The following is a 57,671-nucleotide window of genomic DNA, read 5'->3' as shown; positions in this document are numbered from 1 at the left end:
AGAAGTTGTTCCAGAAGTTTTAGCAAAATATAAAGGTTTTCCTTTCCAGAGAATATCCGCTTCTCCTTTTACTATCTTTTCTATGTAAGATTTTAAATCTTCATAATCTCTAACAGGAACGTGTTTCTGAAAATCTTCAAAACTTTTTATTTGTTCAAAATGATGGTCTTTTCCAAATTTGGTATTTTGAGCATTTTCAATCAAACTTTTAAAAACTTTTTGTTGTGTTTCAACAGGTTTATTGGCCCATTTAAGTGTCTGATTGTATATATTTTTGGCAAATATTTTTGCCGAAATTGACTTAATTGACATTTTCAGTGGTATTATTTTTTATCACTTTTCTTTTTGTCCTGAGATTTTGCCTTCAGCTCTTTTTCAGTTTCAGCTACATCTTCTCTCAGTTTTATTTCAGCGTCAGATGCTTTTATATTTACATCTGAAGCATCCTCAACCGATTCTGCTAATATAGAATCTTTATTAAATTTTGAATATTCCAATTCTCCCTTCAAAACTTTCTGAATTCCTTTTATATAAATTTCATTCTGTTTTAAAGCCGTTTCTAAAGAATCCGATTTTATTGCTAGTCTTGTAGCATTTCTTTTCAATTCTGTCGAAGAATATCCAGGAATAAATTCGCGAAGGGGTGTAAAAGCAATGATAAAAGTAGTAACCAAAATTAGAAATATTCCTCCCAAAGTAAACGTTACAAAGACATTCATTAAAGTAAGCCTAAAAGAAAATATCTCTTCAAAAGTGTCTTCATTTAAAATTACTAATCGGTTTTTAATGAACAGTTTTTTTCTAAAATTCTTTTTCTTTTTTTTATTCATTATCCTTCTTTATGCTAGCAAATATAATAATTAATCATCATGATATTTATTCAATAAATTTCATGAAGAGCTATAATTTACGATTTTATAAAATATTTAACGCGGTCTGATACAAATATTTTAAACTAAAAATACTTCTATTTCGTATATTTCTATATACCTTTGCGGAATAATTAAGAAAAACAATTTGCTTCGGCATTAAATATATTAGTCATGGGAAGATTAGGTCTTACAGAAATCCTTGTTATCGTAGGTATTGTGATATTACTTTTTGGAGGTAAAAAAATTCCAGAATTAATGAAAGGTTTAGGAAGTGGAATTAAGGAATTTAAAAACGCTGCTAAAGACGATCAACCTGCTGCTTCTAAAAAACAAGAAGAAGAAACAAAATAAGAAATTCGAAAAAATTATTAAGTCCCAAATTACAATTGTAGTTTGGGATTTTTTTATATCGAAAAATTCCTATTTGTAGAATCCCAAATTTTAGATATGAAAAACTTGCTTTTCGTGATGCCTTTTCGTATTGGATATTTTTACAAAATAAATGCCTCTTGACCTATTGGCTACATTTATTTTGGTGTTTTCAGAAATTGTTTTTTAAAATAAAAACTCCCAAATTACGAATTGTAGTTTGGGAGTTTCTATTTATTATTATTTGCATTTAACTTTTTCGAAAATTGTAACCAATTGTTCTAACAAAGTTTGAAGTTTAAAATCTTCTTTTGCAATCGCCTCTATAAGCTTTGGACAATCTGAAAAAGCTTCTCTTGACATTTTTCTTAAAAGCGATTCTGTTCCTATTGCTCCCACGGTATTGGCAGTTGTAAAATATCCAAAAACCAAAGCATCACTGTTTTTATTTCCAAAAAAATACGAACTACTCGATGAACTTACAATTGTACTGGTTCCTCCAGCATTTGGCCTTATAGTTCCCGCATCACGAATAACGCCGATTTTAACATCCTTGTTATAAATAACATTAAACCATAATTTCTTTTTAGATTTCGAAAATTTTCCTGTCAAAATGTTTGCTGTCGTTGCATACAATGCTTCTACTGTTGTGATGCATTCTTCTTCATCAAAATATTCTATTTTCTTTACTTCTATGCTTGCTATTTTTTCTTTTTTAGCGCTTTCATCTGTTTTGAAAGTTATTTTAGAGTCTTCGCTCTTTACCAATTCAGCAAGACCTGTTTTTTTTGTTCCATCTTCCATGTACAAAATAACTTTGTAAAAATTGGCGTGGCCGATAGAGGAGAATAAAAGGGTAATTAAAATTAAAATACTTTTTTTCATAACTTGGGGTTTAAAATTTCCTACAAATATATTATTTCGCAAGTATTAATATCAGTAAAATAGAAATAAAAAACTCACAAATTGCAGATCACAATTTGTGAGTTTTTTTTATCTAAAAATTCCAGAATTTAGAATTTCAAAAATTAGAAATTTTCTTAAAGCACCATCGTCAGCTGAATTCTCTTTCTATCTTCATCAACCTCAGTTACTTTCACATCAACATGCTGATGTAATTTTACCACTTCGTTTACGTCGCTTACAAAACCAGCTTTTAACTGCGAAATATGCACTAAACCGCTTTCTTTGATTCCGATGTCAACAAAACAGCCGAAATTGGTAATGTTATTAACAATACCTGGTAATATCATTCCAGTTTTCACATCTTTAATCGATTTTACATTTGCATCAAATTCAAAAACCTTAGCCGACTTTCTTGGATCTAATCCTGGCTTTTCAAGCTCTTTTATGATATCTTTCAGCGTAAGCAAACCAATTTCTGGTGTAACATACTTTTCAGCTTTAATAAGCGCTGTTTTCTCTTTATTTGCAATTAAGTCATTCAAAGAAATATTCAGATCCTTCGCCATCTTTTCAACAACTGGATAAGCCTCTGGATGCACCGCCGAATTATCCAGCGGATTTTTAGCATTTGTAATTCTAATAAATGCCGCTCCCTGCTGATAAGCCTTGTCTCCTAAACGGGGAACTTTTTTTAGCTGTTTTCTATCTTCAAAAGGTCCGTTTTCAGAACGGTATTGCACGATGTTTTCAGCCAACTTCTCCCCGATTCCACTCACGTAACTTAGTAAATGTTTGCTTGCTGTATTGATGTTAATTCCAACCGAGTTTACGCAACGAATTACAGTGCTGTCCAATTCTTCTTTAAGTTTCGTTTGGTCAACATCGTGTTGATACTGCCCTACTCCAATCGCTTTCGGATCGATTTTTACCAATTCGGCCAACGGATCTGAAAGTCGTCGCCCAATAGAAACAGAACCACGAACCGTTACATCATAATTCGGAAATTCTTCTCTCGCAATTTTTGATGCCGAATAAACCGAAGCTCCTGCTTCTGAAACAATAAAAACTTGTACTGGTTTATCGAACGCGATTTTTTTGATGAAAAATTCAGTTTCGCGAGAAGCAGTTCCGTTTCCGATAGAAATGGCATCAATTTGATACGCATTTACCATCGAACGGATTTTTTTTATCGCCATTGATTCCTCATTTTGAGGTGCGTGCGGATAAATGGTCTCGTTGTATAGTAAATCGCCTTTTTCGTCCAGACAAACTACTTTACAACCGCTTCTAAATCCAGGATCAATTGCCAAAATACGTTTTTCTCCCAACGGCGGAGCTAATAACAATTGACCTAAATTGTTTGCAAAAACCTGGATTGAATTCGCATCTGCTTTTGCTTTTGCTTCCTGCAGAGTTTCATTTCCAATTGCTGGATTCAATAAACGTTTGTAACTATCTTCAATTGCTAATTGCAAATGAGCTGTAGTATTATTTTGTTTTTTAATAATGATTTCGTCAATAACGTCGTAAGCATCATCAATATCAACATCGATTTTCATTTTGATAAAACCTTCATTTTCTGCGCGTAACATTGCCAATAAACGGTGCGCCGGCGCTTTTGTTAAAGGCTCTTCCCAATCAAAATATTGGTTAAATTTTTGTGCGCCTTCTTCTTCGGCTTTCTTTTTAACCACTTTTGTAGTGATCGTTGCTTTGCGTTGAAACAATCTTCTTAATTGTTTACGAACGTAGATGTTTTCGTTAATCCATTCTGCTACAATATCTCTTGCGCCTTGAATAGCAGCTTCTTCGTTAATAACATTTTCATTAATGTACTGTGTAGAAAGAAAATCGATATCAGCATCACTTTCAGATATAATCAGTTTTGCTAGTGGTTCTAAACCAAATTCGCGAGCAACATCGGCTTTTGTTTTTTTCTTCTTTTTGTATGGAAGATAAAAATCTTCGATTTCCTGTAAATCAAAACTATCTTCAATTTTTTTCTTCAAATCTGGCGTAAGCGCCTTTTGCTCTTCAATCGATTTTAAAACTGCTTCTTTACGCTTTATAAGGGTATCGTAATCTTTTTGAAGTTTTGCAATCTGCTCAATTACAGTTTCATCAAGATTTCCGGTAGCGTCTTTTCGGTAACGCGAAATAAACGGAATCGTACAATCTTCTTCTAATAATTTTACTGTGTTTTGAATACTGACAGCGGGTGCCTGAACAGACTTGGCAATGAATTGAATATTAGTCATGCTTTTTAATGAAATAAATTCTTAATTATAAGTTGATATAATTTACTTGTTAAAACAATCTTGTAAATTGATCAAACATTTGGCTAAAATAATATCTTTGTTTCTAATTTTAAGCCTATGAAAATTTTTTTACTCTATTTTTTAATTGTTAACATACTTGTTTTTATTCTCGTTGGTTATGATAAAAATAGGGCTAGAAAAAATAAAAGAAGAATTCCCGAAAATACGTTATTCTTTCTGCAACTTATCGGCGGAACTCCAGGGTTATTAACAGCAATGTTATTATTTAAACATAAAACGAGTAAAACTTCTTTTATTGTAAAGTTTGTTCTGATTTTGATAATTCAAGTAGCGCTTATAATTGCCTTATTAAATTACAAAAAGTAGATATTAACATTGTTGATAACTCGAAAACTACTGTTTTTATACAAATTTAAATAACTGAATTACAAATATTTAAATAAAAAACCGGACAAATTTAAAAATCGGCCCGGTGTGTTTTATTTATAATAGGTGCGAAGCACCGAATTTTTTTTTGACTTTTTAAGAACAAGCAATTTTGTTCACTCTATTTTGATGCCTTCCGCCTTCAAACGCTGTATCAAGGAAAGTTTCAACGATTTCAACAGCTTGATGAATAGATGTAAATCTCGCTGGAATACTCACAATATTGGCATCATTGTGTAAACGTGTTAAATACGCAATTTCTTTAGTCCAGCATAATCCAGCTCTCACTTTCGGGTGTTTATTAACAGTCATTGCAATTCCGTTACCACTTCCGCAGATTACGATTCCAAAATCTGCTTTTCCTTCAGATACATCATTGGCAACTGGATGCCCGAAATCTGGATAATCTACAGAAGCATCAGTATCTGTTCCATAATTCGTTACCTCATATCCTCTAGCTTTAAGCATTTCAACAATTGCTTTTTTATATTCAGGTCCTGCGTGGTCGTTTCCTATCGAAATTTTCATTTTTCTATACTATTAAGTTGTGTTATGCAAATTTACTTAATAAATAGATGTTCGCCACGAATTAGGCTAATTTTCACAAATTTTTTTCTTTATAGATACTATATCAACAAACCAATTTATAATTAACATACATTCGTAAATTCGTTACGAAAATGCTCATTTTACAACTATCTTACTGTCAAAACCTTATCAGTTATTAACAATTTTAATAAGTCTATAACTATCTCACAATCAATGAAGAATAAACATAATATTTGTTAAAATTTTGAGGTGTTAATAGCAGTTTGTAATTACTTGATATTCAATTAACTTTAAGTTAACAGAAAATGTTAATAAGTTCGAAAAGAAAATTAGAAGTTTTTTTTGGTTGTTTCGAAAAAATGCTTAATCCAAAACTGGATTTAAATATGCAAGAAAAGTTTCGTGAATTTTTGGAAAAGTTATCAATATCAAAAATACCATTTTCAACAGAAATCAACATATCAACTTATCTACAAAATGAATTCAATTTTGGTTGTCAACCGTTGTTAATTAAAATACAAAAAGTCTTATAAATAAGTATTTTAACTAAAAATAACTATGTTGATAACTCAGAATAACTAAGAGAAACTTCATTTCAATACTTTTAAAAATAAATTTATTCGACATATTAACACACTATAATAACCAACAAATTTTTTTAAATTTTTAAAAATCTTTTTTGTTGTATTTAATATATGTTGAAAACTAAAAAAGGTTGAAAAGGAAAAAAAAATTTAATTTGAATTTTACTCTTGATTTGAATTTGTTTTTGAATTTTGTTTCAGACGATTTTGAGAGGATTGTTGAGATTGTCCAGAATTTGCTGAACTTCCTCGAAATCGTTTGGATGTACTTTAAGTTTGATTCCGCCCAGTGCAGCTGAGTATAAAGGAACGACAGAAAGTGTCATTTCGTTTTCAAAAAAATAAGGGATTCCTTCTTGTTCCAGTAAGTGTTTGAGAACCACTGTTTCGTGCTGATAATTGAATACGGCGATGGTTTGAAAGCTTTCCATAAAGGCTGTTTTTGTAAATGTACGAAAAGTTATAATTTTAATAATTCTAATTGTTAAAATCTATAATCTGATTTCTTATTTGTAATTTTAAACCTTATAAGAAAAGATATATGAGTAAGAAAATTAGAAAGCCGATAAAAAAAGAGAAAGATTTCTCTGGAAAAATACTTAAGATTTTATCGCAAAATGCTAATAAACCATTCAATTATAAACAGATAGGAGCAAAGCTTGAATTAGACGATACTAAAAGCAGAAACCAGATTATAAAAGATTTAAAAATACTGGCAGCTCAAAAAAAGATTATAGAAACTGAACCTGGAAAATACTTAGTAAAAGCAATAAGCCAGGATTACTACGAAGGAACGATAGATATGACGAGCAGAAAAACGGCATATTTTATTTGTGATGAATTTGAAGAAGATGTTTTTATTCCGACCAATAATTTGAATCGTGCGTTAGATAAAGATAAAGTTAAAGTCTACGTTTATAACAGAAGAAAAGGAAAAAGACCTGAAGGTGAAGTAATTGAAGTTATAGAAAGAGATAAAACAGAGTTTGTAGGTGTAATTGATATGCAACCCAACTTTGCTTTTGTTTCGACTGCAAACCCTAAAATGTATACCGATATTTTTATCCCTAAAGATAAAATTGGTGAAGCAGAAAACGGTGATGTTGTTTTGGTTAAGATTGAAGACTGGCCAAAAAGAGCCGATAGTCCGTTTGGATCTGTAATTCGAGTTTTAGGAAAACCTGGAGAACATAATACTGAAATTCATGCTATTTTAGCAGAATACGGATTGCCAGCAGATTTTCCTGTTGAAGTAGAAGTTTTTGCACAAAAATTAGATACTTCGATTCAGGAATCTGAGATTGCAAAGCGTCGTGATATGCGTGATACGCTAACGTTTACGATAGATCCAAAAGATGCAAAAGATTTTGATGATGCCTTGTCTTTCAAAAAGTTAGAAAATGGAAATTTCGAAATAGGAATTCATATTGCCGATGTTTCGTATTATCTAGAAGAAGGAACAATCTTGGATGATGAAGCATATCAAAGAGCTACTTCAGTTTATTTAGTAGATAGAGTAGTGCCAATGCTTCCAGAAGTATTGTCTAACTTTGCGTGTTCGTTACGTCCAAATGAAGAGAAATATACTTTTTCTGCTGTATTTGAAGTTTCTCCAACTGCACAAGTTATTAACCAATGGTTTGGAAGAACGGTAATTTATTCAGATCAGCGTTTTGCTTACGAAGAGGCTCAGCATATTATTGAAACTAAAGGAAATAATACAATTCCAGTTGATATTTCTATTACTGGAGAATCTTATGTGGTTTCAGATGAAATTGTGGAAGCAACCTTAAAACTAGATGAATTAGCTAAGATTTTAAGAAAGAAAAGAATGCAGCAAGGCGCTATTTCTTTTGATAAAGTTGAAGTGAAATTTAATCTTAATGAAGAAGGAGAACCAGAAGGAGTATATTTTAAAATATCAAAAGATGCTAATCATTTGATTGAAGAATTTATGCTTTTGGCTAACAGAAAAGTAGCAGAATATATTGGTAAGCAAAAGAAAACGTTTGTTTACCGTATTCACGACGAACCAAATGAAGATAAACTGGTTGCAATGCAAACTGTAATTGCTAAGTTTGGTTATAAGATTGATTTTAGAACAAAAGGTGATATAGCAAAATCAATAAACGCTTTGATGGAAGAAGTAAACGGTAAGAAAGAACAAAATCTTATTGATACTCTGGCTATTAGAAGTATGAGCAAAGCCAAATATTCGACTGATAATATTGGTCATTATGGTTTAGCTTTTGATTATTATAGCCATTTCACTTCGCCAATTCGTCGTTATCCAGACGTTATGGTACACCGTTTGCTGCAGTATTATTTGGACGGAGGAGCTTCTGTAGACGAAGAAACTTATGAAACGAAATGTCTGCATTGTTCAAACATGGAAAACTTAGCAACAAATGCTGAGCGAGATAGTATTAAATACATGCAGGTTAAATACATGCAGGATCATCAGGACGAAGAATTCCTTGGTGTTATTTCTGGTGTTACCGAATGGGGAATTTATGTTGAAATCGTTTCTAATAAATGCGAAGGAATGGTAAGAATCAGAGAAATAAAAGAAGATTACTATACTTTTGATGAAAGACAATATGCTTTGGTTGGAGCTACTTCAAACCGTTTATTGCAATTGGGAGATGAAATTTATGTAAAAGTAAAAAATGCTGACTTAGTGAAAAAACAACTTGATTTTCACTTTTTAAGAAGAGCAGAATAAATATTAATTTAAAAATAAAAGTATGAAAAAGCTAATTATAGGAGCAGCAATTTTATTTGTACAAATGTCTTTTGGTCAAGTTACCAAAGCGTTAGGAGATTTTGATACCGTAAAAGTATTTGATAAATTAAGCGTAAAATTAGTTCAGTCATCTGAAAATAAAATTGTTATAAAAGGAACAAGAGAAGCAGAGGTAGAGGCTGTAAATAAAAACGGAATTTTAAAATTAAGAATGCCTTTTCCAAAACTTCTTTCTGGAAATGATCTTGATATAACACTATATTACAAACATATAGAATTGATTGATGTCAATGAAGGAGCAGAAGTGAAGAGTGATGAAGCCATTAAAGCAACTTCTTTTAAAGTTAGCGCTCAGGAAGGCGGTCTTATTAATGTTGATCTCGATGTTGATAAACTAAAAGTAAGCTCTGTTTCAGGAGGTAAAATTACATTAACTGGAAAAGCTGCAAATCAAGATGCAAGTCTAGGAGCTGGTGGCTATTTACTAGCAAGTAAATTAGAGACATCTCAGACTACTGTAAGCGTTTCTGCGGGCGGAAAAGCAGATGTTAATGCTTCTACCCTTGTCGATGCAAAAGTGAGCGCAGGAGGCTCTATTTACATTTATGGAAAACCAAAGCAAATAAACCAAAAAACTGTTTTTGGTGGTAAAATAGAAGAAGTAAAATAACAAGTTGTAATTGATGATTAACGATATTCTAGCGGGACTTCCTTGGGGACTTGTTCTTAGTTTTATGGTAGGTCCGGTATTTTTTGTTTTATTAGAAACCAGTATAACAAAAGGATTTAGAGCTGCAATTGTATTTGATTTAGGCGTAGTATTGGGCGATATTTTCTTTATTGCGATCGCTTATCTTGGAAGTTATAGACTGATTTCTAGTTTAAAAGACGATCCAGCGCTTTTTATTTTTGGAGGAATAATTATGCTTACTTACGGTATTATATCGTTTGTAAAGCTAAAGAAAGAAGAGAAAATAAACGATGAAGAAATCGATCGTGATATTCTGAAAAGAAACTATGGCAGTTTGTTTGTAAAAGGGTTTTTATTGAACGTTATTAACATTGGTGTTCTTGGTTTTTGGCTTGCAGTTATTATTTCTGTCGGACCAAAATTAGATATGCAGACTTCAAGAATGATGACATTTTTTACTGCTGTAATTATCACTTACTTATTAATTGATTGCGCTAAGATTTTACTAGCCAAACAGTTAAAATCAAAAATGACTCCAACTAATATTCTTAAAATCAAAAAAGGAATTAGTGTTGTTTTAATGATCTTCGGATTTGCATTAGTAGTTCAAGGTTGGTTTCCAAAAGAAAAAGAAATGGTTAAAAATGCTTTCGAAAGAATAGAGAAGAAGTAGTTGTTAATAACTCAAAATTATAAAATTAAACCTCTGAATTTCAGAGGTTTTTTTGTATTTATAACTGTTAGTTTTGAACTTAGTCAAAGTTTGAAACTTTGACTAAGTTCAAAACAGTTTGTCATTTTGACGAAGGAGAAATCTCCGCAAGTAACTCCGCAACAATTATCCAATCTTTGTAGAGCTTCTCGTGGAGATTTCTCCTTCGTCGAAATGACAAGATTGTGTATAATTACGTTAAATAGAAAATCCGACAGGTCTTAAAAACCTGTCGGGTTTATGTAGAAGCTTTAATAATTAATTTTTTCTAAAATTAAACATAAAAAAGCCTTCAAAGCAATTTTAAGGTTTTAAGGCATCGTCCGGATTCGAACCAATATATTTAATTAATTTTTTCTAAAAATTAAGCACAAAAAAAAGAGACACATTTCTGTATCTCTTTTTGAGGCATCGTCCGGATTCGAACCAATGTATTTAATTAATTTTTTCTAAAAATTAGACACAAAAAAAAAGAGACACATTTCTGTATCTCTTTTTGAGGCATCGTCCGGATTCGAACCGGAGTAGGAGCTTTTGCAGAGCCCAGCCTAGCCGCTCGGCCACGACGCCATTACTTGAACGGTTGGCAAAAGTAACTAAAATCTTTAAATTTCAAAAGTTTCATAGTAACTATTTTAAAATTTTAGGATTTTAATTTTAAAGATTACTTTCTAATTTCCGTCATTTTTATAGTAACTGACTCAACATCACCACCAATAGGCGGATTTATTTTAGAAACCCAAACTGTGGTTTTTTCTATCATTTCTATCTCTGCCAGCACACGAATATTGATTCTTTTGGCCACATGTTCTAATAAATGCGAACGAATTGCCATTTCTTCAGCTACAATTTTGTTCAAATGAACATAATCAACAGTGTCTAAAAGATGATCTGTTTCTGCCGATTTCTGTAAATTGGTTTTAATTTTTAGATCTACTTTGTAATCAGATCCAATTTTTCCTTCTTCAATTAAACATCCGTGGTACGAAAAAGTACGGATATTTTTCAATTTTATAACTCCCATTTTTGTATTGTTTCACGTTTAAAGTTTCAGGTTTTATGCCAGTTAGATAACTTTAAACCTGAAACCTGAAACCTTTTTTTTATCTTTGCTAAAATTACTATAAAATAATGGCATCAGAAGAGAAATCACTCAATTTTATTGAACAAATCATAGAGGAAGACGTAAAATCAGGTCTTTCAAATACTAAACTTCGCTTTCGTTTTCCACCAGAACCTAATGGATATTTACACATTGGGCACGCGAGTTCTATTGCGTTAAATTTTGGTTTAGGAATTGATTATCAATCTCCTGTGAATTTACGTTTTGATGATACAAACCCTGAAAAAGAAGAGCAGGAATTTGTTGATGCTATTAAAAAAGATGTAGAATGGCTGGGTTACAAATGGGCAGAAGAATGTTATGCATCTGATTATTTCCAACAATTATACGATTGGGCAGTTTTCTTAATTAAGAAAGATAAAGCTTATGTTGACAGCCAATCTTCTGAAGAAATGGCGATCCAAAAAGGAACTCCAACAACTCCAGGAACTGACAGTCCATACAGAAATCGTTCTGTTGAAGAAAATCTAGATTTATTCGAAAGAATGAAAAATGGTGAATTTGAGGCTGGTACTCATATTCTTCGTGCAAAAATTGACATGAAATCAACAAACATGTTAATGCGTGATCCTATCATGTATAGAATTTTACACAAACATCACCACAGAACTGGAGATGCTTGGAAAATCTATCCAATGTACGATTGGGCACACGGACAAAGTGATTATTTAGAACAAATTTCTCACTCATTTTGTACACTAGAATTTTTGCCTCACCGTGAATTGTACGATTGGTTTTTAGATCAGATTTTAGATGAAAATAAACTGCGTCCAAAGCAAAGAGAATTTGCTAGACGTAACTTATCACATACTGTTGTTAGTAAAAGAAAATTACAGCAACTAGTTAAAGAAAAGCATGTTAACGGTTGGGATGATCCAAGAATGTCAACAATTTCTGGATTAAGAAGACGTGGTTATACAGCTGCTTCTTTACGTAATTTTGCTAATACAATTGGTATTGCAAAGCGTGATAATTTAATCAATGTATCGGTTTTAGAATTCTGTATTCGTGAAGATTTGAACAAAATTGCACCTCGTGTAATGGCTGTTTTAGATCCTGTAAAACTGATAATTACCAATTATCCAGAAGGAAAAGAAGAGTGGTTGGAAGCTGAAAACAATCAGGAAGATGAAAATGCTGGTTTCAGAAAAGTACCTTTTTCTCGTGAATTATACATTGAAAGAGAAGACTTTTTAGAAGAAGCTCCAGCTAAGTTTTTCCGTTTGACTTTAGGAAAAGAAGTTCGTCTTAAAAATGCTTATATCATTAAAGGTGAATCAGTTGTAAAAGATGAAAACGGAAATATTACAGAAATACATGTAACGTATGATACTGATTCTTTAAGCGGAAGTGGGACAGAAGCAAGCCAAAGAAAAGTATCGGGAACATTACATTGGGTTTCTATTCAACATGCATTAGAAGCAGAAGTTCGTTTGTACGATCGTTTGTTTACAGATGAAGCTCCAGACAGTTATAAAGAGAAGAATTTCTTAGATTTTGTGAATCCAAATTCATTAGAAATTGTAACTGGATATGTTGAGCCAAGTTTATCAACGGCTCAAAATGAAGATAAATTTCAGTTTCAACGTTTAGGATATTTTACTGTTGATAAAGATTCAACTTCCTCAAAATTAGTGTTTAACAAAACTGTAGGATTGAAAGATGCTTGGGAAGAAAAAGGAAAAAAAGAGGAAAACAGCATCAATAATTCTTTGAAAGATATCAACAAATATTTTAAAGTTGAGACTAAACCAGAAAGAATTGCAATTGAAAGTGCAATAGGGGAGAACCTCAAAAATATCTCTAGTTTTTCTCTTTTACAGAATTCTTTGAAGAAGAATATCAACAATAATAAGGCTTCGCTATTGTTTTCTCAGTTTATTTTGAAATATTCAAACTGGAAATCAACAGATTTTGAAGAAGAAGATATTAAGAAATTATATTCAATGTCTCTAAAAAGTGAATCGACTTATGTTAGATCAAAAGCGCTTTTAAATTTAAGAGATATTGAAAGTGAAAGTTTCAAAAATCAATTTGATGATGAAATTTTGAAATTATATTCAAATCCACCAAAAAATGCTTCTGAAAGAGAAATTGAAATTCTTTCTGAAATGGTGAAGAAGTAATATCAGATAAATTTATTAAAAGCGCTTTTATAAGCGCTTTTTTTTATTATATAGATTAACTATTAAAATTGGTAAATTTATAAGTTTTATAGATTAAAAGTGACTCTCATAAATGGATTTTAATAAAAAATAAAAATATGTTGGATAAGGAATTCATTTTTTAAATTTTCGTTTATTTATAAGCTTTATTTGAATTTTAGTCTCTTTTAACTCCCAATTTTGTACTAAAGATGATTTATATAAATTTTATTGATAAATATTTTAATTTTAATTATATGTATTTATTATTTATAGAATCTATTGTATTTTAAATTTATATTTATTTTATAGATTAAAACTGACTCTCATAAATTAATTTTAAGAGAAGATAAAAAATGGTTAAATAGATAAGACCTTTTTTTGATTTTCATTCCATAAAACTTCTTATTTCAATTTTTTACTTTTTTTACTTCAATTTTCTTCTCCGAATCTAATAATTAATGTTTTTTCTTATTTTTTTAAATTTTGACTTCAATTTTAAAACTATAAATTTTAATTATTGATAATTATAAAATTATGTTTTTAATGATTATTTATAAAATTGATTAATATTTTATAAATTATAGTTTTTATAGATTAATTTTAACCTTCATAAATCGTTTTTAAGATGTTTTTTTAAGTGAATAGATATATAACTCATTTTTTAAATATTTGTTTATTTACGGTCTTTATTTTAATTTTTACTGTTATTTTAGTCAGTTTAACGGGTTGTTAACACACAATTGTTTATAAAACTGCTATTTTTAACTCAATACCAAAAGTCAGAGATGATTTTTGTAAAAAATTAAAATTTGCCGTAAAGAATCTAAGTTGAAATTTATTGTTTTTAGAAACTCGTAATTTTTATTACAATAGGTTTTCAAAACTGATTTCCTAAAAAGACAATTTTATGTTCTCATTTTTATTATGATGTAATTTTGATAATATTTCCCGTAAAAGATATTTTTTCAAATTGTATCATAATGTACAAAATTCCATAATGTTGAATTTGAGTGAAAGTTTAGTTTTTAAATTTCAGGTCTGACAATTTTTAATTTAAATCTAATTATCATGAAAATTTTATATTTCACACTAGCATTATTATTTGCAAATGTTGCAATTTCTCAAACACATCAAATTACAAAACACAACGGAGAACAGCTTGATGTAAATTTTATTAAATCTGAAAATGGTTTTGTTTACTATTCTTTGAACGGAAGTTCTGAAGAAATCAAAATCAGTAAATATGCAGTTTCATCTATTACAAATAAAGAAACAAAACAAACTCAAAAAGTTTCTGATAAAATAATAGTTGATTCAAAAGATGATTACAAAATGGTAACTGTTCTTCCGCAAGACAAAACAATAGGGCTGAAACAAGCAGCTAGTTTTACAGGAGTCTCAACAAGGACAAAAGGTGAACCGCCAATTGCAAATCAGAACCAGACTGCTATGAGAATCAAATCTAAATCGGCTTCAAATGGTTATCCTTTTGTCAGCATCGTTGAAAAAGCCGATGGGAAGTATGAAGCTGTAGCTTATGTGTATTAATAAGATTGTTAATTTTTTGTAAATTGCAATTAATCAAAGTTTTATCATTTTAAAAAAGAGTATCTTTATTAATAATTTTAAATTGTAACTATCATGTCTAAGAATTTAAATACAGCAGCAGCAATTTTGGCTGCAGCGGCTGCAGGAGCGGCAATTGGAATTTTATTTGCTCCAGATAAAGGATCAAAAACAAGAGCAAAAATTAAGGAAGGTATCGATGATGCTAAACATAATCTGAAAGATTCTTTTGATGCGAGCTCTGAAGTTCTTCGTGAAAAATTTACGAGTGCTACTCATAATCTTGACGGAACTTTGAATGAGTTACTTTCTAATGTCAGCCATAAAACTGAAGAAGTAATTACTTTTTTAGAAACTAAATTGGCTGAGTTAAAAGCACAAAATGCTAAACTTCAGAAATAATATTTTTATAGAGCACATTACTTGCTTATTTTTATAAGAAAGTTTTGTGCTTTTTTTTATCTAAAATTTTAAATATGGCTTTTGAAGAATTAAAAGAGAACACCGAAAAAGTTCAAGATCAGGCTAAAGAATACATTGAAAGTCATTTAGCTTATTACAAACTTTGGGGTTTTAAGGTTGCAATGAAGTCAACAACTTTGATCTTTAAGTTTACTTTGATTTTATTGTGTTTCAGTATGGTGATGATTTTTGGTTCTTTCGCCGCAGCGTATGCTTTTGGTTCTTTGTTTGAAAGTAATGCTCTCGGATTTTTGACAGTAGGAGGTATCTATTTAGTGATTACTATTTTGCTTTTCTTTATAAAAGACAAATTTGTTGAAGGACCAATTTTGGAGAAATTTTCAGAAATCTTTTTTAATGATTAATTATGGAAAGAAAAAAATACTCTTCGTATGCTGAGATTGAAAGAGATCTAGAAATTTTGAAATTGGAGAAAGAAATCAATTATCAGAAATTGGTTTTGAGTTTTCAGAAAACAAAGGAAAGTATCACTCCGCAAAATATTGTAAATGGTTTCATTTCATCTTACACGGATTACTTTTCGAATTCTTATGTAAAAATTCTACAGACCATTTTACCTTATGTAATCGGTTGGTTTATAAATAGAAAAAGAGGCGATTAAGCCTCTTTTTTATTTTAAAATTATTGTTGAACATCTGGTTGAATGTCATCTTCATAACCTGATTGTCTGTGAGTTGGTTTTGGTTTTTCAATTTTCTTATTTCCTTTTTTCATCATTTCGCCAACTTGGTTTGAAGCTGTAAATGATGCAACCATATTATTTAGCATATCGCTTCCAGCTTGTGGAGAATTTGGAAGAAGAATTAAGTTGGAGTTTGTATCAGATCCAATAGATTGTAAAGTATCATAATGCTGAGTAACTACAATTAGGGCAGAAGCTTCTTGCGAATTGATTCCAACTTGGTTCAAAACTTCAACACTTTCTACAAGACCTCTTGCAATTTCACGACGTTGATCTGCAATACCTTGTCCTTGTAAACGTTTACTTTCTGCTTCGGCTTTTGCTTTTGCAACGATTCTAATTCTTGAACTTTCTGCTTCAAATTCGGCGGCAGTTTTTTCTCTGTCAGCGGCGTTGATTCTATTCATCGCATTTTTTACCTGGATGTCTGGATCAATATCGGTAACCAAAGTATTGATGATATCATATCCGTAAGTAGACATTGCTTCGTTCAATTCACGTTTTACTGCAACTGCGATATCATCTTTTCTTTCAAAAACATCATCCAATTTTAGTTTTGGAACTTCGGCACGAACTACATCAAAAACGTAAGAAGTAATCTGATCGTGCGGATATTCAAGTTTATAAAAAGCTTCATATACTTTTTCCTGGATTACTTTGAACTGAACTGAAACTTTCATTTTAATAAAAACGTTGTCTCTAGTTTTAGTTTCAATGATAACATCCAATTGCTGAATTTTAAGATTTACACGTCCGGCCAATCTGTCAACCAACGGAATTTTAAGTTGTAATCCTGAATTTCTTACACTCTGAAATTTTCCAAATCGTTCGATAATAACAGACGATTGCTGTTTTACAGTAAAGAAAGACGACATGAAAATGAAGAATGCCAATACTAAAAAGATAATAAATGCTGTACTCATGGTTATATAATTTATATTTATGATTCTGGTAAATTACGAAAATTCTTCTAAATTAAAATTTTAAAACATTAAAAAAACGCTAAGAACATTTAGTCGATGTTTCTTAGCGTTTCTATTTTTGAATGAAATTTTTAATTATAAAGTTTCAATTGCTTTCTGGATTCTAGAAATAGTTTCTTCTTTTCCAATTATTTCAACAATGTCAAATAGGTGAGGACCTTTAAGAGCTCCAACCAAACTTAAACGGAAAGGTTGCATTACTTTACCCATTCCGATTTCATTTTTAGTTAACCAATCTTTTACAATTGCTTCAATATTTGCAGAAGTAAAATCTTCGATATTTTCTAAAACAGAAATTAGTTCCTGCATTAAAGTTGGAGTTTCTTCTTTCCAATTTTTACTTGCTTTTTCATCGTATGATGTTGGCGCTTGGAAAAAGAAATCTGTCATATCCCAAAATTCAGAAACAAAGTTTGCTCTTTCTTTAATTAATGAAACTATTCTTGTAAGATCATATTTAGAAACATCAATGCCTTTTTCTTCTAAAATAGGAGAGAAGGTTTTTGCTAAATCAGCATCATTTTGTTTTACTAAATATTGGTGGTTGAACCATTTGTTTTTCTCTGGATCAAATTTAGCTCCAGCTTTGTGAACTCTATTCAAGTCAAAAGATTCAGCTAATTCTTCTAAAGAAAATAGTTCTTTATCAGTTCCATCATTCCATCCTAAAAGAGCAAGGAAGTTTATAACTGCTTCTGGGAAAAATCCTTTTTCTCTATATCCAGATGAAATTCCTTCTTCAGTTTTCCATTCTAATGGAAATACTGGGAATCCCATTTTGTCTCCATCTCTTTTTGATAATTTACCATTTCCAACTGGTTTCAAAATCAAAGGTAAGTGTGCAAATTCTGGAGCTTCCCAACCAAATGCTTTGTACAATAAAACGTGAAGTGGCATAGATGGCAACCATTCTTCACCACGAATTACATGTGAAGTTTCCATTAAATGATCATCTACAATATTGGCTAAATGATATGTTGGCATTCCGTCACTTTTGAAAAGAACTTTATCGTCCAAAAGATTTGTTTCAAACTTCACATCTCCACGAATGATGTCTTTCAAATGTAAAGTTTCATCAACCGGAGTTTTAAAACGAATTACATAATGTTCTCCATTCGCAATTCTTTTAGCAACTTCATCAGCAGAAATTACCAATGATGTATCTAGTTTTTCACGATTGTGATGATTGTAAATAAATGTTTTTCCTTCAGCTTCGTGTTGTTTTCTATGTGCATCCAAAGCTTCAGGAGTATCAAAAGCATAATATGCCCAACCAGAATTTATCAACTGATCTGCATATTGCTGGTATAAAGCTGCACGTTCGCTTTGTCTGTATGGACCAAATTTTTCATTTTTTCCAACCGTTTCTTCTGGAGCAATTCCTAACCATTCAAGAGCTTCCATAATGTAAGCCTCTGCACCAGGAACAAAACGAGTCTGATCTGTATCTTCAATTCTTAGATAAAAAACACCGTTATGTTTTTTTGCAAATAAATAATTAAATAGGGCAGTACGAACTCCGCCAATATGTAACGGTCCAGTGGGACTTGGTGCAAAACGCACACGAACTTGCTTTGACATTTGTTTAAATTTTGTTGCAAAGATACGACTCTGAATTAGAAAATTAGGTAATGAGAAAATTTGATAATTCGTCATGTTAAGCTTAATTGACTAATTTTCTAATTGATCATTATCTAATTAATAATTATTACTTTTATGGGTTATAATTAAAACAGATTTATTTTGAAAACATCATCTGCAATATATCAAAAGTTAGAGGCTTTCATTAAGAAATATTATACCAATGAACTGATAAAAGGGATATTACTTTTCACCGGTTTTGGTTTATTATATTTTTTGTTTACGCTTTTTGTAGAGTATTTTCTTTGGTTGAAACCATTAGGAAGAACTTTTCTATTTTGGTTATTTGTTGGAGTTGAAGTTTTCCTTTTAGTCCGTTTAATCCTTTTTCCACTGTTCAAGTTATTTAAACTTCAAAAGGGAATAGATTATACTGAGGCTTCAAAAATTATTGGAAATCATTTTACAGAAGTAAGTGATAAGCTGACTAATTTTTTACAATTGTCTTCTGAAAATAATTCAGAAAGTTCAGAATTGGTTTTGGCTTCGATAGAACAGAAAGCGAATTCTTTGCAACCAATTCCATTTGGAAATGCAATTAATTTTAAAGCTAACAAAAAATATCTGCCATTGGCTTTAGTTCCAGTTTTGCTTTTTGCTGTGTTTTATATTTCTGGAAATAGCAATATTATTTCTCAAAGTTTGAATAGAGTAGTGCATTTCAATTCTGCATTTTTACCACCAGCTCCTTTTAAGTTTGTGGTTTTGAATTCTAATTTGCAAGCAGAACAAAATAAAGATTTTGTTATCAAAATGGAATCTGTTGGAAATGTAGTTCCTGAAAATGTGATGATTCATATCGGAAATGAAAGCTATTTTATGGAATCTTCTCAACCTGGAAAGTTTGAATTTAAAATTGAAAAGCCTTCTGAAAATATTCAATTTTCTTTTGAAGGAAATTCAGTTGTTTCAGAAGAGTACGAATTGAAAGTAATCACAGTTCCATCTATTGCAAACTTCGAAATGGTTTTAAATTTTCCTTCTTATCTAAAGAAAAAATCGGAGACAATTCAAGGAACTGGTAATGCAATTGTACCTGAAGGAACAACTGTAACTTGGAAAATGAATACCAAATCTACACAAGAAATTGAATGGAAAAGAGATAATGAAGTATTTAAGTTCAATAAGGTTGAGAATGACTTTAAATTGAGTAAAAATATTAGTCAAAATACAGAATATCAAATTCTTACGTCTAATGATAAGGTCAAAAACTACGAAAAACTAGATTACCAGCTTTCTGTTATCAAAGATCAGTTTCCAACTATCAATGTTGGCCCTGCGCCTGATAGTTTGAAGCTGGATAAGAACTATATTCTAGGAAGATTAGGTGACGATTACGGACTTTCGAAATTACAAATTGTATACTACGAACGTAATAAACCTCAATCTGCTAAGCGTGGAAACATTCCTGTTAAGACTGGAGTATTTGATCAGTTTGTTTTTAATTTTCCAAGTAATCTTCCTGTAGAAGAAGGAGTTTCATACGAATACTATTTTGAAGTTTTTGATAACGATGCACCACACGGATTTAAGAGTACAAAGTCTTCTACATTTTCAGATCGTGTAGCTACAACAGATGAAATTCAAGATCAGGAATTACAACAGCAAAATCAAAACATCAATAGTTTATCTAAATCTTTAAAGAACCAAACGAAGCAGATTTCAGAAATGGATAAGCTTCAGAATACAGGAAAAGAAAAAGATAATTTAGAGTTTAAAGATCAGCAGAAGATCAATGATTTTATCAAACGTCAGAAACAACAAGACGAAATGATGAAGCAATTTTCTGAAAAGATGAATCAGAACTTAGATAAATTTAAGGATGATAAGAAAGATAAAACTGCTGAAGATTTACAAAAGCGTTTAGATAATGCACAGAAAGATTTAGAAAAGAATCAGAAATTATTAGACGAACTGAAGAACTTAAATGACAAATTAAACAGTGAAGAGCTGTTTGATAAGATGGAAAAGTTCAAGCAAATCAGTAAAAACCAATCTCGTAATCTAGAACAATTAGTCGAGTTAACCAAACGTTTTTATGTTTCAAAGAAAGCAGAGCAAGTTGCTGAGAAACTAAATAAACTGTCAGAACAACAGGAACAGTTATCTAATAAAGAAAAAGAAAACACTAAAGAGAAGCAGGATGAAATCAATAAATCTTTTGATAAGATTCAGGAAGATTTAAAAGATTTAAAAGAGGAAAATAAGACTTTGAAGAAACCTTTGGATATACCATCAGATGCTTCTAAAGAGAAGGATGTAGATAATGATCTTAATAAAGCTTCTGAAGAATTGAGTAAAAAGAATACTTCTGGAGCTAAACCAAAACAGAAAAGTGCTGCAAAGAAAATGAAGTCTATGGCTCAAGAAATGCAGAGCGAAATGGAAGGTGGTGAACAAGAACAATTGGAAGAAGATGTAGCAATGCTTCGTCAGATTCTAGATAATCTTTTAGCTTATTCTTTATCGCAAGAAGATGTGATGAAACAGTTCAAAGCAATGAAATTGGGTTCCTCTACATTTACAAAAAACATTAAGATTCAGCAGAATTTGAAACAGCAGTTTAGACATGTTGATGATAGTTTGTTTGCACTTTCATTACGTAATCCAAAAGTAGCTGAAGACGTAACTAAAGAAATTGGAAACGTTCAATACAACATGGACAAGGCAATTGAAACTTTAACTGATGTACAGATTCCAAGAGGAGTTTCACACCAGCAATATGCAGTTTCATCTGCCAATAAGTTAGCCGATTTCTTGAGTGATCTATTAAATAATATGCAGATGTCTATGTCTAAACCGGGAGCGGGGAAACCTAAACCAGGTGACGGACAAGGAATGCAATTGCCAGATATTATTCAGAAACAAAAAGGACTTGCTGATAAGATGAAAGATGGTATGAAACCTGGACAGCAATCTGGAGATAAACCTGAAGAAAGTAAAGGTGGAAAGTCTGGGCAGGGGCAAAATGGTCAAGGTAAAGAAGGTCAGGGTAAAGAAGGACAAGGTAATAAAAGTGGAGATAAAGGTTCTTCTGGTAAAGATGGTAAAAACGGAAAAGGAGAGAAGAACGGTAATGAAGGAGAAGATGGAGAAGGTGATGCTGAAGCTATCATGGAGATTTACAAAGAGCAAGTCAAACTTAGAGAAGCATTGCAAAAAGAATTAGCAAAGAAAGGTTTATACTCTCAAGGTAAATCTGTAATAGACCAAATGAAACAATCTGAAAAGCAGATTTTAAACAAAGGATTTAAGAATGAGAACCTGCAACGTATATTGAATATTCAGCAAGAATTATGGAAATTAAACAATGCAGTTCAGCAACAAGGTCAAGATACACAAAGACAATCTGAGACTAATAAGGCTGAATTTATGAATCGTTCAAATACTTTACCTAGTTCGTTATTGGAATATTTAAACAGTGTAGAGATATTAAACAGACAATCACTACCTTTGCGCTCGAATTTTAATCAAAAAGTTCAAGAATACTTTAATACAAAATGATAAATTTTAATTACGAAACAGATTTTACTTTAGGAGACGAGCAGGCTTTTAGTGACTGGCTTAGTGCTGTAATTGTTTCTGAGAACAAGAACGAGGGAGAAATCAATTATATATTTTGTGATGATGAGTATCTTCATAAAATCAATGTAGAATATTTAGATCACGACACTTTAACTGATATAATTAGTTTTGATTATTCAGTTGGTAACGAGTTAAATGGAGATATTTTTGTTTCTGTAGAGCGCGTTGCAGACAATGCAAAAGACTTTAATGTTTCATTTGCTGAAGAACTTAAAAGAGTGCTATCTCATGGTATACTGCATTACTGTGGATACAAAGATAAATCAGACGAAGAAGCTCAATTAATGAGACAGAAGGAAGAAGAAAAAATGAAGATGTTTCACGTGGAACAGTAATTAAACATCTTTTTAATATATATGTTCCACGTGAAACGTTTAGGTTTTTTAAATTTTTATAACGTTCCACGTGAAACATATCTGAAGAGAATAAAATAAATTTACAGCGTTCCACGTGGAACGTTGAAGTATAGAATTTGAATAAAAGATTAAATCGTTCCACCTGGAACGATTTTTTAAGTTTGAAGTTTAAAGAAAACAGAATGGGATGTTTCACGTGGAACATGATTTTAAGATGTTTTTCGGAAGTTTAGAATGAAAATTTAAAAATGGAAGTTTATAAATGTTTCACGTGAAACATTTATTATAAAGATTCTGTTTCGGAGTTCTGATTTGAGAGTTCTGATTTGAGAGTTCTGATTTGAGAGGTCTGATTTGAGAGGTCTGATTTGAGAGGTCTGATTTGAGAGGTCTGATTTGAGGGTTCTGATTTGAGGGTTCTGATTTGAGAGGTCTGATTTGAGAGGTCTGTTTGAAAGTTCTGTTTGAAAGTTCTGTTTGAAAGTTCTGTTTGAAAAAAATAAAAAGATGTTCCACGTGAAACGTTTTTATTTGTTTTCTGATTTTAAAGATGTCAGTTTGCAGGTTTCAGTTTGAACTTGAAACCTGAAACTTGAAACTTGAAACAAAAATAAAAGTTCCACGTGGAACAAGAAAAATATAAATGTAATTCTAGAAACCGCGTTAGCGGTTTTTGGAGAATAATAAAACAAAATGTTTTTAGAAGAATACGATGTTATTGTGGTTGGTGCAGGCCATGCTGGTTCTGAAGCTGCGGCTGCGGCCGCAAATTTGGGATCGAAAACTTTATTGGTTACAATGAGTTTGCAGAACATAGCACAGATGTCTTGTAATCCTGCGATGGGTGGAATTGCGAAAGGACAGATCGTTCGTGAAATTGATGCGCTTGGTGGTTATTCAGGAATTGTTTCTGATAAGACTGCGATTCAGTTCAAGATGTTGAATAAATCAAAAGGACCTGCAATGTGGTCGCCGAGAGTTCAAAGTGATAGAATGCGTTTCGCAGAAGAATGGAGAATGATGTTGGAGGCAACTCCAAATCTTGATTTTTATCAAGAGATGGTAAAAGGGTTGATAATTGAAGATGAAAAGATAAAAGGAATTAGAACTTCACTTGGTGTGGAGATTCGTTCCAAATCTGTGGTTTTGACAAATGGTACTTTTTTGAATGGTTTAATTCATATCGGTGAAAAACAATTCGGAGGAGGTAGAGCAGGAGAAAGTGCTGCGACCGGAATTACCGAAGATTTGATCAAAGCAGGTTTTGAAGCTGGAAGAATGAAAACAGGAACGCCACCTCGAGTAGATGGACGTTCTTTAGATTATTCTAAAATGAACGAAGAAAAAGGAGATGCAAAGCCAGCAAAGTTTTCTTATTCAGATGTGACTTCTCCGTTAACGCATCAGCGTTCTTGTTACATGACCTATACGTCTTTGAATGTTCATGATATTTTGAGAGAAGGTTTTGATCGTTCTCCAATGTTCAACGGAAGAATCAAAAGTTTAGGACCAAGATATTGTCCGTCGATTGAAGATAAAATAAATCGTTTTGCAGATAAAGAACGTCACCAATTATTTGTTGAACCAGAAGGATGGAATACTTGCGAAGTTTATGTAAACGGATTTTCAACTTCACTTCCAGAAGATATTCAATTTAAAGCGCTTCGTTCTGTTGCAGGTTTTGAAAATGTAAAATTCTTTAGACCTGGTTATGCAATCGAATATGATTTCTTTCCGCCAACGCAATTGAAACATACTTTGGAAACAAAGTTAGTTGAAGGATTATATTTTGCAGGTCAGATTAATGGAACGACAGGTTACGAAGAAGCAGCTTCTCAAGGTTTGATGGCTGGAATAAATGCACACTTGAAAGTACATGAAAAAGATCCCTTGATTTTAAAACGTGACGAAGCGTATATCGGAGTTCTAATTGATGACTTGATTACGAAAGGAACAGAAGAACCATATCGTATGTTTACATCAAGAGCAGAGTATAGAACTTTGTTGCGTCAAGACAATGCCGATTTCAGATTGACTCCAATGTCATACGAAATTGGTTTAGCTTCTGAAGATCGTTTACGAAGAATGGAAAAGAAATTAAACGAATCTGAAAAGATGGTTCAATTCTTCAAAGAAACTAGTGTTACGATTGCAGAAACAAATCCTATTTTGGAAGCAAAAGAATCAGCACCGATTTCTCAAGGAGATAAAATGTTTAAGATTTTCTCTCGTCCACAGATTGAATTAGAAGATATGTTGAAATTTGAAAAGGTTGAAGCATATATCAAAGAAAATGATTTGGATGAAGAAATTGTTGAGCAAGCCGTAATTCAGGTTAAATATTCTGGTTATATCGAAAAAGAAAGAAATAATGCTGATAAATTAAATCGTTTGGAAGAAGTAAAAATTCCAGACAATTTTGATTATAACAAAATTAAGTCCATGTCGATTGAAGCAAAACAGAAATTAAGCAAGATTCGTCCTGTAACTATTTCGCAAGCTTCAAGAATAAGCGGAGTATCGCCAAGTGATATTTCCGTGCTTTTGATTTATATGGGAAGGTAAAAAAGTTTTCGGTCTCAGTTTTCAGCTTTCAGTTTTTACTGAGACTGTAAACTGGGACTAAATACTTTTAAATGTTCCACGTGAAACTATTTTTTTGCTTTTTATTTTTAGGATATAGTATAAATCTAAAATCTAAAGTTAAGAATCTTAAATTTTTGCTGTTCCACGTGAAACCTTTTGCCAAAACAAGAATGATTTTTTTGAAATAATTTGAACTATTAGCTGTTTCAGATGGAAAGAAAATCGAATTTGAAAAGGATATTGTTTTGCAAAGAGATGAATAAATTAAATTGCAATAATGTTGAATTATCAATTTTGAAAGAATCAAAAAGAATCGAAAAGAATAAAATGAAAAACAAAAAATCCTAAAAGCGATAAAATTTCGTTTTTAGGATTTGCTATAAATTAAACCCAAATATCTATAAATTTAAAAAATGAACGTTTTAAACAAAAAACACTTTCTTACGGTAAAAGACCATTCTGTTTCAAAAGAAATTTTTGATTTGTATTATGATGAAGAATTAGATATGCTAATTACTTCTCCACAACCTGAACTTCAAAATTTGGGTAAATATTACGAAAGCGAAGATTATATTTCGCATACAGATAACAAACGTTCGTTATTTGAAAAAGCATATCATTTTGTGAAAAATATTGCGCTTAAGAATAAATTGAATCTAATCAATAGCCAGCAATCAAAAAAAGGAAAACTTTTGGATATTGGAGCTGGAACTGGAGATTTTCTTCTAACAGCAAAAATTGACGGTTGGGAAACCATTGGAGTAGAACCAAGCGATCGAGCAAAAAATATTGCTAAAGAAAAAGGAATTTCATTTGTAGAAGAAACTAGCACTTTAGAAAGTAATTCTTTGGATGTAATTACAATGTGGCATGTTTTGGAACACGTTCCAAATTTAGAACTTCAGATTCAAGAATTAAAGCGTTTGTTAAAACCAACTGGAACATTAATTATTGCGGTTCCAAACTATAAATCGTTCGATGCGGGTCATTATGAAACTTTTTGGGCTGCGTATGATGTTCCGATTCACTTTTGGCATTTTTCAAAAAAATCAATTCAATTGCTTTTTGAAAGAGTGGATATGAAATTAGAAAAGATACTTCCAATGAAGTTTGATTCTTTTTACGTAAGCCTTTTATCCGAAAAATATAAAAATGGAAAAATGAATTACATCAAAGCTTTTTTCATTGGTTTAAAATCAAATTGGAAAGCAAAAAGCTCAAAGGAATATTCATCGCATATTTACGTTTTAAAAAACAAATAAAAATCAAAAATCATTTAAAGCCGTTTTGCCTCTAAAAGACAAGATGGCTTTTTTTAGCTAATCCAAAACAAGACAAAAAATACCTAAAATATGGTGATAACATTGGTTTATGGCTATATTTTTTTCGATAAATAAAAACAATATCATAAATTTTACGCATTTTTTAAACTTTATGTTGATGCTATTGATTTTTTTATATTTTTGTCTTCAATACTTAAAAAAATAGAATTATAAAAAATGAAAAAAGCATTAGTTATTATCGCACTTTCAGTTTTCGCAGTTTCTTGTAACAAAACAGCAGAGGTAAAGGAAGTAAAAACAGCTTACGTGGATACTTCGGTTTTGATGAAAGAATACACTGAGGCAAAAGATTTAGAGGCAAAGTATAAAGCTCAAGCGGAAGAAAAAGGTAGACAATTACAAGCTGAGATTTCACGTTTTAAACAAGACGCTGCTAGTTTTCAAAGTCAGGCACAAGCAAACGGTCAAGCTTGGGCACAGCAAAGAGGTGCTGAATTGCAAAAAAGAGAGCAGCAATTAGGTTATGCACAACAAGCATTGGCTCAACAATTACAACAAGAAAGTGGTGTTGAGATGGATTCTCTTGTTAGTGGAGTTAAAAAATTCATTAAAGATTACGGAAAGAAAAACGGTTACTCTTACATCTACGGAACAGGAGATGCTGCAACAATTTTGTATGCTGAAGAGAAATACGATATCACAAAAGAAATTATCAAAGCTTTAAATGATAAATACAAAGCAGAGCCAAAAACAGATGCGAAACCAGCAGCTGAAGCAAAAGAAGGCGAAGCAAAAAAATAAAAACTACCAAACTAACTAAATTACTGAAAACCTAAATCCACTACGATTTAGGTTTTTTCTTTTTATAAAAATGCGGTAATTTTATTTCTTTAATACAAGCCCAATGCAGAACGTTTCAGAAGCGGCAGCTTATACTTTGCAATTCATCAATCAGACTCAAAAATCTATTTTCCTTACGGGAAAAGCAGGTACTGGAAAAACTACGCTTTTGCGTGAAATCATCGCAACAACGCATAAAAATACTGTGGTCGTTGCACCAACAGGAATCGCTGCTTTGAATGCTGGAGGTGTAACAATCCATTCCATGTTTCAGCTTCCGTTTTCTGCTTTTATTCCGTCGTACGAAGCGAGCGCACAATTTACAGAAACGGTAAAGTTTGAAAACAAAGAATCGTTGCGTCGTCATTTCAAAATGAATAACGTGAAGCGAAACGTAATTAAAAACATGGAGCTTCTGGTTATTGATGAAGTGAGTATGATGCGTGCCGATTTGTTGGATGCGGTCGATTTCATGATGCAGACTGTTCGAAGAAACACACAGCCTTTTGGTGGAGTCCAGGTTTTGTTTATTGGAGACTTGCTTCAATTGCCACCCGTGATTCGTGATGAAGAATGGCGAACGCTAAAAAATTATTACCGAGGAAAATTCTTTTTTCATTCTCATGTTCTCCAAACGTATCCGCCAATTTATATCGAGTTGTCAAAAATCTATCGCCAGACCGATGATGCTTTTATTTCAGTTTTGAATAATTTGCGAAACAATCAGATCACTCCAGAAGATATAGCCATTCTAAATCAGTATGTTAAGCCAGATTTTGACTTTAAAAAGAACAAAGGCTATATAACACTTACAACGCATAATGCTAAAGCAGATTCTATTAACTCACAATCAATCAGTGATTTAGATGGTAAAGAATATGTGTATACGCCATTTGTGGTGGGAGACTTTCCTGAAAAGATATTTCCTGTTGAGGAAGAACTGAAATTAAAAGTCGGCGCACAGATCATGTTCGTCAAAAATGATTTGTCTTTTGAAAAAAGATATTTCAACGGAAAAATGGGTGTCATCAAATCGCTTTCAGATGAAGAAATCTTTGTTCATTTTCCAGAAGAGAACATGACGCTTGAAGTAGAAAAGTACGAATGGAAAAATATCCGCTACAAAGTCAACGAACAAACCAAAGATATTGAAGAAGAGGTTTTGGGAACTTTTGCGCATTACCCGATCAAGTTGGCTTGGGCCATCACGGTGCACAAAAGCCAAGGTTTAACTTTTGACAAAGCAGCGCTTGATGTATCGCAAGTTTTTCTGTCCGGACAAGCCTATGTAGCACTTTCGCGTTTGCGTTCGTTAGAAGGGCTTATTTTGCTTTCTCCAATGCAGATGAATGGTATTTCTAACGATCAAGATGTGATGGATTATGCTTTGAATAGAGCGACAGAAGAGACTTTAGAGAAAGCGCTTCACTTCGAAACCAAAAACTTTATTCATAACTATTTGATAAACAGTTTTAATTGGGGAGAATTGGCGCAAGAATGGCGAAATCATCGTTTCAGTTATAACGAAAATGCGGCTGGTTCCGAAAAAGCGAAACATGCAGTTTGGGCGCATAAACGAATGGAAATTATGGAGCAGCTTTTAGATCCTTCGCAGAAATTCATTTCGCAACTCAATAAAATTTTCATCAAAGAAACGGTCGATTTGTTTTTTGTAAAAGAAAGGGTAGATGCGGCCTATGATTATTTCTTCAAACAAATGGATAAGTTGGTCGATGATCTGATTTACAAAATGGCTGAAATTCAAAAATTTAAAAAAGTTAAAGAGTTCTATGAAGAACTTAATTTTTTAGAAGATCTTCAGACTAAAGCGGTTTTGCGATTGATGAAAGCCAAGTTATTGATTGAAGTTGTTGTTGCAGGAGAAGAAATCAGTAAAGAAAAGCTTTCGTCGCCAAATATTAAAAATTACAAAACGAACAAAGCGGAAAGGATAAGAGAAGAGCTGAAAACGACAAATACAGACATTTTTAGGGCCGAAGAACCCGTTGTTCGATACAAATCAGCTAAGACAGAGAAAAACGAGCTTAAAACGGCTAAAAAGACGACAGTCGAAGAAACATACGATTTGTGGATGGATAAAAATTCAGTGGAAGATATTGCGAGAATGCGTAAATTGAATGTTCAAACTATTGAGGGGCATTTGATACGACTTATTCAAGCGAAGAAAATTGAAATTACAGATGTTCTGCCTTATGATAAAATTTTGGCTTTGCGAGAAGCATTTCAGTTTTATCAAGAAGAATCTTTGAGTCCTTTGAAAGAAAAGTATGGAGATGAATTTACTTGGGACGAATTGAAAATGTTCAAAGCGAGCATAAATTTAATTTAGAGCGTCCTACGTGAAACACTGTTTTCTGTTTTTTCAAAAATCTAATTTCTACGCATTAAATCATTTTTGACATGAAAACATTTAAAATATTGCTAACAATTTTGGTGTTTAATTCTTCGTTTTTGATTGCTCAGGATTTGAAACCAGAATATCAAAAGTTCATTTCGAAGTTTATTCTGGAAGTGAAAAACAGCGATAAAGAAGCAATTGCAAAACGGATAAAATTTCCGTTCAAGCGAGAATATCCAATTCCGTCAGTGAAAGATAAAGCTGATTTTGTAAAAAGATATAATCAAATTTTTGATAAAGTTCTGATTGAAAAAATAACAAAATCGGATCCTTCAAAGGATTGGTCAGAAGTGGGTTGGCGTGGCATTATGCTCAATCAAGGTGATTTGTGGATCGATACCGATGGAAGAATCATCAGTATCAATCATCAAACTGACGAAGAACTGAAAATGAAAAATTCGCTGATTGCAGCACAGAAGAAAAATGTAAACTCTTCGATTTCAAACTTTAAAGAGCCGATTGCCATTCTTGAAACTTCAAAATTTAGAATAAGAATTGACGATTTGGGAAATAATAATTATCGTTATGTTTCTTGGGGAATTAAAAACAAAATGACCGACAAACCTGATTTAGTAATTGAAAACGGAGTTTTCTACGCGGATGGAACTGGTGGAAATCATCATTACGAATTTAAAAAAGGAAATTTTAGATATGAGTGTCATTTTATTGTTTTAGGCGAAAAAGATTCGGCGCCTTCGGCGTTAATTGTATATCAATCAGGAAAAGAAATTTTGTCGCAAGATGCCAAAATTGTTTCACGATAAACATTGCGGAATATTAAGTTTTTAGGTCAAAAAAAATCCCGTTCTTTTGAAACGGGATTTTTTTTTTGATTTATAGATTTTCGACCAGAATCCAAGCTTGTGGATTTTCGCCTTTTTGTATTTCTTTTTGAGCTTGTTCTGCTTCTTTCATAGTTGCGTAGCTTCCGTATAAAACAGGAAATAATCCGTGTTTGTTTTCTTTCAACATCCTCGCTTTGAAACCATCTTTAATTAGTTGGTTATAAGCTTTTCTTGCATTCTGCTCGCTTCTAAAAGCACCAGCCATAATGTGATATGGCATTGTTGTTTCGACAGTTTCAACTTTAGCAGAATCAACAGAAAGTGTTACAGCAGGAAGCGGACTTTTAATAAAGAAAGTTGCTTCTTGAATTTTGTTCTGTACTTTTTTCTGAACTGCTTGTTCTACAACAAGTGTTTGGTTATCAATTTGATTTTGATATAATGGGTAACCAATGCTTCCTGTAATTCCAAGTCCTAAAACAAGAATTGCAGCATATCGCAAGAATGGATTTGAAGATTTGGTTTCTTCTTCATTTTCGTATAATAAAACAGCATCTTTTTCTTTTGCTGCGATTTTTTCGATTTTTTTCTCGAAAGCTTCTTTTTTCACCATTGGTGAAACAAAAGGACTTAATCCAAAAGAAGTAGATAGAAAATTGGTTTGATCGTTTGGTTTAAAAACAATATTGCTTTCAGAATTTAAACGTAGCTCTCCAATGTTCTTTAAAAGAATTACGCCTTCTTCCTCCAATGTTTTTTTCCAATTTAAAACTTCAAAAGCAATTGCGCTTACAGCAAAACCGTAAGATGTTTTTTCTGCTTGTGCAATATGATTTGCCAACAATCCATCGTTATTTTTGATACGACTGTTGAAAGAAATGGTTTTTTTTGGAGGAAAAAACGAATTAGTGCTTTCATTCAGCTGCGCTGAGTGAGTTTCTGTTAAAAATGCACCAAATCCTGGAATCGTTACACACTGATAACGATACAATAACTGTGAGATATATACTTCGATTTTCATATTAACAAAGTTAGACAACGCGTATAGTTATCAAAATTTTATTCACAATTTTTATTAACAATTCGGAATTATTTTTAGACAATTCGTTTTCAATAGATTAACTTATTTGTTTTGCTTACGTAATAAGCCGTGCTAAAATTATTTTTTAAATTTATTAAGAAATTACTTTGTTTTATTGATATTTGCGCTTTAAAGAAAGTAGGTTTTATTTTTCTATTTTACATAATGTTATAACAAGATGACAGATCAAGAATTGTTTAATTTACTTGCCTTATTAAAGGTTGATGGAGTAGGAGATATAATGGGCAAAAAATTGCTTAATTCTTTTGGTGATGCCGAAGCTATTTTTAAAGCAAAAAGTCAACATTTGGCAGCAGTTGACGGAATTGGATCTGTTTTATTAAAAAATCTAAAAGATAAAAGTGTTTTTGAAAAAGCAGATAAAGAATTGACTTTTATAAAAAACAACAATATTCAGGTTTCGTTTTTTCAGGATGATAATTATCCAGAACGTCTCAAGCATTGCATTGATGCACCAATTCTGATATTTACTGCCGGAAATCTAGATTTCAAAAACAAAAAAATAATCAGTATCGTGGGCACACGGCGCGCATCAGGCAGCAATGGATTTAAATTTACAAACTGTTGGTGTGCTGGCTCATGGTTTAAATCAGATTTATCCGAGAACGCACAAAAAGTATATGGCCAGAATGGAAGAGAACGGTGGATTTATTACTGAGTTTTGGAGCGATTCGAATCCAGATAAAGAGAAATTTGTGCGTCGAAACCGTATTGTTGCTGGAATGACGGAAGCAACAGTTGTAATTGAATCTGCCGATAGAGGTGGATCTCTAATTACAGCAAATATGGCCAACGAGTACAATAGAGACGTTTTTGCTGTTCCTGGAAGAGTTACAGATAAATACAGTCAAGGCTGCAATAACTTGATTAAAACCCAGAAAGCAAATGTGTTGACAGATGCCGCTGATATAATCTATATGTTAAATTGGGATATTAAAGAAAAACCAAAAAATATTCAGAAACAGCTTTTTGTAGAATTAGAATCTGAAGAACAGAAGGTTTATGATTTTCTTATAAAAAACGGGAAAGAGTTACTCGACATCATTGCAATTGAATGTGAAATACCAATTTTTAAACTGTCTGGAATTCTGATTGGTATGGAATTAAAAGGTGTTATTAGACCACTTCCTGGAAAACTTTTTGAGTCAATTTAACGCAGAAAATCCTATATATATTATTTTCTTGTAAAATGTTTGTACAATCGATATAAAATATAAATCAGCAGTAAGCCGAAAATTATATTTAAGATTTGAAATACATAAGAGGGAACATTGTAATCTTCAATATACTTATCCATTCTTTTTGTTTTTAAAAGATTAATATACTTGAAGTTACAAAAATATATGATAAAAGAAAAACGCTGAGCAATTTTAGTAATGTTCAGCGTTTTATAGAATATTGTTTTTTAAATTTATTTTTGAAATCCTAGAACCTCTCTAACTTTTGCCAAAACACCATCAGCAATAACCGAAGCTTTTGCAGCACCTTTTTTCAATAAAGCGTCAACTTCTTCTAGATTGTTGATGTAGTAATTATATTTTTCTCTTTCTGTTTTGAATTTTTCAGTAATCAATTCGAACAGAGCTTGTTTAGCGTGACCGTAACCATAATTTCCGCCTAAATAATTTGCTCTCATTTGTGCGATTAGTTCTTCTGTTCCTAACAGAGAATAAATTGCAAAAGCATTACAAGTATCAGGATTCTTTGGAGCTTCAAGTGGTGTACTATCCGTTTCAATGCTCATAACTTGTTTACGCAGAGTCTTATCGTCCAAGAAAATGTTGATGATATTGTTTGCAGATTTACTCATTTTTCCTCCGTTTGTTCCTGGAATTAGCATAATGTTCTCTTGAATTTTTGCTTCAGGAAGAACAAAAGTTTCACCCATTTGGTGGTTAAAACGAGCCGCAACATCACGAGTAATTTCTAAATGCTGTAATTGATCTTTTCCAACTGGAACAAATTCAGCATCATACAATAAAATATCAGCAGCCATTAACATCGGGTAGGTAAAAAGTCCGGCATTAACATCATCCAAACGATCGGCTTTATCTTTGAAAGAATGTGCTAAAGTCAATCTTTGAAATGGAAAAAAACAGCTCAAATACCAAGTCAATTCTGTAGTTTGCACTACGTCTGATTGTCTGTAAAATGTAACTTTTTCAGGATTTAATCCGCACGCAAGCCAAGCCGCAGCAGTACTGTACGTGTTTTCTCTTAAAGTCTTTCCGTCTTTAATTTGAGTGATTGAATGCAAATCGGCAATAAACAAATAAGATTCATTTGATGGATCATTTGATAATTCGATTGCCGGAATAATTGCTCCTAATAAATTTCCTAAATGCGGTGTTCCTGTACTTTGAACACCCGTAAGTATTTTTGCCATTCTCGTTTTTTCTTATACTTGATCTGCAAAGTTCGTTTTTTTAGCGCAGAGTTCACAGAGTTTTTCGCAGAGTTTGGGAAGATTTTTTGAGTTTTTTGAAGACCACGGTTTTTTTCTGTTTCTTTAGATATCATTTATCACTCTTCTAATACCGTTTTTCAAAAGAGACTCGTTAAAATTAATTAGCAAGCCGAGTTTGCATTTAGCTAGTTTGAGATAAGTTAATGTTTGTGCCAAATGGTTTACCGTTAAAGCTTCAACAGCTTTAATTTCAATAACAAACTTATTTTCAACCAATAAATCGATTCGATATCCGCAATCTAGTTTTATCTCCTCGAAGATTAATGGCATTGGCTTTTCTTTTTCGACAAGTAGTCCACGTTGTTTAATTTTATAAAAAAGACATTCTTGATAAACATTTTCTAACAAACCTGGTCCAAGTTTTCTGTGTATTTCGATTGCTAGACCAATAACAATAGTCGAAATTTCGTTTTCATTCATTTTTTATTTAATTTTAATACATAATTTCGTATAAAAATAAATAATTTTATTGTAAGTTTCTGTTTATTTTGCAAAAGAATAGCAAAACTATGAGAACTCAATTAAATGCATTTCTCTCAAAAACTTCGTGTACTCAGTGAAAAACTCTGTGATCTCTGCGTTACAAAACAATAGAATTAAGTTAATATTTATAAAATCATTTCTGTTTTCTTACTTTTGAAGCTATGAAAATATTTAAAATTGCTTTTTGGATTCTTTGGAGAATTTGGTTTTACGTTTTGATGGCCATTCCAATACTCATTATGTTGCCTTTTCTGGTTATTTCTATCCTTTCTGAGAAAGGATATCCATATTTCTTTAAAATGGCACGCATTTGGGCTAAATTTATCCTTTTCGGAATGGGTTTCTTTTATACCGTAAAACGCGAACAGAAGCTCATTAAAGGCAAAAGTTACATGATTGTGGCCAATCATACTTCTATGACGGATATTATGCTTACGTTGGCTTTAATTAAAAATCCATTTGTTTTTGTTGGGAAGAAAGAGCTGGTAAAGATTCCGCTTTTTGGATTTTTCTATAAACGTACTTGTATTTTGGTTGACAGAAGTTCATCTAAAAGTAAAAATGAGGTTTTTAAAAGAGCTCAAAACAGATTAAATCAAGGTTTAAGTATTTGCATTTTCCCAGAGGGCGGAGTTCCAGATGACGAAAGTATTTTGCTAGATGAGTTTAAAGACGGCGCATTTAGATTGGCAATTGATCATCAGATTCCGATTGTGCCTATTGTTTATCCAGATAACAAAGAGCGTTTTTCATATACTTTTTTGAGTGGAAGTCCAGGAAAAATGCGCGCTAGAATTTTACCTTTCGTAGAAACAAAAGGATTGACAAGCGACAACAGAAAAGAATTAAGAGATCAAGTTAGAGATATGATTTATAATGGTTTAATTGATTATCAAAAGGAGTAACCATAAAAACATTATGTAAAATACAAAAGCCGGTAGACTTAAAAGTTTACCGGCTTTTCTTTGAATTAAAAACCCCTATTTTTATTCAAAAGCTTATTATCTGTGAATTATCTTTTCTGAAATAAAACGCAATACTTTTTTAAATTTCAATTTGGTTTTTCTTCGGTTTTTATTGTACAACAATTCTATTTTTTCTTTCATGGTTAAAAAAATTAATGGTTGATAATAAAGAGTTTAGTTAATAACTCAAGTTAATGTCACATTATTATAGATATCGAAAAATTAAAAAGGTTGCGCTGGAATTGAAGAAAATTTGACAAAAACCTGTCAGTTTGAACAACCAACAGATTTTTAACTCAAATAACTAACCAATGTAAATTCTAAAAAAAACCGAAATTGATATATGGCAGTACCAATTATAAACTGCTTTTTTATATAGATGGAAGGTTGGCAAAAAGGTTGCGTGGAAATTTCATTTTTTATGTCAAAATAAAAAAGCCGAATGATTCTAAAAAAATCATTCGGCTCTCAAAGCGTCTTTGTTGACTTATTTTTAGGCGTTTGCCAATTCTTTCATGTGATCTTTAATTTTAACTTCCAGTTCGTCAGCTAGTTCTGGGTTGTCTTTAATTAAAGCTTTAACGGCGTCACGTCCTTGTCCTAATTTTGTGTCACCATAACTGAACCAAGATCCTGCTTTTTTAACGATGTCAAATTCTACAGCTAGATCTAAGATTTCACCAGTTTTAGAAACTCCTTCTCCGTACATAATGTCAAATTCGGCAGTTTTAAAAGGTGGTGCCACTTTGTTTTTAACAATTTTAACTTTAGTTCTGTTACCAATTACATTTTCACCGTCTTTGATCTGAGCAGAACGACGAATATCTAAACGTACAGAAGCGTAAAATTTAAGTGCGTTACCTCCGGTTGTCGTTTCAGGATTTCCGAACATAACACCAATTTTTTCACGAAGCTGGTTGATGAAGAAAACTGTACAGTTTGTTTTACTGATAGTTCCAGTAAGTTTTCTCAAAGCTTGAGACATCAAACGTGCATGAAGACCCATTTTAGAATCTCCCATCTCACCTTCAATCTCACTTTTTGGAGTTAAAGCTGCAACCGAGTCAATTACAACGATGTCTATAGCGCCAGAACGAATAAGATTTTCAGCAATTTCTAAAGCCTGCTCTCCGTTGTCTGGCTGAGAAATAATTAAGTTCTCAATATCAACATTTAATTTCTCTGCATAGTTTCTGTCAAAAGCATGTTCCGCATCGATAAAAGCAGCAATACCACCAGCTTTTTGAGCTTCTGCAATTGCGTGAAGCGTCAAAGTAGTTTTTCCAGAAGATTCTGGACCATATATTTCGATAATTCTTCCTTTTGGATATCCGTTTACTCCAAGAGCTAAGTCAACACCTAGTGAGCCAGAAGAAATCGTTTCTACTTCTACAATGGCTTTATCGCCCATTTTCATTACGGTTCCTTTTCCGTAGGTTTTGTCAAGTTTGTCAAGCGTTAATTGTAGTGCTTTTAATTTGGCTTCTTTCTCTGAACTCATTTTTTTTCTAAATATCTTAAATTATTATTTTGTCTTTCTGGATAAAAATAAGAAAATTCCTTAATAATCTTATTAGTCAGTTTTATAATTTGTAAAATTACTTCTTTTTTTGAAGTTTGATTGTTCCAAATTGTCACAAAATCGTTCTACAAAAACAAAGCCTTTAATTCTGTTGCATCTGTTGGTTTTATTTTACCAGCTAGCAATAAACTTAATTGTTTACGACGTAGTGCAGCCTCAAAGCGCTGAATTTCTAATTCAGTTTCTGGTATAATTGCAGGAACTTCAACAGGTCTTCCGGTATCGTCTACTGCTACGAAAGTATAAATTGCCTCGTTGGCTTTTGTTCTGTTTCCAGATTCGCGGTCTTCTACCCATACGTCTATAAAAACTTCCATAGAACTTTTAAAAGATCTGGAAACTTTTGCTTCTACAGTTACAACACTTCCAAGCGAAATAGCTCTGTTAAAAGCAACGTGATTTACAGAGGCCGTTACTACAATTCGACGTGAATGTCTGCGGGCCGCAATACTTGCCGCTCGGTCCATTCTGGCTAATAGCTCACCGCCGAAAAGATTGTTTAAAGGATTTGTTTCGCTCGGTAAAACCAAATCAGTTAAAATAGTTAGGGATTCTGAAGGATGTTTTGGATTCATTTTTTTTAATAAAATTTGTTTTAACGCCCCAAAAAGGGCTTTTTTTGTCACAGATTTCACAGATTAAAATGATTAAATAAATCTGTGAATCCCGATAGCTATCGGGAGTGGCATATTTTAGTTCAACCAATAAACAGCCATTACAGCTGGTATAAAATATATAACAATGGTTCTCGCACCATCGTAATCTTTTGCAAGTCTTTGTCCGAAAAGCATCATTAGCAAACAGATGCAAGAAAATATAGCTCCATAAAAGCCAAATTCTCTGCCATTGTTTGTAAATAATTGAATTCCGCCCACAACGCATAAAATTCCTGAAATCAATTCTAAAATCAATAAATGCAATAGAGCCAGAGGAACTTGATTTTTTAAAGGTGTTTTGGCAAAGTGTTCTTTAAGCCATGCAACATTATCTTTCCAGTAAAAAATTTTCTCGTAACCCGATTGTAGAAAAGTTAAAGCTAGAAAAGCTAGAAGTAAAATTGAGGCAACATTGTTCATTATGAATTATTTTTTATGAATTAAACGAGTCAATTTGATCGATAAATCGGTAAGGATTATTTTTGCATTTCCGTTTCTTTCAATGTGATACATCGCATCTGAAAGTTCTTTGAATATTTCGTGGATGTTGTTTCCGTTTACGAAAGGAGCAAAATTCTCCAATTTAAATTTATCCACTTTCGGTTCAATATACACTAGACTTTGTGCTTGATAATTTAGCATAAGAGCTTGTCTAAACATTTCAATGCAGTATTGAATAAATTTTTTCTGGCTCTCACGTCCAAGCGCGGCAATCTGCTCGCTCCATGAAATTAAATCCTGAATGGCAGCAGCATTTCCTTTTGCCCTAAAAGCAGCTCGAACCCAATTGACAAACCATTGCTCAAACGGAAGATCATCATCGTCTTCTTTTAACAAATGCAATGCTTTATTAAAATTTCCTTGCGCTTGATGTGCAATTTTTTTAGCTAAGTTTTGGTCTATATTTTCTTGGGCAACCAAAGCTTCAGCTATTACTTTTTCAGGAAGTCCGTTAAAGTGAATAACCTGGCATCTTGAACGTATGGTTTGGATTATATCTTCTTCGTTTTCAGAAATCAGAATAAACATGGTTTTGTCTGAAGGCTCTTCGAGAAGTTTTAGCAGTTTATTGGATGCGGCGATATTCATTTTATCGGCCATCCAGATAATCATGATTTTGTAACCGCCTTCATAAGATTTTAGCGAAAGCGATTTTAAAACTTCCTGTGCATCTTCTACACGAATTTCTCCCTGCTTGTTTTGAACGCCAAGAATTTTATACCAATCGAACAAACCTCCGTAAGGCATTTCTTGAATAAAACTGCGCCAATCCTGAATAAAGTCTAAACTTTTCGGTTTTGTTTTTACGTCTTCGGTTGTAACGGTTGGGTAGATAAAATGCAGATCGGGATGAGAGATGTTATCAAATTTTAGATTACAAGAATCATTTCCATTTGAATTTTCATCACCGGTATTATTGCATAAAATGTATTGGGCATAGGCAATGGCTGTTATTAATGTGCCACTTCCTTCTGGACCAACGAATAATTGAGCATGAGGAATTCTACCAGAAGCAGCACTTTTTATCAAGTGGCTTTTGATGTAATCTTGACCTAAAATTTGAGAAAATTGCATTGGGCAAAGATAGAAGAAAATGTCTAGTCAAAAATTATCGGGATAAGATTATTTCGTCGTTGCCATTTTCAAATTTAGTTTGGAAGTCTTCGAATGTTTTTTTGAATTTTTTCGAATCATTTTCGACAGAATTTTGTTAATAAATATCTTCAAGTGAGTAAATATCAAGATGTTTTTGTTAATATTTTTTTTCAAAAAACGATAAACGTAAGGTTTTTTTGGTTATTAATTAGAAGGATTTTTCTTTTTTTATAGCGAATATCTTACGGATTTTAAATTAACATTTTTAACAAAATGCCCGTTAAAACGCACATTTTCTCGACATAACGCTGGTTTTTAAGGTTTTTTTAAGGAAATTTTTTGAAAAAAAAATCCATTACAGTTGTAATTTAAGTTAATTTCTATATTTTTGTTTTTATCAACAACCAATTATAAAATAAGAATCTATGAAAGGGAAAATTATTCTATTTAGTGCTTTTTTTATCTTAACTACTGCGGCTGTTTCAGCACAAGCTAAAAACGCACCGAGAAGTATTATCAGTACAACTGCTCTTATCAGAAAATACCATGATCAAAAAGAATTAAGTGGTATGCAAAAAGGAGAACTTTTGGAATTATACATCGAGCGTATTAAAGTATTAGTTAAAACTCTCCCTTACATTGCTTTGGTTACTAAACCAGGTGTTACTATGGCAGACTTAGGTATTCCAGACGATAACGAACACAAAAAAGTATTAGATGCTCAGGCAGTTGGTACAACAACTTTCTTGGATACTACGGTAGATTTTCAAAGAAAAATGATGCCTTACTCTGATAAAGGAAATCTAATCGCTGCAATCTTATTCTACGAAAGTACATTGAAATCATTACACGAGTTCAACGATTTGAACGAAATGTAATAAAGCATTTTTTAAAATCTTTTTTGAGAAAGTCTAGTGAATACCAGCTAGGCATTCTTAAAAAACAAAATAAAAAAAACAACTCATTCTCGAGGGGCCTGAAAAATTTCAGAAAACTCGAGAAGAGTTTTTGCATTTACGCATACCCAAATTTATTATTAACCGTAATACCCCCCTTATCATGAAAAAAATTACTCAATTGATCTGCGTTCTTTTGACAGTTGCGAGTATGAATGCTCAACAAGAGAAAGGAATTATGGGCTACACCAATTGGTTAAACAACTGGACTGAGTTTAAGCCTAACAAAGTTGATTATGGAGAAGCAAACCAAATTTTGGCAGGAAATATTTCTGTTAATACCAAATTGCTGAAAAGAAATATCTACGTTTTGCAAGGAAACGTTTATGTTACAAACAATGCTGTTTTAACTATCGAACCAGGAACTGTAATTATTGGTGATTTCGAAACAAAAGGAACATTGGTGATCACAAAAGGTGCACAATTAGTAGCTGATGGTTTAGAAACAGATCCAATCGTATTTACTTCAAACCGCAGCATGAAAAAAGCTGGAGACTGGGGTGGTATCGTAATTCTTGGTGATGCTCCAATTAATAAATTTGGAAATGTAGGTTCTTATAACCTAGATCTAGATCCAACAATGACTACTTACGGTGGAGACAACGTAGCTTCAAACTCAGGAATTTTAAGATTCGTAAGAATCGAGTTTGCTGGTAAAAAAGTAAAAGGAGCTGATACTTTCAACGCTTTAACTTTAGCAGCTGTTGGTAACAAAACAATTTTAGAAAACATCATGGTTAGTTACGCTGGTGGAGATTCTTTCGGAATCTTAGGTGGTGACTTAAATGCTACAAAATTCGTTTCTTATAAATCAGTTAACGATGACTTTAAATTCTCTCAAGGAGTTCAATGTCGTTTCTTCAACTCTTTAGCAGTTAGATCTTCTTACTTCTCAAGTACTAAAGACGGATCTCGTTGCATGGAGGTTAAATCTTATGAAAAGAAAAGTGAAACAGACTTCACTAAAAAACAAACTTTAGTTGTTGCTAGTAATATTACAATGGTTAATGACAGTGAAAACATTAATGCTGACATTCAAGCAGGTTTAGTAAAAGAGGCTATTTATGTAGCTGAAAATGCTTCTCTTGAAATGAAAAGAAGTGTAATCTCTGGATTCAGCCCTGCAGTATTATTAGACAGCAAAACAGAAATCAATGATGCCAACCTTAAAAAAATCAAATTTGAGGAAATGTACTTCAATTTATGTAATGGAAACATCTTTACAGAGTACAATTCTAACAATGAAGATTTAGAAAGCTGGTATGGAAACAGTGTTTTCTTTAATGTTTACTCAAAAAGTGATAACAAAGAAACATTCATTGACATCTTCAATCCTAAAAAACCAGATTTCAGATTACAATTAGGAAAAATCACAGCTTCTAGCGGTAACAGATAAATAGTTTCGATTTTTATTTCCCACGCGTAAATTTTATTAATTAAGTCCCCAGACACAATTTATGTATCGTCTTACGGGCCAAAATAAAGATCAAGACATAATGGTATCTACGAAAAAATATTTTTTATATATAATATTTTTGGTTTCGCCTATATCGTTAACTCTATATGCACAGAATACAGCAGAAAACCCTACTAAGGCTGCTGTTTCTGAGTGTGGGTTAACTTTGTCTAGCAATAACCAAAACAGTAACAATGCTGTTGTTGAAAACGGCAAATCAAGTAATTTAAATCAGTCTATAGTAGGGATGTCCACCCCCAAGGATGGCCTTACTATAGCGGCTGAGTCAAATACTTTATCTAATGATTGTGAAGAGAATTCAACACTTGCGGCAACTTCAATTCTTGCAAAAGAAGTAATTGAAAACTACAAGTATGATTTCTCTGAAACATTCATAGATATCCTGTTTTTTGAGCGTATAGATCTAGCAAGAACTCGCACTATATGATTCAAAAAATTACTTTATCTTTTTTTAAAGTTATAATATTATTTAGCATTTTACTTTTTGCTAGATCGAATGCCTATGCCCAAACGATAGTTCCTCAACAGTTAGATGGTTTAGAGAAACTTTGTGCTGGTAGTTCTTTCAATGAGTTTTTTGCTACTTTTAGTTATGTTAATTTTCCTGCGGGAACTACATTTTCTGTGGAGATCGTAGATTCAGCAAATAATCCAATTGCAACAACTTTATTACAGACGATAGATTTATCGGAAACGCAAAAAACTATAAAATTTGCGGTTCCGGTAAATCTTGTCGGTTCTGATAATTATGGCTTAAGAATTAAGAGTTCTCAAACTTATGCCAGTCCTAGATTTAAAAATTCTCAAGGGGCAACATCTTTTCCAGCCTATTATAAAGATTTTGAGTCATCATTTTCAATAAACAACAAAGAAACCAGTGCGACAATTTGTTCAGGTGGAAGTCTTACTCTTTCTATAGATGCAGGTACATCTTCTCCTTTAAACTTTCCAAATCTAAAATACATTTGGTTTAAAGATAATGCTGTTATAGCAGGACAAAGTGCTAAAACGTTAACAGTAACTAGCCCTGGTGATTATTATGCAACAATTGATTATGGTTCTTGTACTGATGTCAATTTTAGCTCGAATCATATTAATGTTGGAAGCTCATCTTCTGGTAACGCCGTAACGATTAATTCTAGTCTTGGAAACCCATTTTGCGCTAGTGGAACAGGAACAGTTTTAACAGCTACTTCTGGAAATAGCTATCAATGGAAGAAAGACGGTAATATAATTCCTGGAGCGACAAATCGTACATATTCTACAAACGAATCTGGAGTTTATTCTGTAGATGTAGATTTTGGAGGGTGTAAAGCAACAGGCTCTATAAATCTTCAAAGCAATGGTTTTGAAGCTAGCATCGATGCGCAAGATGGATACAAACTTAGTGAAGGTGAAACTATAACTGTGACGATAACAACAGATGCTGTTGGACCAACTTATGAGTGGTATCTGAATGGAAACTTAATTTCTGGAGAAACATCAAATTCTTATGTAGTAGCTGTTAAAGGTAATTACATAGCAAAGGTTTCTCAGTCTTCTGGCTGTATTGCTACCAGAGAATTTCCATTTAGAATAAATGGAGAATCTGGCCCTGCTAGTGTTATTCCGAACATTATTAAACTAAGCGGAATGAATCCGTATTGGAATATTCCAGATGAATATAAAAATGCAAATACAAAAGTAATTATCATTAGTTCAAACGGAGATAAAGTTTTGGATGTGGTGAATTACCAAGGCGATTGGCCTCAAAACAATATAGATTTTAAAAATGTAAATCCCGTTTATTACTATGTCATTCAAGGCGATGCAGGTGAAAAAAAAGGATCAATAACGGTTATAAAATAATATGAAGAAAATTTTACTATTCATCACGTTATTTTACGGTTTATCAAATGTACTCTATTCTCAAGAAGCTTCTGAGGATGGAGTTGTTTCGTTTTCATTACCCATAAGAAATTCTTTAAAGTTTAATAGATATTTAATTAATCCAACTTTCAGTTTTGTTAGAGAATCGAATCCATATGCAAGTTTCTACAATAAAAGGCAATGGGTGCAGTTTGATAATGCTCCGCAGACTTATTTGGCCAATTATTCCGGCCGATTCAGAGAAAATGAAGCATTTGCTGTAGGCTTATTTCAACAGAATTATGGTTTGATGACTGTCTTTGGCGGAGTTGCCAATTTCGCTCACAATATTGTTCTGGAAGAAGCTAGTAATTTGACTTTTGGTTTAAATGTGGGAATTTATCAAAGTGGTATAAATACAGGAAAAATTATATCAGATGATTCTACTATTCTATCAGGGGATTTTCCAAAAAGCACATTACTGACTGTAAATCCAGGGATTAATTATGGTACAGAATTTTTAGATTTCGGATTAGCAATTAACAATTTAGTGCTTTACAATTTTGGATCTGGAATGGTAAAAGAAGATCCAGAAAGAGCGATTCAGTTGCATGCTATGTACACAGGATATATTGATAGTTATGGCTTTTTTGATAGAAGTAAATTTTCTGGAATTGTAAGAACAGAAATTAAAAAAGATAAAACAGTTATTTCTGGACTTGGGATGCTTTCACTTCAGCAAGGAGTTTGGGCCCAATTAGGTTATAACACATTATATGGAGTTTCTGCAGGACTTGGAGTTAACATTACGCCGAGTATTGCTATTGAGTATAATTACGAAAGAGGAATGGGTAATTTCTCGAACTTAGGTGGTTCTCATGAATTTGCTATTGCGTATAAATTCAAAAATAGAAATTACTACTACGGAGATGATGATGAAGGTTCTTTAGTTGATCCTGCGAAACCAAAACCAGTACCTGCAAAACCACAATCGGAAGCGACTCAAGTTAACAGAGCAGAAATCGCTGAAAAGAATAGATTGGCAGCAGAATCAAAAGCTAAAGCAGATGCTGAAGCAAAACAAGCAAGACTTGCGGCAGCTGAAAAAGTGAGAGCAGATGCCGAAGCTGCAGCAAAAGCAAAATTAGAAGCAGATAATAAGGCCAAAGCAGATGCAGAGGCTGTTAAAATAAGATTAGCTGCCGAGGCAAAAGCTAAAGCGGATGCTGCAGCCGCAGCAAGAGCACAAACTGCTGCTGCAAATAAAGCCGTAGCAGAAACACAAAAAACACAAGCACAACTTGCTGCTGATAAAGCTAGAGCAGATGCAGAAGAACGCAGAATAAAACTAGCCGCTGATAATAAAGCAAAAGTGGATGCCGCTGCCGCAGCAAGAGCACAAGCTGCAGCAAACAAATCTGGTGCAGTTGTACAGAAAACTCCAGAACAGCTCGCTGCAGATAAAGCACAAGCAGATGCAGAAGCATTAAAAATAAAACTAGCAGCAGATGCTAAAGCAAAAGCAGATGCGGAAGCTTTACAAGTAAAAGTAGCAGCAGCTGATAAAGCCAAAGCAGATGCTGAAGCTGCAAAAGCTAAAGCAGCCGCTGCAAATGCAGCTGCACCAACACAGCAAAAAACAGCAGCACAGCTTGCAATTGAAAGAGCAAGAGCAAATTCAGAAGCTGCTGCAAAAATGAGATTAGCTGCAGCAGAAAAAGTTAAAGCAGACGCTGAAGCCGCAAGACAGGCAAGATTGGCCGCAGCAGAAAAAACAAAAGCAGATGCTGAAGCGGCAAGATTAAAATTAATTGCAGATACTAAAGCAAAAGCCGATGCTGCCGAAGCAAAACGTAAAGCAGATGCAAAAGCAAAAGCAGAGGCTGCAGATATGCAATCAATATTAGCAGCAGATGCTAAAGCGAAAGCAGACTCAGATGCATTGCAAGCAAGATTAGCTGCTGAAGCAAAAGCAAAAGCGGCTGCAGAAACTAAAACAAAATCTTCTATCGATGCTGCAAACAAAGCTAAATTGGCGGCAGATGCGAAAGCAAAAGCTGCAGAAGAAGCTGCACTTAGAGAAAAATTAGCTGCTGAAGCGAAAGTTAAGGCAGATGAAGAAGCAAGACAAGCGCTTATCGCTGCTGAAGCGAAAGCAAAAGCAGATGCCGAAGCACTAAGAATAAAACAAGCTGAAGATGCTCGTCAGGCACAATTAAATGCTGAAGCAAAAGCAAAAGCAGATGCAGAAGCACTTCAAGCTAAACTTGTAGCCGACGCAAAAGCGAAAGCAGATGCCGAAGCAGCAGCTAAAGCAAAATTAGCAGCTGATGCTAAAGCAAAAGCAGACGCCGAAGCAGAGAAAGTTAGATTGGCCGCCGAAGCAAAAGCGAAAGCAGATGCAGAAGCAGAGCAAGCTAGATTGGCAGCCGACGCAAAAGCGAAAGCAGATATGGAAGCCTTGCAGGCTAAATTAATTGCAGATGCTAGAGTAAAAGCCGATGCAGAAGCTACAGCAAAAGCTAAGGCAGAAGCAGAAGCGAAAAAATTACAAGAAGAGGAAGATGCTCGCCAGGCTAAGTTAGCAGCAGATGCAAAAGCAAAAGCAGATGCAGAAGCAGAGAAAGCAAGATTAGCAGCAGAAGCGAAAGCAAAAGCAGACGCTGAAGCAGAAAAATTAAGATTAGCGGCAGAAGCCAAAGCCAAAGCAGATGCAGAAGCTTTACGCGTTAAACAAGCTGCCGAAGAAAAAGCGAGAGTAGAAGAAGAAGCTCGTCAGGCAAAATTAGCTTCAGAAGCAAAAGCCAAAGCTGATGCTGAGGCAGAAAAAGCAAGATTAGCAGCAGAAGCTAAAGCTAAAGCCGATGCAGAAGCATTGCAAGCAAAACAAGTTGCTGAAGAAAAAGCTAGAGTTGAAGAAGAAGCGCGTCAAGCCAAATTGGCGGCAGATGCAAAAGCAAAGGCAGATGCTGAAGCATTACAAGCTAAACTGGCAGCCGATGCAAAAGCAAAAGCGGATATGGAGGCTTTACAGGCAAAATTATTAGCTGATGCAAAAGTAAAAGCCGATGCAGAAGCTACAGCAAAAGCAAAAGCAGACGCAGAAGCAAAAAAATTACAAGAAGAGGAAGATGCTCGCCAAGCTAAGTTAGCAGCTGATGCTAAAGCAAAAGCAGACGCTGAAGCATTAAAAGCGAAACAAGCAGCGGAAGAAAAAGCTAGATTAGATGAAGAAGCTCGTCAGGCGAAATTGGCTGCCGACGCAAAAGCTAAAGCAGATGCTGAAGCGCTTCAAGCTAAACTTGCTGCTGATGCAAAAGCTAAGGCAGACGCTGAGGCATTAAAAGCTAAACAAGCTGTTGAAGAAAAAGCTAGATTAGATGAAGAGGCTCGTCAAGCTAAGTTAGCAGCAGACGCAAAAGCAAAAGCTGATGCAGAAGCACTTCAAGCTAAGCTTGCTGCAGATGCAAAAGCAAAAGCCGATATGGCAGCTGAACAAGCAAGACTTTTGGCAGAAGCAAAAGCAAAAGCGGATGCTGAAGCTACAGAAAAGTTGAAAGCTGAAGAAGAAACAAGACGCCTACGTGAAGAAGAAGAGCGCCAAGCAAGATTAGCAGCAGAACAGGCTAAAGCAGATGCAGCAGCAGCGGCACTAGCAGCAAAAGCGAAAGATGATACAGGAAAAGCGATCGAAAACTTGACTAAATCTGTTGAAGGTACTAGTAACATTCAAACGGATTTATTAAATCAGTTTAAAGCAACCGTTGCAAATAAGCAGAAAGACTTAAACGATTTGAAAGAGGAGAACGATTTAAGCGAAAAAGGTATTTATAGAGAGCCAAAACCATTTAAGAGTGTAGCGGCAGAAAACAGCCAGATTGAGGCGTTGAAAATTCAGATTGCTGATGCAAATAACAGCATGAAAAATGAGATTACGAAACTGACTAATCTTTATAACGATAGACTTAAAAAGTTCCCTAAAGATGATCCTTTGAACAAAGCTTATCTTGAAAAGATAAACGAATTGAAAGCGGCTCAATTAAAAATGGAGCGTGAAGGTGCAGCATTAATAGCCGATTTAGAGCGTATTAAAACAGAGACTGAGATTGAGCGTAAACGTAGAATTAAACGTGCAGCTTATGAGAATGATGAAGGAAGATATGCGCAGGACGTTGCAGCTCTTAAGAGAATTAAAGAAACAACTAAGCTGAGCAGTACACCATTAAAAGCAAATGATTTTGATTTTGGTGAAGAGCAGTCAAATATGCAGATTATTAAGAATATTAAAAATTCTGATAGCGGGTATTATATGATTATCGCGGTTCATAATAGTGTAGAGAAACGAGATGAGTTCTTAGCAAAAGCAGTTGCTGCAGGAAGATCAGATATTAATTTCTTTTACAATGTAACAACAAGTAAATATTATATCTATTACGAGAAGTTTGATGGTTTACAAGAGGCAACTAAAGCTTTAGAAGCAAAAGGAAATAAACCATACAACGGAAGAATGGCCATTGTAAAAGTGGAGAATTAGTAAAAATAGTAGTCTCTCTTAAAAGCTAAGAGAGACATTGAAATAAATGTTATCAAATACAAATTTTTTTATTCACTAATGCCCCTTAGAGGATAAACAGAAGTAACAAAAAATGATTATGAAAAAACCTACTACTTTAAGAACGCTGATTTTTGTTTTAGCTCTGCTATTCAATTTTGCCTCCTACGCGCAAAATTGGGTTGCATATAATTCAAAGCTTAATTCAAGCTCGAATGAGAATTTATTCTTAAAAGCAAATAATCAGTTTAGTTTAAATGGTGAAACAGTATCGGAAAATGTTAATCCGGCGCCACTTACAAATCCAGTAATTCCCTATGCTCAGCTGCCTTATGCTGGTCAAGTAGCAAAGTGTCCTAATGATGGTAAATTACTTCCAAAGCTTTTTTTATGTGGAGGAAATGATTCACGACTTATCAATACGCAAATAACAGATGCCCGATCTATTATTTGGGAAAGATTTATTTCTGGAGGCAGTTGTATAACTGTTTCAAATAGCGATTGTGCTAACGAAAATGCTGAGGCTTCATGTTGGGTAAAGGTAGCTGAAGGTAAAGATTACTTGGCAAATTCTGCAGGTCAGTTCAGAGTAAGCATCATTGATAATACGGGTACTCCATATGTGTTTTATTTTAACGTATATCAAAATACTTTAATTCCTACGGCAGTTACAAAGAGTGATATTATTAGAAATAGTGATGGAACTTGCCAGATTTTGGGTAACATTACTGTTGGTGGATTTGGTGCTGGATACGAATATAGTTTTACAACAACCGGATCACCAGGTGCTTGGCAAGACAGTAATGTTTTTAATACAAGTACTCCAGGTAACTACACTGCTTTTATCAGAATAAAAGGAGTAGTTGGATCATGCGAGTTTAAAGTTTTAAATCAGAATATTAAAAATGTAACGTATGCGGTTACTACCGAAATTGTAGCACCAAGATGTTATGATGGAAAAGGAAGTATTAGAGTAATCACAAATGATATTGGGAAAAAATATACTTATAATATTTATAAACCAGCTTCAAGTACAAATGCATTAAGCAGTTTTGGTCCTACAGAAAATGCAGAGTATACATTTACAGGATTAGATTCTGGTACTTACAGAGTTGAAACAGTTGTTCAGGGATCAAATTGTATGATCGATAACAAGCCTTCTGTAGCTGTACCGAATGCTCCAAATCAATTGACATCAAATCCAACAATTACAAAAACTTTAAATACGTGTACTTCTGGTGCTATTACAGTTGCTACAACTGGTGGTACTTATCCATTTAGATATATGGTTAGTATTAACGGAGCGGATTATTTTCAGAATGCAAATAACGTGATTACCACAATTGCTTCAGGTAATTATAAAATTCGTGTTGAAGATGCAAATGGTTGTTCTATTGAAAAAGAGATTAATGTTCCTACAGCAGATAAGCCTACATATACAATCACTAAAACGGATGGTGATTGTACGAATCCAAATGGAAAAATTACGATTAATGTAACGGATGCGAAAGGATATAGTATACAAACCAGATTAATGGGGGAGAATAATTATACTTCAACAAATTATGATTCAATGACAATTACAGGTATAACCGGTAATAGAGTTTATACTAACGTTCCCCCTGAAAACTATATCATAAGTGTTAAGTACACTAAAAATAAAACAACTTGTACGGAACCTGACTATCCTATTTCAATTGGTTTGACGACAGCCTTGACTGCATCTGTTGGTGTAGCAGAATTATCAGGCTGCGGTCCAACAGGAAAAGAAAGTCAAGGGAAAGTTAGGATCACCAATGCTGAAGGAGGGGTTCCGCTTCCTGGAGCAAATCCATATTTATATAGTTTTGATGGTAAGAAAACTTGGACTACATCTAAAGAAGCATATGTTGATCCAGGTACACATGTTTTTTATATAAAAGATGCCAATTGTGAAGTTGCTTTACCAGCGATTACTTTGCTTAAACAACCAGATTCACCAACTATTAAAGTTGCTGATCCAGTTTTTAACTGTGATGGTTCTGCGACTACAACAGTAACGGTTACAAACAGTGGAAGCGGTAGTCCACAATTTACTTATGACTATTATATAGACGGTGTTCTTAATACCAATACGCCTACGAATGTTTTTAAGAACGTAACGCAAGGAGACCACACAATATCGGTAAGTTATAATGTGGTAAATGTTCCTACAGAAAGTGTTTTATTGAACGAAACTTTTGGTTCTGGACCAGATGTTAGTTCGCCAGGTATCAACCCTAACTTTTGTTGGGAACGACAAGTGGAAGCTACAAAGTGTAACAATAATAAACTATTTGGTAATGGGGAATATACAGTTACAAATTTATTAAGAAATAATCCGTATGATGGATGGTGGAGCCCTAGAGATAATACTAGTGGAGGAAAAGACTCAAATGGGAGGTTTTTAGCGGTTGATGCAGGTAACTCTATTCCTAATAATGCTGTTTTATATAGAAAAACTATTAAAGATATTATACCAAACGTACCAATTAAGGTTACGTTTGTCGGTACCAACTTACTAAAAGTAGGAAATAATCAGCCAGATGCTTCCCTAACTGTTGAGCTACAAAATGCTTCTGGTGTAGCGTTATCTTCACAATCTACAGGCGGAATACCAAAAACTAATGGCTGGGTAAAATATACCAGAACAATTGATCCAGGAAATAATACTACTTTAGATTTCGTATTGCGATTGGAGCTTTCTCAGGTTAATGGTATCGACTTTGCAGTTGATGACTTAGTAGTTACACAGATGCCGAAAGCTTGTAACACAGTAGCAAATTTCCCAATAGTTGTGGACGGAAGTAAAGCTTTTTCTGCTGGTATAACAGGTTATAAAGATGTAAAATGTAGCGGTGAACAAAATGGTGAAATTACATTATCAGCTAAAAATTTTGATCCAGTAAAAGGATTCCAATACTCTGTAGACGGAGGAAAATGGGAAACTGTAATTCCTGTTCCAGCGGCAGTAAGCGGTAGTATAACATTAACGAATTTACAAAGTAAAATTTATAATATCAGAATTCGTTATGATGATTCAGCAGGAAGCTGTACTTTCCCTTTAGCACAAGAAATTAAATCTCCACAAGCTTTAAAAATTAAAGCTTGGGTAGAGACAGTTGCCACTTGTAAAATAGGTGCAACAATTAAAGCTGAGGCAAGTGATGGGACACCAGGTTACGAATATGAATTAAGAGAAACCGACGGTGTTACTGTTGTAAGAGCTTTTCAAGCTTCAGGAGAGTTCTTAGATATTAAAAAGGTAGGAAATTACAAGGTGATAGCTAGAGATGCAAATTCATGCCAGACAGCGGTAATGGCATCTGTAGATGTTGTTGCGGCTGTACCTCCTCAAATTACTTTTGAATCTTCAAATCTATGCTTTGATACAAAAGCTCAAATCATAGTGCGAGTGAATGGTGGAGTTGGAAAATATACTTATACCACACAGTTTAATGGTGGAGCAGAAAGTGATGCTAGTGCGCCTTTTGATGGTCCAACTTTTACCTATGATGCGACACAACCAGGTACTTATACATTTGTAGTTACAGATAGTTTTGGCTGTAAATCTGATCCTATTACACAAGTAATCAACGAAAAATTAACGGTAGAAGTTCCCGTTACAAGAGGTTTAAGCTGTGAGCCCGCTCCAAATAATACAGCAATAATTACTGGAACTATTTCTGGTGGAAAAGGACCTTTTACGGTTGTAATCGCTTCAGGAAATACAACAGGTACTTTGGTACAGCCTACTACAACAGGTAATACTTTTACGTATACAACTACAGTAGCAGGAGATTATACTTTCAGAATTACAGATTCGGGAAGCTGTACAGTTGTTAGTAAAACAGCTACAATCACGCCATTAAATGCTATTGTTTTAGCATCTGATAATACTGCGCCTAAATGTAACACTTCTAGCGATGGAACAATTCTTTTAAAAGCAAGTGGCGGTTCTGGCGGATTTAAATATAGTACAGATGGAATTACTTATAATGACACATCATATTTTACAGGTCTAAGCGCTGGGGTAAAATATACTTTTTACGTAAAGGATTCTAATAAATGTACTCAGATGTTAGAAGTAACTTTGATTGCACCAGACGCAATCTTTGGTACTGCATCTATAACAACACCTTACACTTGTGATGGCCCTGCAACAATTACTGTAGGGACAGTTGTTACAGGTGGAAATGGCAATTATAAATATACATTAAATAGAAATGGTGTTCCATTAAATACTCAGGACACTAAAGTTTTTGCGGGTATTACTGTTGCAGGAAATTATACAGTAACGATTACAGATACAAATGCTTGTAGCTACACAACTACACCAGCTTTGACTATTGTAGCTGTGAATGGTCCAAAAGCAATGACAATTAATAAATCGGCACTTAAATGTCCAAGTAATAAAGTAGATTTTACGATTACAGATGTTAAAGATGCTTTAGGAGCTGCATTAACAGGGCCTTTTACATATGCTATTACAGCTCCTGCAAGTGCTGTAAAAAGTAATACAACAGGATCTTTCCCAGGTTTAGATCCTGGAGTTACTTATACTTTTGAAGTTAAAGATGCTAAAAATTGTTCTTTCTCTCAAAAGGACAAAGTCGACCCACTACAAGATTTCTCTATTTCAAGTAAAGTAGTAAGCGATGTAAACTGTTTAGGCGATTCTAAAGGAGAGGTTACTTTTACTGTTTCTGGTTTAGGCAATAATGTAGCTTATACATATCAAATAGATGGTGCATTACCAGTTCAAACAGGAACTTCACCAAGTACAGGAACTTCATTTACTATTGCTGCACCAAATTTAAATGCAGGTTTACATACAATTACAGTAACAAATGTTGATACAAATTGTTCTCAGTCTGATGATGAAACAATTTCTGCTCCAACAGCAGTATTGGCTTTAGACCCTAGTGATCTAGTACATGTGACTTGTAAAGCTAAAGGTTCGGTTACCATTAATGCTAAAGGAGGCTGGGGAGGTTTCACTTATTCTGTAACACCAACATCTCCAAGCGGACCAACAGTTTCTCAAAGTGTTAAATTATTCTCTGGTTTAAATGCAGGTGATTATTCGTTTATTGTAAAAGATGCAAAAGGTTGTGAGGTAAAAGGAACTTTTACAATTAATCCAGAAGAAAAACCAATTGTAAGTTTAGATCCTGCTTCTAGTTTATGTGCTGGCGGTGCTGGAGCAACTTTAAAAGTAAATCCAAATACGCATGCAAACTATACTTACAGTATTAACAAAGGTACTGTAAAAACAGATGGGACTTTCACAGGATTAGTTCCAGGAAAATATGTTATTAGAGTTACAGACACTTCTACAGGATGTTATACTGATTTAGATGAAGAAATTATTGCGGTACCGGTTTCAGCATCTACTAAATTATTAGCTGATTTGGATTGTGATGTTGCTCCAGCTTCTCCAGATGCTACAATTGAGGTAACTATTGCCAATGGGTACCCTGATTTTAAATACAGACACAATACAACAGGAGCTCCATTCAATGGATTATACACTGATGTTCCAGCTGGATCAACAGTATTTACTTTTGACACTGGTGTGGCGGGAACTCATTATTTTGAGATTACAGATAAAAATGATTGTATAACGGTTGTTTCTAGAACAATTAACACAAAAGAAGATCCAACGGCTATAACAGTGCCAATAAACCCTACTTGTTATAATGGAACAAATGGTTCTATTGAGATAACTGCTAGTAAAGGTTCAGCACCATATAGTTATGAAGTTTCTACAACTTCAGCTACTACAGGATTTTCTCCTATGGCTTCTAACAAGCATACAGGTATTGGTGCCGGAACATATTGGTTTAGAATTACTGATGCTAAAAAATGTGCAGTTGTAGTATCAGAAACATTAAATAATCCTGCTCAATTGACGGCGCACGCAGATGTTACAGCGCCATTAAAATGTGGTACTGGAACTGCAGTGCAAGCAGCAACAATTACTGTTGTTATTGATCTTCCTGGTACACCTTACACAGGTCCTAATAAATATAGATATAGTTATAATGGTCAAACACCAGTAATATCAAATACATATACTACAGATGTAACTGGTCCAGTTACTGTTGATGTTTATGATGCAAATAACTGTCCATTTAGAGTTTTAGCATCTCCGGTTGTTGAAGCATTAGACCCACCAGTCAATATGACTTTTGCTCCACCAGCTGCAATTACTTGTGCAACAGGTAAGGATAAAACTAGTTTAACTGTTACAGTTGATAATGGTGTCGCACCATTTAGATTTGAAATAACCGATACTGATGCAACGGTAGCTCCGGCAGATCTTGTTGCTACAAATGTTTCAGCTCAAAGCCATACATTTAATAATTTACCTCCGGGATCTTATAAATTTAAAGTAACAGATAATTATGGTTGTGCTACTTTTGGCGAGTATACAATTGATAAAGCATTACCAGTTTTTGTTAACGGTACTTTAGGTGCTAATGTAACTTGTAAAGGAGATGCAAATGGAAGCATTATTTTTACTGTTTCAGGTACTGCAGGAGCATTCACGTATGTACTTAGAAATAGTGCAAATGCGGTGATTCCTAATTCTCAATCGTCACAAGCTGGAAACGTTATTACTTTTACTGGCTTATTGGCAAGTAATTATACAATTACAATTACAAACCCAACAACTGAGTGTACTGCGACAAAAGCGGTTGAAGTAAAAGAGCCAGCTTTACAGTTTGCATTTACAACACCAAGTATTACACCGATTACTTGTTCACCAAACAATGGTAAAGTTGTAATCAATACAGTTGGCGGATGGGGTAATAACAGATATACGCTTACATTACCAGACAATACTGTAGTTGGGCCACAATCTAGCTCAACATTTAATAATTTGACTCAATCTGGAACATATGGAATTTCGGTTACAGATTTGAGCGGAAACGGCTGTACAATTTCAACAACATTTAATGTTGACGCAGCAATTCAACCAGATGCTAGCATTGATTTAACAGCGTCTGATTTATGTTATGATGCAGTAGGAAAAGCTACAATCGTAGTAACACCTGCTGTTCCTTCTCCGACTTATATGTACAATATTAACGATGGTCAATATCAGACAAGCGGAACTTTCGATGACTTAAATCCTGGGAGTTATGTTGTTAAAGTTAAAGATATGAGCACAGGCTGTATTTTAACATTACCAGCACAAGCTATCGAAACAGAGTTAAAATTCAATGCCAAATTAGAAACTTTAGCTACTTGTAATGGTCAGGATATTGAAATTAAAGGGACTGTTTCGGGAGGAAAAACACCGTATACTTATACTGTTACTATAAATGGTACACTTGATCCTACAGTTAGACCAGTTATAGGTACAACATTTATATATTCTGATGCCGCTGCAACTACTGCGACAGGGAATACTACCTATCTGTTTACTTTAAGTGATGCTTCAACGACCCATTGTAGCCTTACTTCAACCGTAGTTGTGGCTCCAAAAACGAACCCAGAATTTACTCTTACTCCAAATGCAACTATTTTATGTAATGGAGGAGAAACGGGTTCTATCACGGTAACAATTGATCAAACTAAAGGCGCAAGCCCTTATACTATAAATGTAATTAAAGACAATTCTGCTTTAGTTCCTGCGACAGCAGATGTAAATTATGGTATTCAAACAACAGGACTTCCTGCGGGAGATTATATTGTAAGAGTTACAGACGCTAAAGGTTGTTATACAGATAAAACAACTACTATTGTTGATCCACCAAAAATTGATTTTTCTTTAGTTGATGTTCAAATTAAATGTGTTGGAGGTACTACAGGTACAACTTTTGGTTCTATTTCGGTAGTAGGTCTAACAGGTGGTACTAGAAATCCTGCTCCTGCTGTATCGGGTTATACTTATACTTTAACAAGTAATACTAGTGCAACTCAGGTTTATAATCCTACAGGAACTGAAGACCATACGTTCAATATCTTAAATTTTGGAATTTATGAATTAACGGTATCTGATGCAAACGGATGTCCAGTTAGTAAAAAAGTCAATATGGCCTCACCGCCAGAAGATTTGAAAATTGAAGTTACTCCTGGACCACCATCTTGTACAACTGCTAGTCTAGTAGTTAAAGCAACACCAACAATTCCTGGAGGACCATATTATTTTGCTAAATATCCTTTGGATCCAACAGACCCAACAAAATTTGATTATGCAACTTATTCTGCTCTTTATCAGAGTGCAGATGCGGTGGTGCCTCCAGCAACACCGGGGGATCCACTATTATTACAGTCGACATTTAATAATCTTAATCCAGGGGTAGTATATTCTTTTGTTGTTTATGATGATACAACAAAATGTTACTATTTCAAACAAGCAGATGGACCAACAAAATCTGCCTCTACATTAACAAGTGATGTTATTGCTGCAAATGTAACTTGTACTGGAGCTGACAATGGAACGGTTTCATTTACAATTGCAAATCCGCAACCAACTACAACACGAGTTAAATATGAAATTTATAATTCACAAACTAATATCATTGTTACCCCTGCAATAGGCGGAACAGTTACCTTACCAACTATGACTGTCAATAATGTTGGACCTCTTAAACCAGGTACTTACTATATTTTATTTACTGAAGAGGATAATTTAGGAAATACAGTTTGTATGAATTCTTCTGATACGTTTACAATAACACAGTCAGTTGTACCATTATCATTAACCGCTACTGCGAAAAATGATAATTGCGGTTCTGCAAAAGGTGTTATTGAAGCTTTTGGAAAAGGTGGAACTGTTAGAGCTGCAGATACTGCTAACGGTATAACAGCGCTTCCTTACTTATACCAAGTTTTTCCTGATACAGGTGCATTTGGTGTAATTGATAATGTAGATCCAGTTCCTACTAATGCTACTTTTAGCTCATCATTTAATGTAGCTACACATACATCTAATACTTTCAATAGAGATAACGGTCATTTTATCGTTTATGTTAAAGATGCGAACGGATGTATTGCTACAGCCTTTATTGAAGTAGAATTAGATCCATCACCAGTTATTACTGCGGTGACAAATGATATCTGTGTTACAGAAGGTTCTTTTGTAATCGATGTTAATTTGACGACGACAGGTATGGGTCAACATTACTATATTTTAGATGGTGCAGCTCCTGTTCCTATGCCTTCTGCATCATTCTCTATTCCAAATCTTTCTTCTGGACCTCACAGCGTAGAAGTAAAAGATGTTAACGGATGTGGTAATAAGGTAGATTTAGATCTAATTTCTACACCACTTGAGCTTGAAGCAAGTTTTACAACATTGCCAATTTGTGAAGAGACCAATGGTGTAATTACTGCGAAAG

General features: G+C 33.4%; 42 protein-coding genes, 1 tRNA gene and 1 pseudogene (2 of these 44 cut by a window edge). 25 read left to right on the top strand and 19 right to left on the bottom strand.

Annotated elements, in window-relative coordinates; translation table 11 throughout:
- Together AC5ZCW_RS04895 and AC5ZCW_RS04890 are read right to left on the bottom strand one after the other, a co-directional pair.
- Nucleotides 1-312 carry the 5' end (the start) of a GH3 auxin-responsive promoter family protein gene (locus AC5ZCW_RS04895; protein ID WP_343540708.1) on the bottom strand. 1,173 nt of this gene lie to the left of the window's left edge, so the window shows 312 of its 1,485 coding nt (coding positions 1-312); its start codon is at nucleotides 310-312; its stop codon lies off the left edge, out of view.
- An 11-nt stretch (nucleotides 313-323) separates the two neighbouring features.
- Nucleotides 324-830 carry a peptidase gene (locus AC5ZCW_RS04890; protein WP_343540709.1) on the bottom strand — a complete coding sequence of 169 codons (507 nt, stop codon included), beginning with the start codon at nucleotides 828-830 and terminating at the stop codon, nucleotides 324-326.
- A 213-nt stretch (nucleotides 831-1,043) separates the two neighbouring features.
- Here AC5ZCW_RS04890 and AC5ZCW_RS04885 point away from each other — a divergent pair, with 213 nt between their 5' ends.
- A complete protein-coding gene (locus AC5ZCW_RS04885; RefSeq protein ID WP_008465789.1) occupies nucleotides 1,044-1,223 on the top strand; it encodes a Sec-independent protein translocase subunit TatA/TatB in 180 nt (59 codons plus the stop codon).
- A 90-nt stretch (nucleotides 1,224-1,313) separates the two neighbouring features.
- Here AC5ZCW_RS04885 and AC5ZCW_RS04880 read toward each other — a convergent pair whose 3' ends face one another.
- From AC5ZCW_RS04880 to AC5ZCW_RS04870, 3 genes are all read right to left on the bottom strand, one after another.
- Nucleotides 1,314-1,421 carry a T9SS type A sorting domain-containing protein gene (locus tag AC5ZCW_RS04880; RefSeq protein ID WP_496118556.1) on the bottom strand — a complete coding sequence of 36 codons (108 nt, stop codon included), beginning with the start codon at nucleotides 1,419-1,421 and terminating at the stop codon, nucleotides 1,314-1,316.
- A gap of 60 nt (nucleotides 1,422-1,481) precedes the next feature.
- Nucleotides 1,482-2,126, bottom strand: a complete 645-nt coding sequence (locus tag AC5ZCW_RS04875) for a hypothetical protein (RefSeq protein ID WP_343540710.1) — start codon at nucleotides 2,124-2,126, stop codon at nucleotides 1,482-1,484.
- 155 nt (nucleotides 2,127-2,281) lie between these two features.
- Nucleotides 2,282-4,405 carry a Tex family protein gene (locus AC5ZCW_RS04870; RefSeq protein ID WP_496118278.1) on the bottom strand — a complete coding sequence of 708 codons (2,124 nt, stop codon included), beginning with the start codon at nucleotides 4,403-4,405 and terminating at the stop codon, nucleotides 2,282-2,284.
- Between the two features lie 117 nt (nucleotides 4,406-4,522).
- Between AC5ZCW_RS04870 and AC5ZCW_RS04865 the strand changes: the two genes are divergently transcribed.
- Nucleotides 4,523-4,792, top strand: coding sequence for a DUF1294 domain-containing protein (locus tag AC5ZCW_RS04865; protein WP_496118277.1), 270 nt, complete (start codon nucleotides 4,523-4,525; stop codon nucleotides 4,790-4,792).
- 156 nt (nucleotides 4,793-4,948) lie between these two features.
- Here the strand turns inward: AC5ZCW_RS04865 and rpiB are convergent, their stop codons facing one another.
- Nucleotides 4,949-5,380: a ribose 5-phosphate isomerase B gene (gene rpiB, locus AC5ZCW_RS04860; protein WP_091129181.1), complete on the bottom strand. Its 432-nt coding sequence runs from the start codon at nucleotides 5,378-5,380 to the stop codon at nucleotides 4,949-4,951.
- An 802-nt stretch (nucleotides 5,381-6,182) separates the two neighbouring features.
- Nucleotides 6,183-6,416: a putative signal transducing protein gene (locus tag AC5ZCW_RS04855; RefSeq protein WP_177211513.1), complete on the bottom strand. Its 234-nt coding sequence runs from the start codon at nucleotides 6,414-6,416 to the stop codon at nucleotides 6,183-6,185.
- A 110-nt stretch (nucleotides 6,417-6,526) separates the two neighbouring features.
- Here AC5ZCW_RS04855 and rnr point away from each other — a divergent pair, with 110 nt between their 5' ends.
- Genes rnr through AC5ZCW_RS04840 form a run of 3 tightly spaced genes read left to right on the top strand, consistent with a single transcriptional unit; the run spans nucleotide 6,527 to nucleotide 10,095 of the window.
- Nucleotides 6,527-8,710 (top strand): ribonuclease R, encoded by a 2,184-nt coding sequence (gene rnr / locus AC5ZCW_RS04850; protein WP_496118276.1) that lies wholly within the window; start codon nucleotides 6,527-6,529, stop codon nucleotides 8,708-8,710.
- A 22-nt stretch (nucleotides 8,711-8,732) separates the two neighbouring features.
- On the top strand, nucleotides 8,733-9,401 hold the full coding sequence (locus tag AC5ZCW_RS04845) for a head GIN domain-containing protein (protein WP_343540722.1): 669 nt from the start codon (nucleotides 8,733-8,735) through the stop codon (nucleotides 9,399-9,401).
- Nucleotides 9,402-9,414: 13 nt separating this feature from the next.
- On the top strand, nucleotides 9,415-10,095 hold the full coding sequence (locus AC5ZCW_RS04840) for a LysE family translocator (RefSeq protein WP_281634359.1): 681 nt from the start codon (nucleotides 9,415-9,417) through the stop codon (nucleotides 10,093-10,095).
- A gap of 538 nt (nucleotides 10,096-10,633) precedes the next feature.
- Here AC5ZCW_RS04840 and AC5ZCW_RS04835 read toward each other — a convergent pair.
- Nucleotides 10,634-10,704, bottom strand: a tRNA-Cys gene (locus AC5ZCW_RS04835).
- Between the two features lie 94 nt (nucleotides 10,705-10,798).
- Nucleotides 10,799-11,158 carry a dihydroneopterin aldolase gene (gene folB / locus AC5ZCW_RS04830; protein ID WP_496118275.1) on the bottom strand — a complete coding sequence of 120 codons (360 nt, stop codon included), beginning with the start codon at nucleotides 11,156-11,158 and terminating at the stop codon, nucleotides 10,799-10,801.
- A 107-nt stretch (nucleotides 11,159-11,265) separates the two neighbouring features.
- On the opposite strand from folB, the gene AC5ZCW_RS04825 reads away from it, so the two are divergent.
- The 5 genes from AC5ZCW_RS04825 to AC5ZCW_RS04805 all read left to right on the top strand — a co-directional run bounded on the left by AC5ZCW_RS04825 (nucleotide 11,266) and on the right by AC5ZCW_RS04805 (nucleotide 16,054).
- Nucleotides 11,266-13,383, top strand: coding sequence for a glutamine--tRNA ligase/YqeY domain fusion protein (locus AC5ZCW_RS04825; protein WP_496118274.1), 2,118 nt, complete (start codon nucleotides 11,266-11,268; stop codon nucleotides 13,381-13,383).
- 1,089 nt (nucleotides 13,384-14,472) lie between these two features.
- Nucleotides 14,473-14,952: a hypothetical protein gene (locus AC5ZCW_RS04820; RefSeq protein ID WP_496118273.1), complete on the top strand. Its 480-nt coding sequence runs from the start codon at nucleotides 14,473-14,475 to the stop codon at nucleotides 14,950-14,952.
- 93 nt (nucleotides 14,953-15,045) lie between these two features.
- Entirely contained in the window at nucleotides 15,046-15,372 is a 327-nt protein-coding gene (locus AC5ZCW_RS04815) for a YtxH domain-containing protein (RefSeq protein WP_111378726.1), read from the top strand.
- Between the two features lie 74 nt (nucleotides 15,373-15,446).
- On the top strand, nucleotides 15,447-15,797 hold the full coding sequence (locus AC5ZCW_RS04810) for a competence protein (RefSeq protein ID WP_198855072.1): 351 nt from the start codon (nucleotides 15,447-15,449) through the stop codon (nucleotides 15,795-15,797).
- Nucleotides 15,798-15,799: 2 nt separating this feature from the next.
- Nucleotides 15,800-16,054, top strand: a complete 255-nt coding sequence (locus AC5ZCW_RS04805) for a DUF6327 family protein (RefSeq protein WP_177211520.1) — start codon at nucleotides 15,800-15,802, stop codon at nucleotides 16,052-16,054.
- A gap of 20 nt (nucleotides 16,055-16,074) precedes the next feature.
- On the opposite strand, the gene AC5ZCW_RS04800 is transcribed toward AC5ZCW_RS04805, so the two are convergent.
- Nucleotides 16,075-17,058 carry an SPFH domain-containing protein gene (locus tag AC5ZCW_RS04800; protein ID WP_343540727.1) on the bottom strand — a complete coding sequence of 328 codons (984 nt, stop codon included), beginning with the start codon at nucleotides 17,056-17,058 and terminating at the stop codon, nucleotides 16,075-16,077.
- A 135-nt stretch (nucleotides 17,059-17,193) separates the two neighbouring features.
- Nucleotides 17,194-18,699 carry a glutamate--tRNA ligase gene (gene gltX, locus AC5ZCW_RS04795; RefSeq protein ID WP_496118272.1) on the bottom strand — a complete coding sequence of 502 codons (1,506 nt, stop codon included), beginning with the start codon at nucleotides 18,697-18,699 and terminating at the stop codon, nucleotides 17,194-17,196.
- 162 nt (nucleotides 18,700-18,861) lie between these two features.
- Here gltX and AC5ZCW_RS04790 point away from each other — a divergent pair, with 162 nt between their 5' ends.
- From AC5ZCW_RS04790 to AC5ZCW_RS04760, 7 genes are all read left to right on the top strand, one after another.
- Entirely contained in the window at nucleotides 18,862-22,263 is a 3,402-nt protein-coding gene (locus AC5ZCW_RS04790; protein ID WP_496118271.1) for a coiled-coil domain-containing protein, read from the top strand.
- Entirely contained in the window at nucleotides 22,260-22,679 is a 420-nt protein-coding gene (gene ybeY / locus AC5ZCW_RS04785) for an rRNA maturation RNase YbeY (RefSeq protein ID WP_179003067.1), read from the top strand. Before AC5ZCW_RS04790 ends, ybeY begins: the two co-directional genes overlap by 4 nt.
- Before the next feature lie 714 nt (nucleotides 22,680-23,393).
- Nucleotides 23,394-25,265, top strand: a complete 1,872-nt coding sequence (gene mnmG / locus AC5ZCW_RS04780; protein WP_496118270.1) for a tRNA uridine-5-carboxymethylaminomethyl(34) synthesis enzyme MnmG — start codon at nucleotides 23,394-23,396, stop codon at nucleotides 25,263-25,265.
- 434 nt (nucleotides 25,266-25,699) lie between these two features.
- Nucleotides 25,700-26,548, top strand: a complete 849-nt coding sequence (locus AC5ZCW_RS04775; RefSeq protein ID WP_496118268.1) for a class I SAM-dependent methyltransferase — start codon at nucleotides 25,700-25,702, stop codon at nucleotides 26,546-26,548.
- A 237-nt stretch (nucleotides 26,549-26,785) separates the two neighbouring features.
- Entirely contained in the window at nucleotides 26,786-27,370 is a 585-nt protein-coding gene (locus tag AC5ZCW_RS04770; protein ID WP_177211528.1) for an OmpH/Skp family outer membrane protein, read from the top strand.
- Nucleotides 27,371-27,473: 103 nt separating this feature from the next.
- Nucleotides 27,474-29,759, top strand: a complete 2,286-nt coding sequence (locus tag AC5ZCW_RS04765; RefSeq protein ID WP_496118266.1) for a helix-turn-helix domain-containing protein — start codon at nucleotides 27,474-27,476, stop codon at nucleotides 29,757-29,759.
- 71 nt (nucleotides 29,760-29,830) lie between these two features.
- Nucleotides 29,831-30,592 carry a hypothetical protein gene (locus tag AC5ZCW_RS04760; RefSeq protein WP_496118264.1) on the top strand — a complete coding sequence of 254 codons (762 nt, stop codon included), beginning with the start codon at nucleotides 29,831-29,833 and terminating at the stop codon, nucleotides 30,590-30,592.
- A gap of 70 nt (nucleotides 30,593-30,662) precedes the next feature.
- Here AC5ZCW_RS04760 and AC5ZCW_RS04755 read toward each other — a convergent pair whose 3' ends face one another.
- Entirely contained in the window at nucleotides 30,663-31,634 is a 972-nt protein-coding gene (locus AC5ZCW_RS04755) for an HU domain-containing protein (protein ID WP_343540741.1), read from the bottom strand.
- A gap of 238 nt (nucleotides 31,635-31,872) precedes the next feature.
- Here AC5ZCW_RS04755 and AC5ZCW_RS04750 point away from each other — a divergent pair.
- Nucleotides 31,873-32,869: pseudogene (locus AC5ZCW_RS04750) on the top strand (DNA-processing protein DprA).
- Between the two features lie 20 nt (nucleotides 32,870-32,889).
- Here the strand turns inward: AC5ZCW_RS04750 and AC5ZCW_RS04745 are convergent.
- The 3 genes from AC5ZCW_RS04745 to AC5ZCW_RS04735 all read right to left on the bottom strand — a co-directional run bounded on the left by AC5ZCW_RS04745 (nucleotide 32,890) and on the right by AC5ZCW_RS04735 (nucleotide 34,602).
- Nucleotides 32,890-33,012: a hypothetical protein gene (locus tag AC5ZCW_RS04745; RefSeq protein ID WP_281634347.1), complete on the bottom strand. Its 123-nt coding sequence runs from the start codon at nucleotides 33,010-33,012 to the stop codon at nucleotides 32,890-32,892.
- A gap of 114 nt (nucleotides 33,013-33,126) precedes the next feature.
- Entirely contained in the window at nucleotides 33,127-34,101 is a 975-nt protein-coding gene (gene trpS, locus AC5ZCW_RS04740) for a tryptophan--tRNA ligase (protein ID WP_496118261.1), read from the bottom strand.
- A gap of 123 nt (nucleotides 34,102-34,224) precedes the next feature.
- Nucleotides 34,225-34,602 (bottom strand): GxxExxY protein, encoded by a 378-nt coding sequence (locus AC5ZCW_RS04735; RefSeq protein WP_343540745.1) that lies wholly within the window; start codon nucleotides 34,600-34,602, stop codon nucleotides 34,225-34,227.
- A gap of 224 nt (nucleotides 34,603-34,826) precedes the next feature.
- On the opposite strand from AC5ZCW_RS04735, the gene AC5ZCW_RS04730 reads away from it, so the two are divergent.
- Complete coding sequence (locus tag AC5ZCW_RS04730; RefSeq protein ID WP_496118258.1) at nucleotides 34,827-35,570, top strand: lysophospholipid acyltransferase family protein; 744 nt, start codon at nucleotides 34,827-34,829, stop codon at nucleotides 35,568-35,570.
- Nucleotides 35,571-36,123: 553 nt separating this feature from the next.
- On the opposite strand, the gene recA is transcribed toward AC5ZCW_RS04730, so the two are convergent.
- The 4 genes from recA to AC5ZCW_RS04710 all read right to left on the bottom strand — a co-directional run bounded on the left by recA (nucleotide 36,124) and on the right by AC5ZCW_RS04710 (nucleotide 39,443).
- Entirely contained in the window at nucleotides 36,124-37,131 is a 1,008-nt protein-coding gene (recA, locus tag AC5ZCW_RS04725) for a recombinase RecA (RefSeq protein ID WP_281634344.1), read from the bottom strand.
- Between the two features lie 146 nt (nucleotides 37,132-37,277).
- Nucleotides 37,278-37,787 carry an acyl-CoA thioesterase gene (locus AC5ZCW_RS04720; RefSeq protein WP_343540747.1) on the bottom strand — a complete coding sequence of 170 codons (510 nt, stop codon included), beginning with the start codon at nucleotides 37,785-37,787 and terminating at the stop codon, nucleotides 37,278-37,280.
- Nucleotides 37,788-37,904: 117 nt separating this feature from the next.
- Entirely contained in the window at nucleotides 37,905-38,288 is a 384-nt protein-coding gene (locus tag AC5ZCW_RS04715; RefSeq protein ID WP_095930182.1) for a DoxX family protein, read from the bottom strand.
- A gap of 6 nt (nucleotides 38,289-38,294) precedes the next feature.
- On the bottom strand, nucleotides 38,295-39,443 hold the full coding sequence (locus AC5ZCW_RS04710) for a DNA polymerase III subunit (RefSeq protein ID WP_343540751.1): 1,149 nt from the start codon (nucleotides 39,441-39,443) through the stop codon (nucleotides 38,295-38,297).
- A gap of 446 nt (nucleotides 39,444-39,889) precedes the next feature.
- Here AC5ZCW_RS04710 and AC5ZCW_RS04705 point away from each other — a divergent pair, with 446 nt between their 5' ends.
- The 6 genes from AC5ZCW_RS04705 to AC5ZCW_RS04680 all read left to right on the top strand — a co-directional run.
- On the top strand, nucleotides 39,890-40,342 hold the full coding sequence (locus AC5ZCW_RS04705) for a hypothetical protein (protein ID WP_198855090.1): 453 nt from the start codon (nucleotides 39,890-39,892) through the stop codon (nucleotides 40,340-40,342).
- A gap of 181 nt (nucleotides 40,343-40,523) precedes the next feature.
- Nucleotides 40,524-41,816 carry a beta-helix domain-containing protein gene (locus AC5ZCW_RS04700; RefSeq protein WP_343540753.1) on the top strand — a complete coding sequence of 431 codons (1,293 nt, stop codon included), beginning with the start codon at nucleotides 40,524-40,526 and terminating at the stop codon, nucleotides 41,814-41,816.
- 100 nt (nucleotides 41,817-41,916) lie between these two features.
- The gene (locus tag AC5ZCW_RS04695; protein ID WP_496118254.1) at nucleotides 41,917-42,324 is read left to right on the top strand and encodes a hypothetical protein; all 408 of its coding nucleotides are present in this window, start codon (nucleotides 41,917-41,919) and stop codon (nucleotides 42,322-42,324) included.
- Entirely contained in the window at nucleotides 42,321-43,745 is a 1,425-nt protein-coding gene (gene sprC, locus AC5ZCW_RS04690) for a gliding motility protein SprC (protein ID WP_343540757.1), read from the top strand. Before AC5ZCW_RS04695 ends, sprC begins: the two co-directional genes overlap by 4 nt.
- Nucleotide 43,746: 1 nt before the next feature.
- Nucleotides 43,747-48,279: a PorP/SprF family type IX secretion system membrane protein gene (locus tag AC5ZCW_RS04685; protein WP_496118252.1), complete on the top strand. Its 4,533-nt coding sequence runs from the start codon at nucleotides 43,747-43,749 to the stop codon at nucleotides 48,277-48,279.
- Between the two features lie 118 nt (nucleotides 48,280-48,397).
- Nucleotides 48,398-57,671 carry the 5' portion of a T9SS type B sorting domain-containing protein gene (locus AC5ZCW_RS04680; protein WP_496118250.1) on the top strand. The gene runs 7,295 nt beyond the window's last position, so only the first 9,274 of its 16,569 coding nucleotides appear in the window; it begins with the start codon at nucleotides 48,398-48,400; its stop codon lies off the right edge, out of view.

This window comes from Flavobacterium sp. PLA-DH12 (assembly GCF_059511845.1).
This window is presented reverse-complemented; position numbering and strand designations above follow the sequence as displayed.

Bases quoted from the DNA above. Each gene is read 5' to 3' on its own strand.
- AC5ZCW_RS04890 (WP_343540709.1), bottom strand. From the start codon at position 830: ATGAATAAAAAAAAGAAAAAGAATTTTAGAAAAAAACTGTTCATTAAA.
- AC5ZCW_RS04885 (WP_008465789.1), top strand. From the start codon at position 1,044: ATGGGAAGATTAGGTCTTACAGAAATCCTTGTTATCGTAGGTATTGTG.
- AC5ZCW_RS04875 (WP_343540710.1), bottom strand. From the start codon at position 2,126: ATGAAAAAAAGTATTTTAATTTTAATTACCCTTTTATTCTCCTCTATC.
- AC5ZCW_RS04870 (WP_496118278.1), bottom strand. From the start codon at position 4,405: ATGACTAATATTCAATTCATTGCCAAGTCTGTTCAGGCACCCGCTGTC.
- AC5ZCW_RS04865 (WP_496118277.1), top strand. From the start codon at position 4,523: ATGAAAATTTTTTTACTCTATTTTTTAATTGTTAACATACTTGTTTTT.
- rpiB (WP_091129181.1), bottom strand. From the start codon at position 5,380: ATGAAAATTTCGATAGGAAACGACCACGCAGGACCTGAATATAAAAAA.
- AC5ZCW_RS04855 (WP_177211513.1), bottom strand. From the start codon at position 6,416: ATGGAAAGCTTTCAAACCATCGCCGTATTCAATTATCAGCACGAAACA.
- rnr (WP_496118276.1), top strand. From the start codon at position 6,527: ATGAGTAAGAAAATTAGAAAGCCGATAAAAAAAGAGAAAGATTTCTCT.
- AC5ZCW_RS04845 (WP_343540722.1), top strand. From the start codon at position 8,733: ATGAAAAAGCTAATTATAGGAGCAGCAATTTTATTTGTACAAATGTCT.
- AC5ZCW_RS04840 (WP_281634359.1), top strand. From the start codon at position 9,415: ATGATTAACGATATTCTAGCGGGACTTCCTTGGGGACTTGTTCTTAGT.
- folB (WP_496118275.1), bottom strand. From the start codon at position 11,158: ATGGGAGTTATAAAATTGAAAAATATCCGTACTTTTTCGTACCACGGA.
- AC5ZCW_RS04825 (WP_496118274.1), top strand. From the start codon at position 11,266: ATGGCATCAGAAGAGAAATCACTCAATTTTATTGAACAAATCATAGAG.
- AC5ZCW_RS04820 (WP_496118273.1), top strand. From the start codon at position 14,473: ATGAAAATTTTATATTTCACACTAGCATTATTATTTGCAAATGTTGCA.
- AC5ZCW_RS04815 (WP_111378726.1), top strand. From the start codon at position 15,046: ATGTCTAAGAATTTAAATACAGCAGCAGCAATTTTGGCTGCAGCGGCT.
- AC5ZCW_RS04810 (WP_198855072.1), top strand. From the start codon at position 15,447: ATGGCTTTTGAAGAATTAAAAGAGAACACCGAAAAAGTTCAAGATCAG.
- AC5ZCW_RS04805 (WP_177211520.1), top strand. From the start codon at position 15,800: ATGGAAAGAAAAAAATACTCTTCGTATGCTGAGATTGAAAGAGATCTA.
- AC5ZCW_RS04800 (WP_343540727.1), bottom strand. From the start codon at position 17,058: ATGAGTACAGCATTTATTATCTTTTTAGTATTGGCATTCTTCATTTTC.
- gltX (WP_496118272.1), bottom strand. From the start codon at position 18,699: ATGTCAAAGCAAGTTCGTGTGCGTTTTGCACCAAGTCCCACTGGACCG.
- ybeY (WP_179003067.1), top strand. From the start codon at position 22,260: ATGATAAATTTTAATTACGAAACAGATTTTACTTTAGGAGACGAGCAG.
- mnmG (WP_496118270.1), top strand. From the start codon at position 23,394: ATGTTTTTAGAAGAATACGATGTTATTGTGGTTGGTGCAGGCCATGCT.
- AC5ZCW_RS04775 (WP_496118268.1), top strand. From the start codon at position 25,700: ATGAACGTTTTAAACAAAAAACACTTTCTTACGGTAAAAGACCATTCT.
- AC5ZCW_RS04770 (WP_177211528.1), top strand. From the start codon at position 26,786: ATGAAAAAAGCATTAGTTATTATCGCACTTTCAGTTTTCGCAGTTTCT.
- AC5ZCW_RS04765 (WP_496118266.1), top strand. From the start codon at position 27,474: ATGCAGAACGTTTCAGAAGCGGCAGCTTATACTTTGCAATTCATCAAT.
- AC5ZCW_RS04760 (WP_496118264.1), top strand. From the start codon at position 29,831: ATGAAAACATTTAAAATATTGCTAACAATTTTGGTGTTTAATTCTTCG.
- AC5ZCW_RS04755 (WP_343540741.1), bottom strand. From the start codon at position 31,634: ATGAAAATCGAAGTATATATCTCACAGTTATTGTATCGTTATCAGTGT.
- AC5ZCW_RS04745 (WP_281634347.1), bottom strand. From the start codon at position 33,012: ATGGATAAGTATATTGAAGATTACAATGTTCCCTCTTATGTATTTCAA.
- trpS (WP_496118261.1), bottom strand. From the start codon at position 34,101: ATGGCAAAAATACTTACGGGTGTTCAAAGTACAGGAACACCGCATTTA.
- AC5ZCW_RS04735 (WP_343540745.1), bottom strand. From the start codon at position 34,602: ATGAATGAAAACGAAATTTCGACTATTGTTATTGGTCTAGCAATCGAA.
- AC5ZCW_RS04730 (WP_496118258.1), top strand. From the start codon at position 34,827: ATGAAAATATTTAAAATTGCTTTTTGGATTCTTTGGAGAATTTGGTTT.
- recA (WP_281634344.1), bottom strand. From the start codon at position 37,131: ATGAGTTCAGAGAAAGAAGCCAAATTAAAAGCACTACAATTAACGCTT.
- AC5ZCW_RS04720 (WP_343540747.1), bottom strand. From the start codon at position 37,787: ATGAATCCAAAACATCCTTCAGAATCCCTAACTATTTTAACTGATTTG.
- AC5ZCW_RS04715 (WP_095930182.1), bottom strand. From the start codon at position 38,288: ATGAACAATGTTGCCTCAATTTTACTTCTAGCTTTTCTAGCTTTAACT.
- AC5ZCW_RS04710 (WP_343540751.1), bottom strand. From the start codon at position 39,443: ATGCAATTTTCTCAAATTTTAGGTCAAGATTACATCAAAAGCCACTTG.
- AC5ZCW_RS04705 (WP_198855090.1), top strand. From the start codon at position 39,890: ATGAAAGGGAAAATTATTCTATTTAGTGCTTTTTTTATCTTAACTACT.
- AC5ZCW_RS04700 (WP_343540753.1), top strand. From the start codon at position 40,524: ATGAAAAAAATTACTCAATTGATCTGCGTTCTTTTGACAGTTGCGAGT.
- AC5ZCW_RS04695 (WP_496118254.1), top strand. From the start codon at position 41,917: ATGGTATCTACGAAAAAATATTTTTTATATATAATATTTTTGGTTTCG.
- sprC (WP_343540757.1), top strand. From the start codon at position 42,321: ATGATTCAAAAAATTACTTTATCTTTTTTTAAAGTTATAATATTATTT.
- AC5ZCW_RS04685 (WP_496118252.1), top strand. From the start codon at position 43,747: ATGAAGAAAATTTTACTATTCATCACGTTATTTTACGGTTTATCAAAT.